At 70.5% G+C, this 57,213-nt stretch carries 46 protein-coding genes and 9 pseudogenes (1 of these 55 only partly in view); 31 read left to right on the forward strand and 24 right to left on the reverse strand.

Translation table 11 applies throughout. The features are described 5' to 3' along the window. The coding region (locus ACIF6F_RS35475) for a hypothetical protein (protein WP_399957199.1) at positions 1-559 on the forward strand (559 nt) is incomplete at its 5' end. A 20-nt stretch (positions 560-579) separates the two neighbouring features. Here the strand turns inward: ACIF6F_RS35475 and ACIF6F_RS35480 are convergent. Then, positions 580-798 carry a transposase gene (locus ACIF6F_RS35480; RefSeq protein ID WP_399957339.1) on the reverse strand — a complete coding sequence of 73 codons (219 nt, stop codon included), beginning with the start codon at positions 796-798 and terminating at the stop codon, positions 580-582. Here ACIF6F_RS35480 and ACIF6F_RS35485 point away from each other — a divergent pair. The 7 genes and pseudogenes from ACIF6F_RS35485 to ACIF6F_RS35515 form a co-directional block, all read left to right on the forward strand. Next, complete coding sequence (locus tag ACIF6F_RS35485; protein ID WP_399957344.1) at positions 730-1,188, forward strand: hypothetical protein; 459 nt, start codon at positions 730-732, stop codon at positions 1,186-1,188. The two genes, ACIF6F_RS35480 and ACIF6F_RS35485, sit on opposite strands and share 69 nt — an antisense overlap. A 307-nt stretch (positions 1,189-1,495) precedes the next feature. After that, a pseudogene (locus ACIF6F_RS35490) lies at positions 1,496-1,675 on the forward strand (helicase-related protein); the annotation flags it as partial. Between the two features lie 51 nt (positions 1,676-1,726). Continuing rightward, positions 1,727-2,374, forward strand: coding sequence for a transposase family protein (locus ACIF6F_RS35495; protein ID WP_399957202.1), 648 nt, complete (start codon positions 1,727-1,729; stop codon positions 2,372-2,374). A gap of 1,274 nt (positions 2,375-3,648) precedes the next feature. Then, complete coding sequence (locus ACIF6F_RS35500) at positions 3,649-4,359, forward strand: calcium-binding protein (protein ID WP_399957205.1); 711 nt, start codon at positions 3,649-3,651, stop codon at positions 4,357-4,359. A gap of 47 nt (positions 4,360-4,406) precedes the next feature. Next, positions 4,407-4,751: pseudogene (locus ACIF6F_RS35505) on the forward strand (transposase); the annotation flags it as partial. Positions 4,752-4,973: 222 nt separating this feature from the next. Next, complete coding sequence (locus tag ACIF6F_RS35510; protein ID WP_399957208.1) at positions 4,974-6,047, forward strand: IS110 family transposase; 1,074 nt, start codon at positions 4,974-4,976, stop codon at positions 6,045-6,047. Between the two features lie 16 nt (positions 6,048-6,063). Next, a pseudogene (locus ACIF6F_RS35515) lies at positions 6,064-6,588 on the forward strand (transposase); the annotation flags it as partial. Positions 6,589-6,656: 68 nt separating this feature from the next. Here the strand turns inward: ACIF6F_RS35515 and ACIF6F_RS35520 are convergent. Then, positions 6,657-7,181, reverse strand: a complete 525-nt coding sequence (locus tag ACIF6F_RS35520) for an acyl-CoA thioesterase (RefSeq protein WP_399957211.1) — start codon at positions 7,179-7,181, stop codon at positions 6,657-6,659. Positions 7,182-7,446: 265 nt separating this feature from the next. Between ACIF6F_RS35520 and ACIF6F_RS35525 the strand changes: the two are divergent. Next, positions 7,447-8,120, forward strand: a pseudogene (locus tag ACIF6F_RS35525) (transposase); the annotation flags it as partial. Between the two features lie 404 nt (positions 8,121-8,524). Here the strand turns inward: ACIF6F_RS35525 and ACIF6F_RS35530 are convergent. The 6 genes and pseudogenes from ACIF6F_RS35530 to ACIF6F_RS35555 form a co-directional block, all read right to left on the reverse strand. Then, positions 8,525-8,815, reverse strand: a pseudogene (locus ACIF6F_RS35530) (transposase); the annotation flags it as partial. A gap of 17 nt (positions 8,816-8,832) precedes the next feature. After that, positions 8,833-9,216 (reverse strand): annotated as a pseudogene (locus tag ACIF6F_RS35535) (transposase family protein); the annotation flags it as partial. Between the two features lie 111 nt (positions 9,217-9,327). Beyond that, positions 9,328-9,478: pseudogene (locus ACIF6F_RS35540) on the reverse strand (IS3 family transposase); the annotation flags it as partial. A gap of 110 nt (positions 9,479-9,588) precedes the next feature. Further along, the gene (locus ACIF6F_RS35545) at positions 9,589-10,185 is read right to left on the reverse strand and encodes a hypothetical protein (RefSeq protein WP_399957214.1); all 597 of its coding nucleotides are present in this window, start codon (positions 10,183-10,185) and stop codon (positions 9,589-9,591) included. A gap of 510 nt (positions 10,186-10,695) precedes the next feature. Further along, positions 10,696-11,208 carry a transposase gene (locus tag ACIF6F_RS35550; RefSeq protein WP_399957217.1) on the reverse strand — a complete coding sequence of 171 codons (513 nt, stop codon included), beginning with the start codon at positions 11,206-11,208 and terminating at the stop codon, positions 10,696-10,698. Beyond that, positions 11,205-11,743: pseudogene (locus ACIF6F_RS35555) on the reverse strand (winged helix-turn-helix domain-containing protein). Before ACIF6F_RS35555 ends, ACIF6F_RS35550 begins: the two are co-directional and overlap by 4 nt. Before the next feature lie 1,223 nt (positions 11,744-12,966). Here ACIF6F_RS35555 and ACIF6F_RS35560 point away from each other — a divergent pair. Both ACIF6F_RS35560 and ACIF6F_RS35565 read left to right on the forward strand, forming a co-directional pair. Next, a complete protein-coding gene (locus ACIF6F_RS35560; protein ID WP_399957220.1) occupies positions 12,967-13,212 on the forward strand; it encodes a hypothetical protein in 246 nt (81 codons plus the stop codon). A 641-nt stretch (positions 13,213-13,853) separates the two neighbouring features. Continuing rightward, positions 13,854-15,026, forward strand: coding sequence for an FAD-dependent oxidoreductase (locus ACIF6F_RS35565; protein ID WP_399957222.1), 1,173 nt, complete (start codon positions 13,854-13,856; stop codon positions 15,024-15,026). 286 nt (positions 15,027-15,312) lie between these two features. Here ACIF6F_RS35565 and ACIF6F_RS35570 read toward each other — a convergent pair whose 3' ends face one another. Next, positions 15,313-15,513 carry a hypothetical protein gene (locus ACIF6F_RS35570; RefSeq protein ID WP_399957225.1) on the reverse strand — a complete coding sequence of 67 codons (201 nt, stop codon included), beginning with the start codon at positions 15,511-15,513 and terminating at the stop codon, positions 15,313-15,315. Positions 15,514-15,915: 402 nt separating this feature from the next. Here ACIF6F_RS35570 and ACIF6F_RS35575 point away from each other — a divergent pair, with 402 nt between their 5' ends. Then, a complete protein-coding gene (locus tag ACIF6F_RS35575; RefSeq protein ID WP_399957227.1) occupies positions 15,916-16,347 on the forward strand; it encodes a hypothetical protein in 432 nt (143 codons plus the stop codon). A gap of 52 nt (positions 16,348-16,399) precedes the next feature. Here ACIF6F_RS35575 and ACIF6F_RS35580 read toward each other — a convergent pair whose 3' ends face one another. After that, positions 16,400-16,969, reverse strand: a complete 570-nt coding sequence (locus ACIF6F_RS35580) for a hypothetical protein (RefSeq protein WP_399957230.1) — start codon at positions 16,967-16,969, stop codon at positions 16,400-16,402. Between the two features lie 5 nt (positions 16,970-16,974). Then, positions 16,975-17,241, reverse strand: a complete 267-nt coding sequence (locus ACIF6F_RS35585; RefSeq protein WP_399957233.1) for a hypothetical protein — start codon at positions 17,239-17,241, stop codon at positions 16,975-16,977. 36 nt (positions 17,242-17,277) lie between these two features. Here ACIF6F_RS35585 and ACIF6F_RS35590 point away from each other — a divergent pair, with 36 nt between their 5' ends. From ACIF6F_RS35590 to ACIF6F_RS35615, 6 genes and pseudogenes are all read left to right on the forward strand, one after another. Continuing rightward, a complete protein-coding gene (locus tag ACIF6F_RS35590) occupies positions 17,278-17,688 on the forward strand; it encodes a hypothetical protein (RefSeq protein ID WP_399957235.1) in 411 nt (136 codons plus the stop codon). A gap of 275 nt (positions 17,689-17,963) precedes the next feature. After that, a complete protein-coding gene (locus ACIF6F_RS35595) occupies positions 17,964-19,085 on the forward strand; it encodes a sporulation protein (RefSeq protein WP_399957237.1) in 1,122 nt (373 codons plus the stop codon). A 323-nt stretch (positions 19,086-19,408) separates the two neighbouring features. Further along, positions 19,409-20,542: a DUF3443 family protein gene (locus ACIF6F_RS35600; protein WP_399957240.1), complete on the forward strand. Its 1,134-nt coding sequence runs from the start codon at positions 19,409-19,411 to the stop codon at positions 20,540-20,542. Between the two features lie 880 nt (positions 20,543-21,422). Beyond that, a pseudogene (locus tag ACIF6F_RS35605) lies at positions 21,423-22,460 on the forward strand (N-acetylmuramoyl-L-alanine amidase); the annotation flags it as partial. Between the two features lie 214 nt (positions 22,461-22,674). Beyond that, positions 22,675-22,980, forward strand: a complete 306-nt coding sequence (locus ACIF6F_RS35610) for a hypothetical protein (protein ID WP_399957242.1) — start codon at positions 22,675-22,677, stop codon at positions 22,978-22,980. 177 nt (positions 22,981-23,157) lie between these two features. After that, a complete protein-coding gene (locus ACIF6F_RS35615; protein WP_399957245.1) occupies positions 23,158-25,392 on the forward strand; it encodes an FUSC family protein in 2,235 nt (744 codons plus the stop codon). An 87-nt stretch (positions 25,393-25,479) separates the two neighbouring features. Here ACIF6F_RS35615 and ACIF6F_RS35620 read toward each other — a convergent pair whose 3' ends face one another. Beyond that, a complete protein-coding gene (locus ACIF6F_RS35620; RefSeq protein ID WP_399957248.1) occupies positions 25,480-25,938 on the reverse strand; it encodes a YbhB/YbcL family Raf kinase inhibitor-like protein in 459 nt (152 codons plus the stop codon). Positions 25,939-26,505: 567 nt separating this feature from the next. Between ACIF6F_RS35620 and ACIF6F_RS35625 the strand changes: the two genes are divergently transcribed. From ACIF6F_RS35625 to ACIF6F_RS35635, 3 genes are all read left to right on the forward strand, one after another. Continuing rightward, complete coding sequence (locus tag ACIF6F_RS35625; protein ID WP_399957251.1) at positions 26,506-27,981, forward strand: hypothetical protein; 1,476 nt, start codon at positions 26,506-26,508, stop codon at positions 27,979-27,981. A 152-nt stretch (positions 27,982-28,133) separates the two neighbouring features. Beyond that, a complete protein-coding gene (locus tag ACIF6F_RS35630; protein ID WP_399957254.1) occupies positions 28,134-29,237 on the forward strand; it encodes a hypothetical protein in 1,104 nt (367 codons plus the stop codon). A 379-nt stretch (positions 29,238-29,616) separates the two neighbouring features. Next, positions 29,617-31,911 carry a M4 family metallopeptidase gene (locus ACIF6F_RS35635; RefSeq protein ID WP_399957257.1) on the forward strand — a complete coding sequence of 765 codons (2,295 nt, stop codon included), beginning with the start codon at positions 29,617-29,619 and terminating at the stop codon, positions 31,909-31,911. Positions 31,912-31,969: 58 nt separating this feature from the next. Here the strand turns inward: ACIF6F_RS35635 and ACIF6F_RS35640 are convergent, their stop codons facing one another. Next, positions 31,970-32,881 carry a hypothetical protein gene (locus tag ACIF6F_RS35640; protein WP_399957260.1) on the reverse strand — a complete coding sequence of 304 codons (912 nt, stop codon included), beginning with the start codon at positions 32,879-32,881 and terminating at the stop codon, positions 31,970-31,972. Between the two features lie 166 nt (positions 32,882-33,047). After that, the gene (locus tag ACIF6F_RS35645; RefSeq protein ID WP_399957263.1) at positions 33,048-33,524 is read right to left on the reverse strand and encodes a universal stress protein; all 477 of its coding nucleotides are present in this window, start codon (positions 33,522-33,524) and stop codon (positions 33,048-33,050) included. Between the two features lie 328 nt (positions 33,525-33,852). On the opposite strand from ACIF6F_RS35645, the gene ACIF6F_RS35650 reads away from it, so the two are divergent. From ACIF6F_RS35650 to ACIF6F_RS35665, 4 genes are all read left to right on the forward strand, one after another. Continuing rightward, on the forward strand, positions 33,853-34,002 hold the full coding sequence (locus ACIF6F_RS35650) for a hypothetical protein (RefSeq protein ID WP_399957266.1): 150 nt from the start codon (positions 33,853-33,855) through the stop codon (positions 34,000-34,002). Positions 34,003-34,072: 70 nt separating this feature from the next. Continuing rightward, entirely contained in the window at positions 34,073-35,626 is a 1,554-nt protein-coding gene (locus ACIF6F_RS35655; RefSeq protein ID WP_399957269.1) for a M1 family metallopeptidase, read from the forward strand. Positions 35,627-35,967: 341 nt separating this feature from the next. Continuing rightward, positions 35,968-36,789: a transglycosylase SLT domain-containing protein gene (locus ACIF6F_RS35660; RefSeq protein WP_399957272.1), complete on the forward strand. Its 822-nt coding sequence runs from the start codon at positions 35,968-35,970 to the stop codon at positions 36,787-36,789. A gap of 281 nt (positions 36,790-37,070) precedes the next feature. After that, on the forward strand, positions 37,071-38,231 hold the full coding sequence (locus tag ACIF6F_RS35665; protein WP_399957276.1) for a hypothetical protein: 1,161 nt from the start codon (positions 37,071-37,073) through the stop codon (positions 38,229-38,231). Positions 38,232-38,282: 51 nt separating this feature from the next. Here the strand turns inward: ACIF6F_RS35665 and ACIF6F_RS35670 are convergent, their stop codons facing one another. Then, complete coding sequence (locus ACIF6F_RS35670; protein WP_399957279.1) at positions 38,283-38,597, reverse strand: hypothetical protein; 315 nt, start codon at positions 38,595-38,597, stop codon at positions 38,283-38,285. 319 nt (positions 38,598-38,916) lie between these two features. Between ACIF6F_RS35670 and ACIF6F_RS35675 the strand changes: the two genes are divergently transcribed. Beyond that, positions 38,917-40,482, forward strand: a complete 1,566-nt coding sequence (locus ACIF6F_RS35675; RefSeq protein ID WP_399957341.1) for an alpha/beta fold hydrolase — start codon at positions 38,917-38,919, stop codon at positions 40,480-40,482. A gap of 33 nt (positions 40,483-40,515) precedes the next feature. On the opposite strand, the gene ACIF6F_RS35680 is transcribed toward ACIF6F_RS35675, so the two are convergent. Genes ACIF6F_RS35680 through ACIF6F_RS35695 form a run of 4 tightly spaced genes read right to left on the reverse strand, consistent with a single transcriptional unit; the run spans position 40,516 to position 44,427 of the window. Further along, positions 40,516-41,247, reverse strand: coding sequence for a YoaK family protein (locus ACIF6F_RS35680; protein ID WP_399957282.1), 732 nt, complete (start codon positions 41,245-41,247; stop codon positions 40,516-40,518). Continuing rightward, positions 41,228-41,752, reverse strand: coding sequence for a DoxX family protein (locus ACIF6F_RS35685; protein WP_399957285.1), 525 nt, complete (start codon positions 41,750-41,752; stop codon positions 41,228-41,230). Before ACIF6F_RS35685 ends, ACIF6F_RS35680 begins: the two co-directional genes overlap by 20 nt. Positions 41,753-41,799: 47 nt before the next feature. Further along, positions 41,800-42,462 (reverse strand): hydrolase, encoded by a 663-nt coding sequence (locus ACIF6F_RS35690; protein WP_399957288.1) that lies wholly within the window; start codon positions 42,460-42,462, stop codon positions 41,800-41,802. A 60-nt stretch (positions 42,463-42,522) separates the two neighbouring features. Then, on the reverse strand, positions 42,523-44,427 hold the full coding sequence (locus ACIF6F_RS35695; protein WP_399957291.1) for an amidohydrolase: 1,905 nt from the start codon (positions 44,425-44,427) through the stop codon (positions 42,523-42,525). A gap of 355 nt (positions 44,428-44,782) precedes the next feature. On the opposite strand from ACIF6F_RS35695, the gene ACIF6F_RS35700 reads away from it, so the two are divergent. Continuing rightward, positions 44,783-46,270 carry a hypothetical protein gene (locus ACIF6F_RS35700; RefSeq protein WP_399957294.1) on the forward strand — a complete coding sequence of 496 codons (1,488 nt, stop codon included), beginning with the start codon at positions 44,783-44,785 and terminating at the stop codon, positions 46,268-46,270. An 84-nt stretch (positions 46,271-46,354) separates the two neighbouring features. On the opposite strand, the gene ACIF6F_RS35705 is transcribed toward ACIF6F_RS35700, so the two are convergent. From ACIF6F_RS35705 to ACIF6F_RS35715, 3 genes are all read right to left on the reverse strand, one after another. Next, entirely contained in the window at positions 46,355-47,527 is a 1,173-nt protein-coding gene (locus ACIF6F_RS35705) for an acetoin utilization protein AcuC (protein WP_399957297.1), read from the reverse strand. Between the two features lie 115 nt (positions 47,528-47,642). Continuing rightward, positions 47,643-48,971, reverse strand: a complete 1,329-nt coding sequence (locus ACIF6F_RS35710) for a D-alanyl-D-alanine carboxypeptidase family protein (protein ID WP_399957300.1) — start codon at positions 48,969-48,971, stop codon at positions 47,643-47,645. A gap of 315 nt (positions 48,972-49,286) precedes the next feature. Continuing rightward, positions 49,287-50,333: an AraC family transcriptional regulator ligand-binding domain-containing protein gene (locus tag ACIF6F_RS35715; RefSeq protein ID WP_399957303.1), complete on the reverse strand. Its 1,047-nt coding sequence runs from the start codon at positions 50,331-50,333 to the stop codon at positions 49,287-49,289. Between the two features lie 267 nt (positions 50,334-50,600). On the opposite strand from ACIF6F_RS35715, the gene ACIF6F_RS35720 reads away from it, so the two are divergent. Next, complete coding sequence (locus tag ACIF6F_RS35720) at positions 50,601-51,374, forward strand: type 1 glutamine amidotransferase domain-containing protein (RefSeq protein WP_399957306.1); 774 nt, start codon at positions 50,601-50,603, stop codon at positions 51,372-51,374. Positions 51,375-51,420: 46 nt separating this feature from the next. On the opposite strand, the gene ACIF6F_RS35725 is transcribed toward ACIF6F_RS35720, so the two are convergent. Continuing rightward, positions 51,421-52,656, reverse strand: coding sequence for an MFS transporter (locus ACIF6F_RS35725; protein WP_399957309.1), 1,236 nt, complete (start codon positions 52,654-52,656; stop codon positions 51,421-51,423). A 113-nt stretch (positions 52,657-52,769) separates the two neighbouring features. Here ACIF6F_RS35725 and ACIF6F_RS35730 point away from each other — a divergent pair, with 113 nt between their 5' ends. After that, on the forward strand, positions 52,770-53,273 hold the full coding sequence (locus tag ACIF6F_RS35730; protein WP_399957312.1) for a MarR family winged helix-turn-helix transcriptional regulator: 504 nt from the start codon (positions 52,770-52,772) through the stop codon (positions 53,271-53,273). A 93-nt stretch (positions 53,274-53,366) separates the two neighbouring features. Here ACIF6F_RS35730 and ACIF6F_RS35735 read toward each other — a convergent pair whose 3' ends face one another. Then, a complete protein-coding gene (locus ACIF6F_RS35735) occupies positions 53,367-54,086 on the reverse strand; it encodes a hypothetical protein (protein WP_399957315.1) in 720 nt (239 codons plus the stop codon). Positions 54,087-55,107: 1,021 nt separating this feature from the next. Between ACIF6F_RS35735 and ACIF6F_RS35740 the strand changes: the two genes are divergently transcribed. Continuing rightward, complete coding sequence (locus ACIF6F_RS35740) at positions 55,108-55,986, forward strand: haloalkane dehalogenase (protein ID WP_399957317.1); 879 nt, start codon at positions 55,108-55,110, stop codon at positions 55,984-55,986. 682 nt (positions 55,987-56,668) lie between these two features. Beyond that, a protein-coding gene (locus ACIF6F_RS35745; RefSeq protein WP_399957320.1) for an FUSC family protein crosses the window boundary here: on the forward strand, positions 56,669-57,213 show its 5' portion. It continues 454 nt past the right edge of the window; 545 of the gene's 999 nt are visible here — the first part of the coding sequence; the start codon lies at positions 56,669-56,671; the stop codon falls past the right edge of the window.

Consider the following 57,213-nt stretch of genomic DNA (forward strand, 5'->3'; position numbering starts at 1 on the left):
CACACCAACCAAAATACAACAACCACACCCACTAAAAAGAGGAAATCGAATGCGCTACACACGCACAGCACTCACCATCGCCACCACACTCCTCGCCCTCACCACACTCGGCGGCACCACCGCACACGCCAACAACGAGAAAGACAAGGACGAGGACGGTAAAAGCAACATCTGCTTCATCCACGTCGAAGGAAACCACAACCACAACGCCTGCGGCGACATCAAATACGGCGACAACGCCACCACCGGAAACAGCCACACCCTGACCGTGTCTGCCGAGCCGCTACTGGCACGACTCACGGTAACCAATGGCACCGGAAGTAACCTGGCTTGGTCTTGCCCTAGCTGTCAGGGTCCCTATAAAACTGGATACGTTACCCCCGGTGCTGCGCCTTTTGAGTTTGTCCAGCCCTTTGGGTCCACGGCATCTTTTTTCACAATCCCTGGAGGAAATGAGGTGCGCGTAGTTATCAACCCCATTGGAGTTCCCTCGTGCCAATTCCCTTCCAGTGGCGCCCTGAATTGTGCAATCAATGGCACTGACGTGGAAATTTCGTAAAAGTTCCCCTATTGAGTTCGTCAAGCCATAGGGGGGCGGAGTCGGCCGGACTCCGGGCGTGGTGCTGCTTGCAGGTAGTGCTTGAGGTCGGAGTTTAGCAGCTCGTCCGGGTTCAGTTCGGGCGAGTACGGGGGCAGAAAGTACAGCGACTCTTCTCGCAGGGAACGCAAATGCGCTACACAGTGACCGCACTCACCACCGCCGCACTCCTCACCCTCGCCGGAATCACTACCACACACGCCGACAGCGGCGACAGCCAAAGCGGTAAAGGCGAGGGCGGCTTCTGCTCCATCCATGTCATCGGTAAGCACAACCACAACGCCTGCGGCGACATCAAACACGGCGACAACGCCACCACCGGACAAGGGCACTCCGTAACCCGAGGGCAAGGTTCTCAGGGTAACGAGTGTGAAAGCAATCAGACGACAATTATCTTGAGGAACTCCGGTTCCGGAACTCTCACTTTGGATGCGCAATTCCTCAAGGGAAGTGGAGTCGATGGCATGGCCGGAACTTATTACCTGGCCAGCGATGCTTTCCCAGCCACCATTGCCCCCGGTCAGCAAGGCAGGGGGACGACTTGCGGGAATGTGTGGACCGACATTGCTCCGGATTTTTGGTCGAACTAGTCCTATGCCAACGGAGGGGCCGTAACGGTGGGCGTGAAAAACCTGGCATCATCGCCGGCCCCGCCCGACAATGATGTGCAAGCAGACGCTTCAGGGCCGGCATGTGTGGTGTATGCAGACCCGGTAAACGTCAACAATGGCGTTGCCGTCACATTCACCGCGTCCGACTCCACAACCGGATGCAGCTGACCCTTGACCCCGGTTTTTCAGCAGTCGCGAACGCTTGACCGCTCTCACTTCATCGCAGCGCAGCGCGTAAACGCACCGTAGCCGGCCCGTTCCCCGAGGCCCGGACCAAGCCGTCCTCGCAAATTGCAGGGTGTTGGGTGAGGGAGTGGATATCCGGGCGGTGGATTCCGTGGCCCTTGTCGATCCCAAGGGGGCGGCGGTGGACATTGTGCAGGCCATTGGCCGGGCTTTGCGGCAGAAACCCGGGCGGGGGAAAATGGCCACGCTGATTGTGCCGGTATTTTTGAAGGAGGACTAAAATCCGGAGGATATCCTCACCTCGAAATCGTACGGGCCTCTAATTAAAGTTTTGAATGGGCTGAGGGCCGACATGCCCGGGGGCAACAACGTCTCCGAATCCACCGTCCGCCGCTGGCGCGACGAGCTGATCGGACTGCTCGCCGCCCAGGCCCCACGCATGGACCGGGCCCTGAAGAAGGTCACCAAGCAGGGCGGAGAGGTGGTCCTGATCGACGGCACCCTCATCCGCACCCAGCGCCGCACCGGAAAAGCCGGCCGCCGCAACTACTCCGGCAAGCACCGACGTCACGGCCTGCACTTCCTCGCCCTGACCGACGAGAACGGCCGCCTGATCTGGATATCCACCGCCCGGCCCGGCCGCACCCACGACAACACCGCCGCCCGCCACGACCACATCCTGACCCACCTGCGCGCCGCCGGCCTCGGAGCACTGGCCGACCTCGGCTTCCGCGGCCTGGACAACGACATCCTCGACCCCGTGATCGTCACCGGCTACGTCGGCACCCGAACCCACAAAGTCACCCCAGGCGAGAAGGAAGCCAACCGCGTCCTGGCCGTCGGCCGCGCACCGGTCGAGCACGGCTTCGCCCACCTCAAGAACTGGCGGATCCTCACCAAGCTCCGCACCGACCCCGCCCGCGCCACCCAGCTCCTGCGAGCCCTGCTCGTCCTGACAAACCTCGAAATCAACCGCTGACGGATGATCTTCAACGAAGGCTTGTGCCTACAACCAGCATGAGCACCCTAGGCGCATGTCACACCAGCCCTTTGACCTGCTACTTCAAGTTGGCGGAGGCTCATTGCTCGTCTTCTCATCGTCGATGTCGCCATGGCCTTGAGTCACTTTGGCGGAGAGGTACCCGCCGAACAGGTGTGGTTTGGGGGGAAGTGGCTGCCTGCGCTGTGTCTGTCGGAGGTTACGGCGCTGGATATGCGTACCTACTACCGAGCTATCTCTTCAAGATCCCGGGAGCTTTCACAGTCATGCGCTCTTCCGTCACTGTTCCTGAGAAGGCACCGCGGAGTTCTCGCGCGGGCTTCCGACCTGCCCTCCGCGCTGCCGGGCTGCTCACCTCTGTGGTCCTGCCTACCGCGGGACTTCTGCTGCCGGCCAGTTCCTCTGCGTGGGCGGCTGACCAGACCGCGGTCTTCAACTTCACGGGTGCCCCGGAGACTTTCACGGTCCCGGCAGGGGTCACTTCGCTGTCCTTCATCGTGGAAGGTGCCTCAGGCGGTAACAACTGCGGGAGCTTCGCCCCCCTGAAGCTGGGCGGGCACGGCGCCGTCGCTACTGGATCCCTCAGCGTCACCCCAGGGGAGCAGCTCACCCTCCGGGTAGCCGGGCAGGGCCAGGACAGTGACTGCTTGCCCCAGACGCCCAGCGCAGGTGGCTACAACGGCGGCGGCAGCAGCCCGGGGTATCCCTTCTCCCCCGCCGCTCCCGAGGGCGGCGGGGGAGGCGGGGCGTCGGACATCAGCCGCCAGAGCCAGCCCCTTGTCATCGCTGCAGGGGGAGGTGGTGCCGGCGGTACATTCGGTTCCGGTTCGACCCGAGCAGGTGGTGCTGGCGGCGACGCAGCTGAAAATGGGGCGAACGGAGCAGACGGCGTGAGCGCCGGCTCCACTCCGCCGGGCGGCGGGGGCGGAGGTGCTACTACGGCAGGGCCAGGAGCTGGAGGGATTGGAGGGGGCGGTACTGTCAGGTCGGGACAGCCTGGCTCGGCATCAACTGGCGGTGACGGGGGTGGCACTACTGGGGTCGTTGGTGGAGTCGGTGGTGGTGGCGGAGGCGGCCTGTATGGCGGCGGAGGCGGTGGAGCGGGCCAAGAGAACGGCAGCTCCAGTGCTGGCGGTGGCGGTGGAGGCGGCGGCTCGAGCACCGGTCCTGCGGGTACGGCCTATTCCACGCGGACGGCCACGGGCAACGGCACCATCACCCTGTCGTGGAGCCCCGCCACGACGGACGTGTCGGTGACGAAGTCAGGGCCGGCTGCGGTAAGTGTGGGCAGCACCGCCACCTACAACGTGACGGTCACCAACAACGGAGGGGTCCCGGCTACCGAGGTGTCACTGGCGGACACGCTCACCGGCCCGGCGCTGATCCACACGATCACCGCCGACCAGGGGTCGTGCTCGATCAGCAGTGGGAACGGCCAGCAGGCCACCTGCACGTTGGGAACTCTCGCCCCTGGTGAGAGCGCCGAGATCACCGTTGTGGCCGAGCCGACGCGCGGGCCGACGGGCATGGGCCTGAACACCATCACCAACACGGTCGAGGCGACCGCCGCCAACGATCCGTCCGCGAGCTCGGACAGCGTGACCACCGCTCTGACCAACACCAACGGGTGCACGATCATCGGCACCTCCGGCAACGACACCATCAACGGCACCACCCAGAGCGACGTGATCTGCTCCCTCGGAGGTGCAGACATCATCAACGCCGCCAACGGCAACGACACCGTCTACGCCGGAACCGGAAACGATATCGTCCACGGCAACAACGGCAACGACACCCTCAACGGCGGCCCCGGAAACGACACCATCACCGGGGACAACGGCAACGACAGCCTCCGCGGCGAAGACGGCAACGACAGCCTCAACGGCAACGCAGGCGTCAACACCAACAACGGCGGCCCTGGCAGCAACACCTGCACCAACCCCACCACCGGACCCGGCTGCTAGGGACTGTAAATCGTTCGGTGTAACTCCCGATCATGGAGGATGCACCGATGACCAGTGAGAACGTGACCGAGGCCGTCGAGCCGGCTGAGCCGACGCCGTCGAAGGCGGTGGACGACCGGCTGATCGACGAGCTGGTCTCCCGGGCTCAGGCCGAGGGCCTGCAGCTGACCGGCGAGGGCGGGCTGCTCCAGCAGCTGACGAAGCGGCTTCTGGAGTCCGCCCTCGAAGGCGAGATCACCGACCACCTCGGCTATGACAAGCACGACCCGGCCGGGAAGAACGGCGGCAACTCCCGCAACGGCACCCGCGCGAAGACTGTCCTGACGGACGTTGGACCGGTGGAGATATCCGTGCCGCGCGACCGGGACGGCTCGTTCGATCCGAAGATCGTCAAGAACGGGGCCGCGGCCTGACCCGGTCTGCGGCTGACCAAGGTGTCCTGAGCGCCGATCTGTCGGCCCGATCCTGTGCGGGGCTTGCTGCCGCCGGCCCGGCGGGCGTGTCCCGATAGGGGCCTTCGCGACAGGCACCCTCACAGTCCTGACCGCCCGACCGGTCCGGTGGCGGCCATCTGCCCGCGAACCGATCGAGACAGGCCCATGATCATCCTCAGCATGCCGCACAACGTCGACACCGCACAGTCGCCCCTGGACTCCGCCACCGCCGTGCTCGGCGTCGACACCCACAAGGACGTACACGTCGCCGCTGTCGTCAGCGTTCTCGGCGCCCTGCTGGGCACCCAGTCGTTCCCCGCTACGGCTGCTGGATACCGCCAACTCGTCGAGTGGGGATTTTCGTTGGGCGTCATCCGGCAGGCCGGGGTGGAGGGGACCGGCTCCTACGGTGCCGGGCTCGCCCGGCACCTGGCCGCTGAAGGCATCGAGGTGATCGAGGTCAACCGGCCGGACCGGGCAGCCCGGCGCCGCTCGGGCAAGACCGACGCGGTCGACGCCGAAGCCGCCGCCCGGGCCGTGCTGGGCGGCCGAGCCACCGGGGCTCCGAAGAGCAAGGACGGCCCGGTGGAGGAACTTCGCGTCCTGAAGGTCGTCAAGGACTCCGCGGTCCGCAACCGCACCCAGGCCATCAACCAGCTCAAGGCCCTCCTGGTCAGCGCACCGGCGCAGCTACGAGAGTCCCTCGCCGGGCTCTCGAACCCGGCACTGTTCAAAGCATGCGCCGTCCTGGACGCGCAGGCCAGCGCGGTGCACCAGGCGCTGAGCCTGCTGGCCCACCGCATCAAGCAGCTTTCCGCCGAGGCCACCACGCTCACCCGCAGGATCTCGGAAATCATCCAGGCGCACAAACCGCAGCTGCTCGAACTCACCGGCGTCGGCCCGGATAGCGCGGCCATCTTGCTCATAGCCGCCGGCGACAACCATGACCGTCTCCGCGACGAGGCGTCCTTCGCAGCTCTGTGGGGTGTCAGCCCGGTCGAACGCTCCTCCGGCAAGAATCAACGCCGACGGCTCAACCGCGGCGGCAACCGGCAGGCCAACGCCGCCCTCTACCGCATCGTGCTCTCCCGTCTGCGCTGGGAGGAACGCTCCCGCGCCTACCTGCCGCGACGCACCGCGGAGGGCAAGACCAAGCGCGAGGTCATCCGCTGCCTCAAGAGGTACGTCTCTCGCGAGATCCATCGGGCCATCGCCTCCGCTCCGCTACCGGTCCCCGACAGCATCACGGCTTGACATCCATAGGGGCATCGGGCTCAAGGGCCTGCCAGACGCGGTCAAGACCGTCTGGCCGCAGACGATCGTGCAGACCTGTGTGGTCCACCTGCTGCGGAACTCCTTCCGCTATGCCGCCCGCCAGGACTGGGACAAGATCGCGGGGCTCCTCAAGCCCATCTACACCGCGGCGACCGAGGAAGCCGCACTCGAACGCTTCGCCGAGTTCGCCGACACCTGGGGCAAGAAATACCCGGCGATCGTCCGGCTCTGGGAGAACGCCTGGGAAGAGTTCACCCCGTTCCTCCGGTTCGACACCAAGATCCGCCGCATCGTCTGCACCACCAACGCGATCGAGTCCGTGAACGCTCGCATCCGGCGCGCGGTCAAGGCCCGCGGACACTTCCCGAACGAGACCGCCGCCCTGAAGTGCGTCTACATGGCGATCATGTCGCTCGACCCCACGGGCAAGGGCCAGGCCCGCTGGACCATGCGCTGGAAGACCGCCCTCAACGCCTTCGACATCACCTTCGACGGCCGACTCTCGGCAGCACGCCAGTAGACCCAACCACCCTCGTTACACCGTTCGATTGACAGACCCCACCATAGGCCCAGAAGCGGTGCTGGCCCTCAGGGCTTGACGGCGTCCAACTCCGCGTGGGCACGCCGCAAGTCGGCTGCGTACCGGGCCAGGCGGTGTTCGTACGGGGTCGCCGGTACGAAGGGCGGGACGGGCACGGGTCGGCCTTCCTCGTCGACCGCGACGAACACGATGAGGCAGTCGGTGGTCCGCTGCAAGGCGTCCGCCCGGGGGTCTCCAGCTGCCACCGCGACGTGGATGTGCATGCTGGAGCGTCCCGTCGCCGCGATGCGCGCCTGGATCTCGACCAGGTTCCCCACCATGATCGGCTCGCGGAAGTGGATGTTGCCCACGCTGACCGTCACGCAGTACTGGCGCGACCAGGCAGCCGCGCAGGCGTAGGCGGCGGCGTCGATCCACTTCATCAATGCACCGCCGTGCACCTTTCCACCGAAGTTCACCGAACTGGGTTCGGCCAGGAACCTCAACGTCATGGAACTGCGGTCAGGGGCCGGGCGGAGGTCGGAGTCCGCTCCGCTCGCTCCAGGGGTGCCGCCTTCCGAATCACGGCTCATTCCCCCACAGTACGATGCTGCACCTGAGGGGACATCCGCACGCCGGATGGAGTACGCCGATCATCGCTGGGATGGGCCGACGACCGGCGGGTGCGCCGCCCCTTAAGGTGCGGAGTGACGGTCCCCGTTATGTTCTTGGCGGTCCTGCAAGAGGGCCGCTCGCCTCCGGGCCCGGCATGCGTGCGTGTCCCCACCCTGGCCGGCTCCCTGTCCACCGTCCACGCCCAGCGCCGGGCCCTGCAAGCCCAGATCAACGCCCTGCTGGAGGCTCACCCACTCTCCCCTCCCGGCGGTGCTCAAACTCCTCGACCAGTTCGGCTCCCCGGCCCAGATCCGCACGGCCGGACGCCGTCGGCTCGTGACCTTGATACGTCCGAAAGCGCCGCGGATGGCCGAGCGGCTGGTCGAGGACATCTTCACCGCCCTGGATGAGCAGACTGTCGTCGTCCCGGGCACGGACGCGGCCGCACTGATCGTCCCCAACCTCGCCGGGTCCCTCCAAGCGTTGCTTGACCAGCGGAAACTCCTCGCCACCCGGATCGAGGAACTGCTGGCGGCCCACCCTCTTTCCAAAGTCCTGACGTCCATGCCGGGGATCGGCGTCAGGACCGGAGCACGGATCCTCATCGACGTCGGCGACGGCACGTCGTTCCCGTCCGCCGCCCACCTCGCCGCCTACGCCGGCCTCGCCCCGGCCACCCGCAGCTCGGGCTACAACCCTCCCGGAGAGGAAACAAGCAGCTCAAACGGGCCTCCTTCCTCCTCGCGTTCACAGCCCTGGCAGACCCGGTCTCCCGGGCCTACTACGACAAGAAGATCAACCAGGGCAAGCACCGCACCCAAGCCCTCCTCCGCCTCGCCAGACGCCGAGTCGACGTCCTCTTCGCGATGCTCCGCGACGGCACCTTCTACCAACCCCAACCTGCCCCATCAGCTTGACCAACCCCATAGGGGCACCCCCCATCGCCGCGAACTCCCCGTCGGTTGGTGCCGCCGCTCCCCCGCTCCCGGCTCGGTGCAGTCGGCCCGTACGGCAAGGGCCTCTTCATCCGGCTGCGCGAGCTCCACCCCCGGCTGGCCAGGTCGAGCGCGTACGAGCGGATGGGAGCACGGCGATGTTCTCGGTGACGCGGACGGCCCTCTACCCGAAGTCCGGTTTCCCCTCCGAAACCGTGTACCGGCCACGAGCACACCGGAGCTGAGATTGGTGACCTGTGCGATCCCGGCCGGCCCGTCCGGCGGCGGTTACCAGGACAGCCTGGTCGTCTATGCCACCCTGACCTCGTCCTCCCCCTGACGGCAGAGGGTGTGTCCAGTTAACGGCTGATCTTGGTTGTTGAGGGTCAGTGGCTGGTGGGGGTCAGGCGGCCTTCGAAGGCGATCTGGAAGGCGTTCAGCGGGGCCTTCCAGCGCATCGTCCAGCGGCGTCGGCCCTTGCCGGTCGGGTCCAGCGACATGAGCGCCATGTAGACGCACTTCAACGCGGCGGCCTCCGACGGGAAGTGACCGCGGTCCCTCACGGCCTTGCGGATGCGGGCGTTCACGCTCTCGATCGCGTTCGTGCTGCAGATGACCTTGCGGGTCTCGACGTCGAAGGAGAGGAAGGGGACCATTTCGGCCCAGGCGTCGGACCACATCTTGATCACGGCCGCATCCCGTGCCTCTGGTGTTTGCCGGAGTGGAACAGCCGGTCCGCGGCGATGCGGTCGATGGGCAGGAGCGTGCCGTCCAGGGTCAGGTACGCCTTCACCGACGCGGTCCGCACAGCTTCGGCCAGGGTCGGGGCGAGAGCGGCCAGGAGCTCGACCGCCTCGGTGACGTACCGGTAGGCCGTCGTGGTGCCGATGCCGAACCCGGCCGCGAGCTGAGCATAGGTGTGTCCTACCCGGGGGTGGGCGAGGGTGAGCAGGGCCTGGCGGCCGGCGCTCAGGCGCTGCCACCGGGAGTCGATCGCGCGGCGGTGGCGCCGCAGTTGCTGCGTGAGGAAGCGGAGGGCGGAGCTGGACACGTCCACGCCCGACGGGTAGACAAGCACATGAAGCCTCTGGTGGAGACGGTTCTCTTGGTCGAAAACCCATCTACCCGGGGCTTCACCCCGTTGTCAGGCCAACTTCCGTACCTCGGAACCAGGTTGGAAAAGGCCCAGTGTGGCCGGTCGAGCTCGGCCGCGAAGAAACTTGCCGCGGCCTTCAAAATGTCGTTCGCCCGCTTCAGCTCGGCGAGTCACCACGGACCTCGGCGACCATACGGACCGCTCGTTTGCGCAGCTCAGGGGGATAGGAGGCAGGACGCGTCATGACTCAATCCTTTCACGGAATCGAGTCTCTACCGAACCCGGAACGGTTCAGTTTGCTGGACAGACCCAAGCCCGGATGAAAGAGGCTGACTCGGCGTGAAGTTTGATGCTTCATACAGTCGCGGGCTGGAGTGTCACTGTCGGGCGATCGCTGGCGGCTCCCTCCACCACGCAGGTCAAGTCCTCCCGGGTCGAGGTGCACTCCGTTTCCAGAGGGGCGAACTCTGACACGCTGCTGGTAACGGTGACCAGCCCGCCACCGATTACGCGGTAAATCACCACTGCTGAAAGAATTTCGTTCCTGGGGACGACGAACTGCGCAACCCAGCTCGCGGCCCTATCCGGCTGCACGCCGATCTCCGGGTAAACCACCCAACTCACGAAGGCAGGGGTGTGCGATTCCGAACCCCCGTCCAACAGGAGACCGCTCCTGTTGCGGAAGACAACCTGGACGGTTTCGTCCGCGGGCACAAGTAGAGCCGCGGGAGTCGTCTGATTGTGGTGCGAGACGGTGTGTCCCACCCCCGTGGTGTTGTCGTTGCCGACCACCCCGTCACCGCACGCGGCATTCCCCATGTAGTTCACGATCACGCAGTCTCCCGCTCCGCTACCTGGGGCCGGAGTATCCGCGTGGCAGGACTCCACCGCGGCCGCTGAAAGGAGGAACGCGCCCATCACCGACACGCCCACCTTGGCGATTGCCTTCATTCTTGACCTCTTACCGCTCGAGAAGACACGACTGCGGTCAGCATTCTCTTCACTCTCGGCAGAGACGCCATCGATTACGCTACGAGTGGGCGTGGTTGGCCCCCCACTTCGGTCTCAACATGGACATGCCCACGAGGCGGTCCGGACCGCGATCAGTACCACGATCGAGCGATCACGAACCGAGGAAGATCGGACTTAACGCCCACTCAGCAATCAAGCTCGCCCGCCACCACTGAGCGGCCGGGTGCCTCCCGATCTCAGGTTCTGGCTCAACTTCTGTGGTGACGGCTCGACGATCGGTTCACCGGGACGCTGAACGCTGGGAACCAGCAGGTCAGTCCGTTGGCCCGATGCGGGCACGGGCGCGTACGGCGCAGCTCCACAGAAACTGAGCCAGAACCCGATCTCATGAACAACGACTCCGCCCCCAATCACGCGCCTCCCGAACCCGTGAACACTGACTTCATGACTACTGAACTTGAATTCGTGATGTCGGTCAGCCGACCATGATCAGGTCGGTGCCGGCCAGGCAGCCGTCGACCAGGTCTGGGCGGTGCTGGATCTGCTTGAGCCTCCGCTTGACGGCTCGGGTGATCTGGCTGAGGTCGGCGGCGGCGAGGTTGCCGATGTCGCGTTTGACCAGCGACCAGATGCCCTCCTGCGGGTTGAGGTCCGGGCGTAGGTAGGCAGCTGGAACACGGTGAGCCAGTCGGCATTCGCGGCGATGAACTCCCGCAGCGGCTTGGTCAGGTGGAGGCGGACGTTGTCCCAGACCAGCACGATCGGGCCGCCGAGCTGGATCCGGGCGCGGACGATCAGGTCCCGGAAGTCGCGCCAGCCGAAGCCCTTCGGCTCGCCCTTGCGGCCCCGGTACTCGCGGATGCGGTAGATCAGTCGGGACCGCTCGCCGGGTTTGTAGCAGGTCATGCCCGCCATCGACACACGGCCGGAGCCCCGACCGCGCACTCTGACGACCGGTGTCCGGCCGATCCGTCCCCAGGTCCTGGCGCGCGGCGGCGTCATCGACCGCCCGGCCTCGTCCTCGAAGACGATCCAGGCTCCGAGAGCCGCCGCGACGCTCTTACCCGCGGCCAGGTCTCCTTCTTCCAGACCTCGACCGCCGTGTCGTCACGCTCGATCGCCCGGCGGGCGGGCTGCTGCCACGACCAGCCGTGCCGCTTGAGAAGCTGCCACGTGCCCTCGACCGTGTAGGAGACGTGGAACAGCCGGCCGATCAGCGTCTTGATCCGTGCAAGTGTCCACCGCTGGTCGGCCCAGCCGTGGACCAGCGGCCCACGCTCCAGCTCCCGCCCCAGCCTCGCGATCTGCTCGTCGCTGAGCCTCGGCCGCCCTGGCGATCCTTTCGACAGGACTCCCGCTCGCCGCACTCGTGCCACTGGCGCCGCCACCGCTCCACCGACCGCTCGCTCACGCGCAGCGCGGCAGCGATCTCCCGGTTCTTCTCCCCGCCCTCGAAGCGTTCCACAGCCTGCAGCCGGATCCGCTCCCGCGCGGCCCTTTCGGCGTCGGTCAACCCGCCGCCCTGCGCGTACCTCACGAACCCAGAGCTACCGGATCCCACCCACCACTGTGAGGCGAACGGCCCCGACATCACTCAATCAAATTCAGTAGCCGTTCTGTTTCTCCGTCATCGTGACGGAGAAACAGAACGGCTACTGAACTGACGCCTGGCACCGGATTCCGCAGGAAGGCTGCAATACCTTCGCGACAATATGACATCTATCCTGTTGGAGTTCCGTTGCCGTGCCTGTTCCGAAAATTAAACGCGCCTTGATGTAGAGGTTGAGGGACAAGTCAATTCTCTGCAAGGGAGCCCCGTGAAGCACGTTTCCCGACTGGCCACGCTGCTACTTGCGTAGCAAGTCTCACGGTAGGTCAGGCCTCCGCAACAGGGCTGGGCGACCCGCTCCCCTACAGCCCCGCGGCAGGATCCGTCGTCTTCAATAACGGCAACAACAACGTCCGTCAACGTCTTCGGCAATGACAACAACACCGCCGGACGAGACAACCTCAACGGCAGCGGCCACACCCTCGGGGCCGTCCAGGACGTGTTCACGGCGAATGTTCGTGTATACAACTGCACCGACGCGACCCTCACGTATGACAGTGCGACGGTAACCGGATCGATTTCGCAGCTCTCCCCCGAAATTGCGCCAGGGGGCCCGTCCTGCGGTAACGGCCCGCAGGGTACGTGGTCGACTTCTGGCGTGCTCATCACCTCCTCCGAGGGCGCGACCAGCGGCCCGGCCGGCAGAGAGGGCTGCGGCCAGTACACCGCGCCCCGGTACAGGGTGACCCCCGCGGCCAGACCGCCCAGGAACGTCAAGACAAAGTCCGCCTGCACCAGCCCGACGGTGCCCCGCCCGCCAGCCCGCCGCGAACCGCACGCCAGCGAACAACAGCCCTCGACGGCGATCCGGTCCCGGCCGGACAGCCGCCACCAGGCCGCCCGCCCGGGCTGTGGCCGTCACCGGCCCCGTCCCAAGGGCCTGGCGGGGGGCAGCCCGCTGCCGGTGCGGGCGAGCCCTGGCCAGTCGGCCAACTCGGCCTATGCCAGGCCCCCGGGCGGCGAAAGTAGCTGGAGCAGGGCGCGGTTTGGCGGCCGTTTGGGGTGGACAGTCACCGACGGAGCCCTGCAGTGATCTTGTCGCCGAGGGCGAGATCACCGAGTGGGCAGGGGAGGGCCGGGTACTGCTGGTCGAGTGGGCCGCGGCGGTGGGGCTGGTCTCCTCGGCCAGGGAGGGTCGACGGCTGGAGGCAATGGGCTTCGAGCAACTCGCGCCGCTGGTAATCCCGGGCGTGGACGCGGGTGCGGCTTTACTCACGGCCGACTGGGCGGCGTTCATCTGTCTGGTCGACGATCTGGTCGACCGCGTCGAGACCAATCCGGCGGGCGCGCGGTCGATCGGGACCAAGTTGCTCACCCTCCTCGACCAAGACGGCCGCGAGCCGCGTGTACTCGGACTTCTGGGACGCCACCACCCAGGAGGCCCACCCGCGCGCTGACGGAGTGCTGCTGAAACGACGCCTACGTGGCACTGCGCCGGCACACGATCACCATGCTGCCAATGACGGCCGCCGCGCCACTACAGATGCATTACAGGCAACGGCTACGGACCGCGTCCGCGCCCTCACGCCACGGGCACGACAACCAGGTGTCGGTGCTGGAGCGCGCCGAAGGCTCGGCCTCGGCTGAGCGGTGTGCGGCCGCCCTGAACAACGTTCGTGTACGGCTGTATCAGCTGGCTCGGGCGCACCGGACGGTTCGATGCGGCGTGGTCACCGCCGCCGGCCACCGGCTGACCCGCCCCCTGCATCCGCATCCGGGCCACGCGTCATCATGCATTGGTCCACCCTGCCTCCGCCCTCCGCCGAGGTCCTCACCCGTGCCCGGGCGGTTCTGGAACGGGCCGTGGGACACGCGACCGGCTCCCAGCGGCCGGACGCCTGCCCGACGCGCCAATCCTGGAGACCGCCGCCGTCACCATCCTCGCCATTCCGCACGGGGCGCTGGAGCGGGCGCGGGTCAGGCGGGGCCGCTCGCGCTGGTCCGGTGCCCCCCCGCGAACACGCCTGGCACCTCGCCCGCCGGGCGGGGAAAATTGATCTGCCAGGCCGACGCGTACACCCACCGTCGAGGAATCCGCATGACCGCTGTTCCGCTCGCCATCGTCGGCGCGGGGCCCTTCGCTCTGTCGCTGGCCGCTCTGGCCGACCACCGTGGCATCTCGACGCGCGTCTTTGGTGAACCCATGGGCTTCTGGCGCAGGAACATGCCCGTCGGCATGTTCCTGCGCTCGGGCGCGGACTGGCACCTCGACGCCGAGGGCGTGCACACGCTCAGTGCCTACCTGGCCCGACGCGGCATCCCGGAAGGTGCGACCGTGCCGCTGCCGCTCTTCATCGATTACGCGGAGTGGTTCCGTTCCGCCGCCGGCATCGAGCCGGACCCCAGGATGGTGACCGAGGTGGCCGAAGGGCCCGGCGGCCGGGGCGGACGCCTCTCCCTCCGCCTCGAGGACGGCACGCGGGTGGCCGCCGACGCGGTGGTGGCCGCGCCTGGGCTGCGGCCGTTCGCCCGGCTGCCGTCCTGGGCCGCGGCCGTGCCCGTGGGGCGCGCGGCCCACACCTGCGAGCTGGTCGACTTCGCCCCGCTCGCCGGGCGGCGGGTGCTGGTCGTCGGCGGTCGACAGAGCGCGTTCGAGTCCGCCGCGCTCCTGGCCGACCACGGGGCGGCTCGCGTCCACGTCGTCTACAGGCACGACACTCCGCGGTTCGCGGCGGTCAGCTGGTCGTTCTTCGAGGAACCGCTCGCACGGACGGAACAGCGGCCGGACTGGTGGCGCAGGCTGCCCGCCGCGGAGCGGGAAGAGCACGCCGCGCGGGCCTGGGCCGCGGGTCGTCTGACCCTGGAGCCCTGGCTGGTGCCCCGGCTGAGCGACCCGCCCGTGTGCACGCACCCGCACACGCATGTCGAACGCGTCTCGGCCCGGCCCGACGGCTCGATGGTGGTGGCGCTCTCGGACGGCGAGACCCTGGAAGTCGACCAGATCCTGTACGCGACCGGTTATCAGGCCGACCTGTCACGGGTGGACTACCTGTCCGGGCTGCTGGACCGGGTGCGGATCCGGGACGGTTCACCCGTCCTGGACCCATCGTTCGGCACCAGCGTCCCCGGCCTGTACACCGTCGGATTCTGCGCCGTGCAGGACTTCGGTCCGTTCTTCGGCTTCGTCCGCGCGGCACCGGTCACCGCACGGATCCTCGTCCGGCACCTGCTCTCCACGTCCGGGAACGGCGACGTCAGGAGCGACACGTAGCAGGTCGGGCCCAGCGCCAGCCCCACGGCGCAGGGGCTCTGCCCTCCTCGACGGCAAGGTGAATCTTGGTTCACACCTGCGACCGGCCCGGCTTGATGCCCCGCGGCAACACCGGCTCAAGCGGGGCCCACTGGTCATTCGGCCAACAGACACCAGCCGCCCCATTCACAGAAGGCTCGCCCAGTCCTCTGCTTCGGGCTGGGCGAGCCTTCCGCTTTGCTCGGGGCGGGAAGGCGCCTTGTTCTACTCGGCGGACTGCCGATGTGTCTTTCGGGTCGGTTTCAGCTTATGCCGGTGCGGCCTTGACCCATCCGGTGTTGCTGCCGTCAGTTATATGGGCCCAGGTCTTGGTGTCGTCCCACTTGTCTGCGACGAACCGACCCTCGATCATGCCGGCGCTGATCTTGTTGCCGTTGGGGGCGTCATATACATACGAGGGAGGGGAGACCAGTGCCCACTTCGAGGAGGCCTCAGAGGAAGCGGCCACCTCAGAAGTTCCTCGTACGTCCTGCGAAACAGCCAGTGAAGTTCCGGCCGCACCCAGGATCATGGCCGCAGCCATTCCACCCACAACAACAGAATTGAGACGAGTCATTTTCATTACCGTTCCAGTAGAGGATATTGCCTCCACTTTAATGTCGACTCGAACGGCCAGCAATACCCGTACCAGCCAGCCGTTCAGGCAGTCAGGCTCCCCGAAAGGCAAGGCTTCCGTCACCGGCGAGCCCAGTGGGTGGGTGTTTCGAGCGCCACCCGGGGCCTTCAGGCTTGCCTGCTCCGCGGGCAGCCGACAGCAAGAACGGGCAGGAGGGCCCAAAGGCTCAGTGTCTGCGGCGACAGGAAAAATAGGAGGGTGCTCTAGGGGTTACGCAACAGCGAGTCCGCGAAGATGACTTCCGATTTCCCCGCAGAAGCGAGCAGTGAAGTGCAGATCGCAAAACGTGACATAATCCCCCTGGTCGGGATTCTGGCGACTTCCGCGCTTTCCGCAGGCAGCGCGTCGGCCGCGGATACTCCCGAAGAACCAAGCAAAATCCACAAGGCGGTCGACGAGTCGAGCGACAGCATTACAGAGGTGCGTTATGCCGACCCCAGAGTGCCGCCATTTTACAGCCGTTCTTTCAGCGTGGACTGTCCGTCCAGCCACCCTTTCGTGACGAAGACCTATTTCACCTCCGATGCGATCGCCACGGGGACGATAGTCGAGAAGCCGAACAATTGGCTGGATGTGGCGGCACGGAATATACACCCGGAAGATCGGATCATCGGCGCCCATCGCCATCGCGCCTATCGAGGAACCTTCGGGACATACACAAACTGACACAGGAGAGAACGAAGCTGGCTGAGGATCTGGCTGCAATGCACCAACGACTTCAGCAAGGCCGCGAAAATAGAGGACTGGCCGTAGCGGACGGCTCGACGCGGAACGGCCTGAGCCTGCCGCCCGCCGGGACGGCGGCTCTGATGGTGCGGCCGTGCTCGTCGACGCTGACTTCGGCGCCGGCGGCCTCCATGGCTGCGAGGTGACGGTCGATGAGACGCGGGCAGAAGGCGTCTCCGCCGGGAGCGGGGAAGTCGACGGATCCGGCGCGGGCGAGGACGCCGGCGGCGAGGACCGCGGTGGTGCGGACTTTCGCACCGAGGTCGTGGGGGATCACCGGCCGCAGCTGCGGGGCCGCAACCACGCGGAACGTCCCGTCGCCGGGCGCGTGGGTGCGGGTGCCGGTGTGCGTGAGGATCTGTGCGCAGACGCCGGTGTCGAGGATCGCAGGCGCCTGGTGCAGAACGAGATCCTTGTCGGCCAGGAGCGCGGCCGCGTACAGGTGCAGAGCCACGTTCTTGCTGCCCTGGACGCGCATCCGGCCCGCGAGGGGACGGCCGCCGGTGACCTTGATGAGCTGCCGGTCGGCGGCCTTGGTGGTGAGCACCGTGGTGGTGGTCATGGCCGTCACCTCACCCGGGAGCCGGCGGGCATGAAGCCGCCGAGCTGGGTGCGGGGGTAGATGACGGTGCCGGGGCCGATCAGGGTTCCGGGGCACTGGACGGTTCCGGCGGACAGGGTGACGCCGTCGCCGATGACCGCGCCGAACTTCGTCTGCCCGGTGCCGTACTTGCAGCCGCCAAGGGTGACGGTGATCTCCTTCGTCGCGGGCTCGGTGACCGGCCCGTCGCTGGCGATCAGGCCGGTGGTCGAGGAGAAGGCGCCGAAGTTCACGCCGGAGCCGACGACGGAGTCGCCGATGAAGCAGGTGTGCTTGGCGAACGCCGCGGCCCCCAGGAGGCTGCGGGTGATCTCGGCGCCGAAGCCGACCTGGGTGCGCGGGCCGACGACGACGTGGTCGCGGACGTAGGCGCCTGCGGCGATGACCGCGCCCTCGCAGACCAGGACCGGGCCCGCGACCCGGGCGCCGGCCTCGATGCGGGCGCCGGGCTGGACGATGACCGTGCCGGTGACGTGCGCGCCGTCCTCGACGGCGCCGCCCCCGGTCAGGTCGTGCCGGTCGGGGTGGGTGAGGTCGTCGGTCAGGGTGGGCTTGATGTCGAAGACGGTGGTACAGCGGCTCAGCAGGCCGGTGACGTACGCGCCGAGCTGGTCGTGGCGGAGGTAGTAGGCGGGGGTGAGCTCGTCCGCGACGGTCTCGGATCCCGGGGGCGGGGGTGAGCAGGGTGGGGCTCATGGCGGCTCCTGTGCCGGATGGCCGGTGGGATGCCAGGAATCCGCCGGAGTCCTGGGACTGGGCAGGCTCACAAGGGGGCTCACAACTCACAAAGCCGCAACGGGCCGTGTGCTGCGGGCCTACGCTGCTGCTCCCGATACGGGCACGCTCCGCCGTAGCCGGGTCTTCGTGAAGGAGGTTCCCGTGATGGCTCCGAGCACACGCCGGGCCAAGCCGCCCAACACGGCTCGGCCGGCCCGTCGACGTCGCCGAGATCGGCATGCGCACGGTGCACGAGAACACGGCAGAACTCGGGTTGGATTTCCCGCGGGACACCGCCGACGCCGTTCACTTCTGGAGCACCGTGGAACACCTGGACCGCCGCGCCATCCTGAACAAGGCCTTCTCCGTCAGCGCGTTCACCACCCCTGTCACCTGCTGGCTCGGCGTCCCCGCCGACCCCGGCGCCACCCATCACGGGAGCGGCCGGGGCGGCCGCGAGGACCTGGCAGAGTTGTGGCAGGCCGCCGACGAAGCGCAGCGGTGGGACTCGAAGTACGGCGGCGGGACGTGGCGGGCCTCCTCGGTCCCCCACTGCCTCACCCGCCGGGCCGTCCCGCTGCTCCACGGCTCCTACACCGACGAGGTCGGCCGCGGTCTGTTCGCCGTCACCGCCGAACTCGCCCGCGTCGCCGGATGGAGCGCGGTCGACACCGGGCACCACGACATCGCGCAACGGCACTTCATCCAGGCCTTGCGGATGGCCAGGGCCGGCGGGGCCGTGGACATCGGCTGCCACGTCATGACCAACATGGCGCTCCAGGCACTGCTGCGCGGCTACCACCAGGAGGCCATCGACATGGTCCAAGGCGCCTACGACCGCGCCCGCGGGCGGGCCGGCCACCGGGTCCTGGGCTTCGCGAAACTCATCGGGGCCCGCGCGCACGCCAAGGCGAACGACGCGCGGGCCGCTTCAGCGGCTCTTGCCGCATCCGAGCACTGCCTCGAAGCAGCGGAGCAGGACGCCGACGAGCCGGCCTGGATCCGGTACGTCACCCCCACCCGCCTCTCCTCGGACGCCGTCGAGGTCCACCGCGACCTGCGCAACCCGGCTGCGGCCTGGCGCTGGAACGCCCAGGCCGACGCGATGAACCCCGACAGCTTCGCCCGCTCGGTCGGCCTGCGCCTGACCGTCCTGGCCACCACCCACCTCCAGCAGCACGACCTCGACCAGGGCCTCGCCGCCGGCCACCGGGCCGTCGACATCCTCGTCCACGTCGCCTCCGCGCGCGCCCGCGACTACGTCGCCGACATCACCACGACCATCGCGCCCTGGCAGCGGGAGAAGCCTGTCGCCGAGTTCCTGCACCGGGCCCGTACGGAACTGGCCCTCGTCTCGTGAACGCGCGTGTCGCGTGGCCCGGCGCACGGTCAGCGGTGTGAGAGTCGGAGCCGTGCCGAGCGTCCCGCTGTCGACGACGTCGTGGGGCGCCCCGCCCGGTACGGGGAGCAGTGGCATCCGAGGCTTCACCTTCCGCTGTGTCGCGGCATCCGCCCGCGACACCCTCGCAGGGGCCTGGTCGACGGTGGTGTCACGGCTAGGGTTGCCGCCGGGGCAGGCTCACCGCGCCCCGTCCGGCCGGATCGGCCGCAGGTGTCTGCGTGGTCGGCCCACGTGCGCGTCGGCAGAGAGGAGGGCGGGTGTTTCCGCGACGACCCCCTCGGGTGTGGAGCGCCGTCGTTGCCGTCGCCATCGCCCTGGCCCTGCCGGGCTGTGACAGCCGTCCCGCCGAGATCCCCGGCGCACGTACTCGTGACCTGGACGTGCCGCTCCGCTATCTCCCGGCAGGATCCCTCGGCGGGCGGCTGGCCCATCCGAGACTGGGCGCGACCGTGACCATCGGGTCGTCCTCGCTCAACGTGCTCGTGGACACCGGGTCGACCGGCTTGAAAGTCCTCAAGAAGAAGATCGCCGGCACCGATGCCGTCGTTGCTTCTGCCCGGGCAGAAGCAACGTTTCTCAGCGGGCTGCGCGTCAGCGGGCAGAGAGCCCGTGCCACCGTCACTCTGGGCCGGGCCGAGGCATCGGACCAGCCACTCCTGCTGGTTGACACCGTGGGCTGCACGCGGGCACAGCCGCGGTGTGAGGCCGCCGGCGGTCAGAGTCCCGAGGCGTTTGGAGGCGCCTTCGACGGCATCCTGGGGATTGGCGCGTCCGCGCCGGACCGTGCCGGCCCGGGGGACTGCTGCACCAATCCCATGGCCGGTCTGACAGGTGGAGGCTCCTATCTGGTGCACTTCGACCCCGCCCGGCCCCGCCTGGTCCTCAACCCCGTGCACACCGCCGGGTTCACCACCGTCAGCCTGGCACCTGCCCGGGTGAGTGCTGCTCCCCATCCCGAGAGGAGTCCGCATGGCACGCCGTTGTGGGATCCCGCTCCTTTCCAGGGGTGCCTGCGCATCACGGGACTGCTGGAGCGTCAGTGCGCACCTGTCCTCTTCGACACGGGGACGGCCACGCTTGTCCTCTCCCTGCCGTCCATCGAGGACGTACCCGCACCTCCTCTGACCGGCGGCCAGTACCTGGACCTGTCGGGTACCCAGGTCACCCTCGCCATCCCCCGCGGAAGATGGCGCTGGACGTACCCCGGCCCACAGAATGAGAACGGCACGGCCGACCAGGACCAGCTCAACGCCTTGGCGACGCCGCAGATCCTCTACGAGAACGGACCCGCGCCCCTCATCGTGGCCGGTCTGCCGGCCTTCGCCCACACCGATGTGCTCTACGACCTCCGGCTCGGCCGCATGGGCATCGAAGGAAGCGGCCTCGGTCAGGCTTCCCCCGCCGTCCCCGAGTGACGTCGGCAGGTCCCGCAGCCCGCGCCCGTGCCGTGGCCAAGCCGGCCCGAGCGTGTGGCACGAAACCCCGCCCCTTCTGACGCTTCCAGCAGCTGCCGCGGCGAGACCTTCGTGTAGGCCTCTTGGGCTACACGAAGGTGCTCGCCGCGGCAGCCGGGGTGAGGGTGGCGGTCGAGACAGTCCACCCGAGCCGTCGAGGGAGACCCCGTTCGTGGTCAGGCATAGATTTCTGCGCTCGCTGGCCGGCATGCACGCCGGTGTCGCGATCCTGCTCGTGGGCAGTGCCGGAACCGCCCAGGCGGGCACCTGACGAGGCGACAGACTTCCAACAGGTGGTGGCGGACGCCGCCCGTGAGTTTCAGGTTCCGCCAGAGGTGCTCCTCGGTGTGAGTTGCCAGGCTTCATGGTGGGAGGGCAACGGCGGGCTGCCGAGCACCCAGGGTGGATACGGCCCGATGCACCTGACCGACACCACCGCTGGCAAGGCCTACACCAACCGTCCCGGCGAGGGACCGGTGGACTCGACGGGCACGAAGGACCCTTCCGAGCACACGCTGAACACAGCGGCGGCACTCACCGGTGTCCGTCCCGCGAAGGTCAGGACGGACGAGAAGGAGAACGTCCGGGCCGGCGCCGCACTCCTGGCCTCCTACCAGCAGGACACGACGGGCGGACGCCCGAAGGAGGCGGGCCGGTGGTACGGGGCCGTCGCCCGCTACAGCCAGGCAGGGGACCAGGCCAACGCCGCCGCCTTCGCCGACGCCGTCTACGCCTCCATCCGCACCGGCCTGGCACACACCCGTAAGGACGGCCAGTACATCGTGCTGCCGCCCAGCCCTGCGGTCCTCCCGGAAAGGGGTCAGCTCGCGAAAGCGAGACCACCCAGATGGTTCCGACCGGAGGGATCGCCTTCCACGCCGGGAACTACTGGGTCAACATGCACGCCATCGGCATCGAGCAGGAAGGGTTCGCCGCGCAGGGCGCCACCTGGTTCACCCCGGCCACCTACCAGGCCACCGCGCACCTGGTGCGCTACCTCGCGAAGAGGTTCGACATCCCGATCGACCGGCAGCACATCATCGGCCACGACAACGTCATGCCTTCCAGCGGCCCAGCCATCCCGGGGGCCCACTGGGACCCCGGTCCCTACTGGGACTGGAAGAAGTTCATGAACCTGCTCTCGCCCCACGGGAAGCGGGACAAGGACAGCAAGGAACACGCCCACGGCACCGTCCGCCCGGGCCAGGCCGTCACCATCACGCCCGGCTTCCGCCACAACATCCAAACCGTCCAGGTCTGCGACAACACGCCCGCTCCCGGCAGCGCGGGACAGTCCACGGCCGGAGGCGGCACCACGGTCGCGTGCACCACCCAGACCCAGCCCTCGAACTTCCTCTTCGTACGGACGGCCCCACGCCACGACGCACCCCTGTTCGCCGATCCCACCATCCACTCCGACGGAACACCGGGGAGCGACAGGATCGACGACTGGGGCAACACCATCGTCGGCGGGCAGCAATTCGTCGTCGCGGAGCAGAAGGGAGAGTGGACCGCGATCTGGTACACCGGCAGCAAGGTGTGGTTCCACAACCCCCAGGGCCGCAACACCAAGCCAGCGCCTCATGTGCGCATCATCCGTCCCAAGGCCGGAACGACAGCTGTCCCTCTGTACTCGACCGCCTACCCCCGGCCCGACGAGTACCCAGCCGGTCTGTCACCCTCCGCTCAGAGGCCCCTCGGCGTCTACACCTTCCCCCAAGGCCAGGCCTACGTCTCCACCGCGCCACCGCAGCACACCGACGACTTCTTCAAAGCCACCCCGACCCGGCCCGAAACAGTCGTCACCGGACGCGACACCTACGACGTGATCCAGTACAACCACCGTCTCGCCCTCGTCAACAGCAACGACACCCGATAGGTCAGCGGCCCGGCAACCCGGTTGCGGCTGCACTCGGCCACGGTGGGCTTCGCCCACCGTGGCCTTCGAGTTTCCCTCGCTGTCCTGGCTCCGCCCGCGTCAGGGCAGGACGGGAGGGAGGGCGGGTGGGCCGCCGCCGCCCACCGATCGGGGGATGGCCGGGGGTTCCGCGCCCCGGACGATGAGGAGGACGACAGCGGAAGGAGGACCGGATATGACGATCCGATCATGGTGGGCCCGCCGGCGCGGCCCGGCCCTGCCCCTGTCGGAGGAGGCCCGGCGCTGGACGGCGCTGGTGGCGGCCGCCGACTGGTGCGTCACCCGGGCCTACCACGGGGGGTACTCCGGCACCCCGGGTGTGGTGACCGTGGCGGACGTACAGCGGTGCGCCGACCAGGACTTCGGCCTTCCCCGTGCGTCCGTCGAGCAGGCGGCCGCGGCGATCAGAGAACGCTGGTACGTCAGGTGCTGCGGGGTGGACCTCACGACCGACGCCTTCGATCGGGCGTACGGAACCTGAAAGGGCCTTGGGGGGTGGATGCTGCCGGTCAGCCCTCTCGGGCTCGCTGCACCCGGTGTCCTCATGTCCTGCGTGCACATGCCTGTCCGGCCCGGCCCATAGTGCGCCGAACGGCAGGACGAGGGGGCCGCGCGCGGTTCCCCCGAGGGTGACGTTCCGCCATGTGACGATGACGGCATGAGGATTCCGCCCGGACGACGGGGCCGGCTCCACCTGTTCGCCCCCGTCCCCGGGAGCCGCCCCGCGGCCGTCGGCGGTCTCGTCAACGGGGTGGCGGTCGGCCTGCCCCTGCTGGCCGGCATCGCGGCCGGCAACCCGGCAGCCGGAGCGTGGGCGTGCCTGGGCGGGTACGTCGCGGCGTTCACCAACAAGGGCGGCCCCCGGGGACCGCGGACGCGCGGCCTGGTCACCGCCGCCGTGGTCAACGCCGCCGCCTTCGCCGCCGGCGAGCTGGTCACGGAACTGTTCCCGGTCGCCCTGCTCCTGCTCGCCGTCCTGGTCCTCCTGGCAAGCCTGGGAGACGCCGTCCACCCCACGGTGGGCCGGCTGGGCACCATGCCGACCACCGCCCTGGTGACCGGCGCCGGCGGTGCCTCCGCCGGCCTGGCGGACTCCGGACGCACGGCCCTGCTCGTTCTGTGCGGAGGCCTGTGGTACGCCGTGGCCACCGCCCTGCTCACGCCCGCGCCGCGGCTGCGCGGCGTCCTCGCCGTCCTCGCGGAGCCCTACCGCGAGACCGGCCGCCACCTGGCCCGCATCGCGCACGGCGCGGCCGGCACCCCGGACGACTACGCACGGACCGCCGCCGCGCTGACCCGAGCCGGCGCCGTGGTGAGCTCCCTGCGCGGCCAGGGCGGCGACGAGCACCTCGCCGCACTCCTCGCGCCGCTCGTGGACCGTGCCACCGACCTGGCCGACCTGACCGCGGCGGTGCACGTCACGGGCGCTCCGCCCCCGGCGACCGCGCGGGCCTTCACCGCCACCGCGACCGCCCTGGCAGACCGGATCGGCCGGCTGGCCGCCCTCCTCGCGCACCGCCCCGGCGGCACACCGACCGGGCCGGACCCCCGCCAGGCCCTCGCGGACCTCGACCGCGCCTGCGACGCCCTGCGCGCGCGGGGGGCGGCCGGCCGCGAGCCCTACCCCGTCCTGGCCCTGGCCGGCCGCCAGCGCCGACTCCTCGCCCGGATCAGCGACGCGGTCGAGCACGCCCACGCTCTGGCCGCCGGGCTGCCCGTACCGCCCGGCACCCGGGCCCGTCCCGCGCCCGGCCCGCGCCCCGGGTTCGACCGGGCGCGGCTGCGCGCCGCCCTGGCGCCCGGCTCCGCCGTCCTGAGGCACGCTCTGCGCGTGACCGCGGTCGCCTGCGCGGTCTTCGCACTGGTCCAGGCCTGCGGACTCCCGCACGGGGAATGGGCCACCCTCGCGGTCCTCCGCGTGCTGCGCCCCCGCTACGCGGACACCCTCGAACGCGCCGGCCAGCGCATCATCGGGAACCTGGTCGGCGGCGCCTGCGCCGCCCTGCTCATCGCGTGGGTCAGCGAGCCCGTCGCCCTCGCGGCCGTGCTGTTCGTGGCCCTCACGCTCGGCTTCGCCCTGCGCCCCGTCAACTACGCCTTCTGGGTCCTCTTCGGCACCCCACTGGTGCTGATCATCGGCGACGTCTCCGATCCCGGGGACTGGCGGACGGCGCTGGCACGCATCGGCATGACGCTGCTCGGCAGCGCCGCCGCCCTGCTCGGTGGCTACCTGCTGTGGCCCACCTGGGAACAGGGGCGCCTCGCCGCGCGTACCGCCGCCGCCACGGCCGCGGCCGCCGCCTACCTGGACGCGGTGCTGCGCCGGCTCGTTCCCCCGCCGACGTCCCCGGCGGGGGACCCGGCCGGCCGGGCGGCGCGGAGCTCCACCCGGGTGCCGGACACCGCCCCGGAGGCGGCATCGGACCCGGACCGTGCCCGCACCGCCGCCGAGCGCGCCCTGGCAGAGGCCAGGGACGCCGAACGCAGCGTCCGCCGCGAACCGGGCCACGACCCCGCCGCAGCCGACCGCGCCGCCACCGCCACCGCCACCCTGTACACCCTCACCGAGCGCCTCGGCGCCCTGACCGCCCATCCCCCACCGGCGGTGGAACGCATCCCCGCGCTCACCGCGTACGCCGCCCACGCCGTCCCGGCCCTGACGGCCGTCACGGAGCAGGAGCGTCGGACGGAGACCGCGGCGCTGGCCGACGCCCTGGAAGAGATGCACCTGTACCTGGAGGGGCTCCACGCCCGCCGGCAGCGGGAACTGGCCGCCGGCCGGGCCGCGGAGGAGACGGACACCCGGGCCGCGATCCGCGCGGACGAGCCCGTCATCGAACTGCTCGCCGCCATCGCCCGCACCATCGGGCAGCCGGCGCCGCCCGGCTCCTGACGGGCAGGGGCAGGCGGACGCGAGGGGCGGTGCAGACGGCCCGGCCCATCCCGGCACCTGCCGCCCGGCGGCCCCGCACGAGACCTGTCAGTCCCGCTGGAAGCGGCCCATCAGCACCGCCTGCTCCAGGACGTGGCCCGCCATGGCGGCCTCGAGCTCCGGCCGGCCGGCGGAATCGGAGAGATCGAGCATCGTGTCCAGCGCGTACAGCGTGAAGAAGTAGCGGTGGGGTCCGTCGCCGGGCGGGGGAGCGGGCCCGATCCAGGTGTTCGTGCCGCGGGTCGTGCGGCCCACCACCGCCAGGTTCACGTCGTCCCGGAAGAGCCGGTGCTGCGCCGCGGGGATGTTCCACACCACCCAGTGGTCGAAGTTGCCGTCCGGGCGCCGGTCCCGTGGCACGTCCGGGTCGTGCACCACCAGGGCCAGGCTCACGGCTTCGGAGGGCACTCCTTCGAACAGCAGCGGTGGGGGGGAGTCGTCGCCGTCGACCGTGTGCTCGACCGGGATCCAGCCATCCTCACGGAACGCGGGCGTCTCGATCCTCATGCCGCCATGGTGCCCCCGGGACCGGCTGCACGCTCGCCGGGGCGCCCGGGAGACGGTGATCACGCGGCCATCGGGAGACACCGCCGGGGCGGGAGCCAGGGTGCCGGTGCCAAGGGCCGTGCTGAGCGGGTCTACTCACAGACTGGTTACTGCCGGGTCTTTCACCCCGGAGAGCGGTTGCCGTGTCAGCCGCGCATGCTCCTCATGTCGCGGGGCGGTCCCCGCACCGAGCCCTGTTCTCTTGTCCTGCCGTGCAATGGCGTGCACGATCGAACCTACGGGGGTGCACGAACGGGCCGGATACCCCGATCGGCCGTCGCAGCGGGGGACCCCTTGCTCCCCCTGCCGGCCCGCGGCCGTGCAGGTGCGACCGGCCACCGCGCTGACGCCGCCCTCGCCCGCCGTGGGCGTGATCCGGACAGGTTGCCGGACCAGACATGTCCATGCCAGACCGAGCGTGGCACGCTGTCCCGCGCCAAGGACCCTGCCGTGCGACCGCCCCGGAGGCATCGACCCATGTCCGGACCGCGAAGAAATGCCCTACCGCACAGAGGAACGACAGCCGCATTGACCTGCGTCCTCGCCTTCGTGGCGGCAGTCGCCCTGATGTGGGTGCCTGCTGCCGGGCGGGCCGACGCGGCCGACCCTCCCGCGGCGGCGCACGTACGGCTCGACTCGTGGATGGGAGACCTGGCCCCGCGCATCGCCGGCACACCGCTCAACCGGATCGCCATGCCCGGCAGCCACGACGCAGGATCCTGGGGCATCACCGCACGGTCGGGCCAGTGCCGCACCGGCTACATCTACGACCTGGCCAGGAGTTTCCCGCAGCTGGCCGCGAGCGTCGCCCGGACCCAGCGCCTGCCGATCGCCGAGCAGCTCTCGGGCGGCTCCCGCTACCTGGACCTCCGCCTGTGCAAACAGGACGGCCAGTGGTTCACCTTCCACGGCTCCCCGCTCGGCACCCCGTTCTTCGGACCCGGCGGGGACGCCGAGCAGATCGGCAGCTGGATCGCCGCGCGCCCTTCGGAGATCGTCGTGATCAGCCTGTCCGTGAGCGCTCCTGCGGCGGAGCTGCCCGCGGCGACGGCGGAGGCGTACGACCGCTTCGCAGCCCTCCTCGGTCCGGCGAGGCTCGCCCCCCAGCCGCAGTTCTCCCCGACCTCGACCTACGGCAGCCTGGTGGCCGCAGGCAAGAGCGTCATCCTGCTCGACGGCTCGGGGCTGATCGCCGAGGACTGGGCCTGGAGTGCTCCGGCCGTCTCCACCGACCGCGGCAGCTACCCGGCGGACAGCCCTCCGCCCGGCAACTACCTCAGGGACTTCGCCAGTCCCCGGGCGCTCTTCGACGAGACCATCACACGCGACCGGGCGGCGCTGGCCCGGGACCCCGGAGCGGATTCGGGCAAGTTCTTCGTCATGGCCGGCATCATCCAGCCGGACACCCTGCTCGGCCTGGCCGGCCTGCAGCAGAGCTTCACCGCCCTGCCCGACTCGATGACCTGCGTCTCCGGCACGTTCTACGACCCGCGCAACGGAGGGGAGTGCTGGTCCTGCCCGGCCGGGTACGTACGCAACATCACGCCCGTCACCAACGGCGATGCCTGCTGGCTGCCCAGCCGCGCGGTCAGCACCGCCGCCACCTACGTCCGCAACGAGACCTGGGCGTGGAACTGTCCCGCGGGCACGTTCTGGGACCCCCGCATGGACACCTTCCCCTGGCGGGGACAGTGCTGGTCCTGCCCGGCCGGCCACCTGCGCAACGTCACGCCCGTCACCAGCGCGGACGCGTGCTGGCGCATGACCCCCATCCGCCATTCCCCCGCGGCCTCCCACGGCCCGTCGGGGATCACGCGTGCCTTCCTCCTGGAGCGGGCGGCCTCCTTCAATGCGCTCCTGCACCAGCAGCTGACCGGCCCCTGGACAGCACCGGAACTGCGGCGGAACCTCAACATCGTGGCCGTGGACGACGTCACCGGGGCCCCGAGCGGCCTCCGGGCCGGCGACCTGGCCCGTGCGGTCATCGCCCACAACGCGCTGTGAGCCCCCGACCCGCCGAGATCGCCCGGGACCAGGGCGTCGCGGACACGGCCTAGTACCGAAAGCGGTCCGCTCGGCCAATTACCTTCACTCAAGCGGGAGTTGGATCCTCTCCAGGAAGTCGCAGAAACCCCTTCCCACTTCCTGGAGCACCATTGAGACGTACGCCCGTGACCGCCGCGCTCTCCGCCCTGGCCGTCCTGTCCGCCGTCGGCGGCGCCCACGCCGCCGACACCTACGTCCCGTACCGCTACTGCCACTACAACGGCACGCTCACGTGCGCCCCCAACTTCCGCGAGCTCGTCAGGGTGGCCACCTTCGGAGGTGTGACGGACGCCCCGCTCATGCCGCCCGGGGGCTGGCAGGCGACGGACTCCCTGAGCAAGCGCATGGAGACGTACAACCCCTACCTGTCGTCCATGCACTTCTCCCGCTCCGACTGGACCGGGAACGTGCTCTCCATCGCGGCGAACGGCTGCAAGGGGAACATGCCGCGGCCGGGCGTCATGAACCTCCATCTGATCGACGCGTCCTTCGACAACCGCGTCAACTCCGAGGTCGGCATGAACCAGTGCCAGGTCAGCCCCGCGCAGCATCCCGGCCACACCGGCATCACCGGCGACGCCAGGCCGATCGGATGGCACGACCCCGGTACGAACCTCTACAACGAGATCACCTCGGTGTACTACTACCCCACGCCCACCCGTGAGGAGGCCGCGAAGGCGTGCGCCGCCGGAACCGCGACGTGCACGCTCAAGAACTACAAGGCGACGATCGTCTCAGGCGAGCCGAAGCCGGTGGCCTTCAGCACCAACTGCACGTCCGTCGCGCAGAACCGGGCTCTGTGGTGGGAGACCAGCGTGGCCAACGAGACCTCGTTCACCACCGAGTACGGCCAGAAGCTCGTCCTGGGACTTGAGTTCGGAGATCTCAAGACAGGGATCGAGCTGGCGTTCTCACAGACGTACGGGCACTCCACCACGAACACGACCACCTTCAAGCAGCAGGACTCGGTGACGATCCCCGGGAAGTACCGGAGCGTGCTCTACAAGACCCCCACCTACCAGGTGCTGTCCGGCACCGCCACGGCACGGATCCACGACGGCGGCGCCCTGGTGGACCTGCCGTGGACGGTCAAGCAGGCGGTGAGCGACGGCTCCGACGGCCTGACCTGGGACGAGATCCCCCTCACCGCGGCCGAACTGCAGGACACCCGGCTCTGTCCCCTCTCGGGCAGCGGAGTGACCAGGGCGCTCTGAGCGTGCCGACCCCTTGACGGAGCCGGGCCGGCCCCCTGGCAGCAGGCCGGGGTCGGCCCGGCTCTGTCCCGTGGAGGGGATCCCGTGCTTTCGGACGTCCGCATGGACCGGACCTGACGGGCCGTCGGCCCGCCCGTCAGGCCGCGCCCGTCCCCCCGGCCTCCGGCATCAGGCCGGTCGGAGCCGCGGAACCCCCCGGCGCTTTTGGGCCAACGCGCCCGGCGCGCGCCCGGCGTGTACTGACTTCCCCCACCGCTCCTGGCACCCTGTGCCGGCACATCGCACCGCATCTCGGCACGTCATGCCCCACCCGGTGCACCGACCCCGTGCGCCGGGCCGCCGGACCGCACACAGGCGGTCCCTGCACCAGGAGCCCGCGTTGAGATCGACCCCCCACACATCGCGTCGCGCCGTGCGTCTGGCGACGTCGTGCGCCGCCGCCGCGGTCGTACTGGCCGTGGTGGCTCCCGCCGCCCCTGCCGCGCCCGCCACCCCCGATCGCGCCGACAGCACCTCCTCCACCCCGGCGGCCGCCGTCGCGGACCGCGGCGCCCTGCCGGTCGCCCTGACCCCGGCGCGGCGCCGGGATCTGCTGCACCGGGCCGAGGCCGGGTCCGACGCCACCCGTCGCGGCCTGGGCCTGGGAGCCGGGGAGCGGTTGCACGTGCGCGACGTCGTCCAGGACGGCGACGGGACGGTCCACACACGCTACGAGCGCACGTACGACGGACTGCCCGTGCTCGGTGGCGACCTCGTCGTCCACACGGGGGAAGGCGGCGCCGTCAAGGGCGTCACCTGGGCCCGTGCCGCGAGCGTGGCGGCGCCGCGCGTCGCACCGCACGCGAGCCCTGCGACGGTGCGGCGCCAGGCCCTTGCCGCCGCCGGAGAACACGGCGCCGTCCGCACCCGGGCGGGCGGCACCCGCCAGGTCGTCTGGGCCGCGCAGGGCACACCGGTCCGGGCCTTCGAGACCGTGGTCGACGGATTCCGCCGGGACGGCACGCCGAGCGAGCTGCACGTCGTCGCCGATGCGCGGACCGGGGCACGGCTGTACGCGTACGACGCCGTGCACAGCGGCACGGGCGAGACCCAGTACAGCGGTACCGTCCCGCTGGGCAGCAGCTTCACCGACCCGTCGTACGTGCTGACCGACACCGACCGGGGGAACCACAGCACCTACAACCTCAACCGGGGTACCTCCGGCACCGGGAGCCTCTTCTCGGGCCCGGACGACGTCTGGGGCAACGGCACCGCGTCCGACCCCGAGACGGCAGGCGCCGACGCGCACTTCGGGGCGGCCATGACCTGGGACTACTACAAGAACGTGCACGGCCGCAACGGCCTGCGCGACGACGGGGTGGCCCCCTACAGCCGCGTCCACTACGGCAACAACTACGTCAACGCCTTCTGGCAGGACTCCTGCTTCTGCATGACCTACGGCGACGGCTCCGGCAACGCCAAGCCGCTGACCTCCATCGACGTGGCCGCCCACGAGATGACCCACGGCCTCACCTCGGTCACCGCCCGGCTGGTCTACAGCGGCGAGTCGGGCGGCCTGAACGAGGCCACCTCCGACATCATGGCGGCCGCCGTCGAGTTCTCCACCGCCAACGCCTCGGACGTCGGGGACTACCTGGTCGGGGAGAAGATCGACATCCGCGGCACCGGAGCCCCGCTGCGCTACATGGACAAGCCCAGCAAGGACGGCGTCTCCAAGGACTCCTGGTACGCCGGCATCGGTGGCATCGACGTCCACTACTCCTCCGGGCCGGCGAACCACTGGTTCTACCTGGCCTCCGAAGGGTCGGGACCGAAGGTCGTCAACGGCGTCGCCTACGACTCCCCCACCTCGGACGGCCTGCCCGTCACGGGGATCGGGCGGGCGGCCGCCGAGCGGATATGGTTCCGCGCGCTGACGGTGTACATGACCTCCAACACCACCTACGCGGGCGCCCGGACCGCCACCCTGCAGGCGGCCGCCGACCTCTACGGCTTCGGCTCACCGACCTACAACAACGCCGCGAACGCCTGGGCGGCCGTCAACGTCGGCCCCCGCATCCTGGACGGCGTGACGGTCGTCGCCCCGGCCGACCAGTACTCCACGGTGGGCCAGACGGCGGCCCTCGCGGTACGGGCTTCCTCCACCAACCCCGGTGCCCTCGCCTACGAGGCGTCCGGTCTGCCGGCCGGGCTCTCGATCGACCCCGCCGACGGACGGATCTCGGGCACGTTCACCGAGGCGGGACGCCACGCGGTCACGATCACGGTCACGGACGGCGCGGGCGAGCGCGGATCGGCCGGCTTCACCTGGACCGTGGACGAGGAGGGCAACGGATCCGTCTTCGAAAACACCGACGACCACCCGATCGCCGACGAGTCCACGGTCGAGTCTCCCGTCCGGGTGAACCGGGCGGGTCCGGCCTCCGGGGCCCTGACGGTCGACGTCCGGATCGTCCACACGTGGCGCGGCGACCTCGTGATCGACCTCGTCGCCCCCGACGGCACGGCCTACCGCCTCAAGAACGCCGCCCCCGGTGACTCCGCCGACGACGTGATCGAGCGGTACACGGTCGACGCCTCGGACAAGGCGGCGGCCGGCGTGTGGAAGCTGCGCGTCCAGGACGTGGCCCGCCTGGACACCGGCTACGTCGACAGCTGGCGGCTCACCTTCTAGTCCGCGCGTCGGTTCCGCCTTCCCGGGTCCGAGGGAAGGCGGGGCCGACGGCTGTCCGTCAGCATTCCGCGTTGAGCCTTTCCCACACCCCAGCCCTGTTCAGGGCCTTCAGCAGTCCCTGGTCGACCTCGCCGGTGGGCGCGCTGACGAACTGCGCGAACTCGGTCCGGTCGGTGAGGATCCCGATGGACTTGGCGAATCTCAGGACTGCGCCCAGATGTCTGCCCGTGGGCTGATAGGTGCCGCTCTGGTTGTCGATGTAGGTCACCTTGCCGGCGCTGACCACCACGTCGCCCGCGCAGGGGATCTGACCGTCGATCTGGCCGTGGGAGGACAGGGTGCGGTACAGGGATATCCCGCGGCCCCCCGCGGTCGAGGCGTCCTGTGCACCGAGGCACTGGTCGATGTAGAGACGAGGTCCCTGGTCGTCGATCCGCACCAGATACCGCAGCTTGCCACCGCCGCTGTCGATGAGGTACCGGCCGTCGAAGGTGTGAATGCTCCCGCCGCGCACGACCGCCAGGAAGTCCGCGGGATCCACCCGGTCCAGCGACGTGACGGAGACGTGCGGATCGAGGTCCATCTGCTCCAGGCGGTGGGCGGCACCGCTCAGGGACTCGTCCAGGCTGTGGGTTCCGCCGACCGTGTCCGTCGTCGGGGGGTGGAGCGGAAGGGCCGTGGAACCGCCCTGCTGCCACGCCGGCACCTCGGATTGTCCGTCGAACATCTCCGGGAAGTGGAGCTTGAGCAGGGCGAGCCAGTTCTGCGGTGTCAGGAGTTCCGCGGTTGCCCGTTGGCTCTGGGGCAGGCCCGACATCAGCAGTGCGTTCATCAGGTCGTCCGTGTCCAGCTTCCCGATCTCGAACTTGTCCGCCGTCCTGTCGTAGATCGCCGGGATCAGCACGTCGGCCAGATCCTGCATGCCCAGCCAGCGGGTGAACTCCTCCGTCGATACCGACGACGACTCCATGGTGCCTCCTCTCGAAGGGACCCCCACGCCCGCTGGTCCGCGGTTCCCCCGGCGAGCATAGGACGGCGTGCTCGTGCCTCCCCTCCCCCGATCGCACGTCGTGCCGGGGGACGAGAACCGGTACGACGTTGCCCCGGCAGGGGCCGACCCCGTCGAGGCCCCGGCGTCAGATCTCCGACGCGTGGAGCCGCGTCCCGTCGTCCTGCCTGCGCAGGACCGGGACGGGTACCACGAGCACGGGGCACGTCGCATGGGTGGTGCAGTAGCGCGCGGTGGAGAAACCGGGCAGCAGGCGACGGCGCGGAGCGCCCACGACGAGCAGGTCGCCGTCCCGGTCGGCCATGCGCGTGAGAACGGGTCCGGCGCCGCCCAGGGCCGCGAAGGCCGTGAAGCGCAGACCGGGCGGGCGGCCGCCCGTTCCGAAGGCGGACTCCAGCAACGAGGCCAGCATCCGTTCCGCCATGGTCCGCTCCACCTCGACCTGGTCGACGGCGTGGATGGCGGGGGACGTCGCCATGACGGCCAGGACTTCGGCATCGAAGCGCCGGGCCTCGCTCACCGCCCGGTGCAGAGCGGTCATGCCGCCCAGGGAACCGCTGACACCGACGAGGACTCGTCGGTAGCCGTTGCCGTTGTACGCCATGAGATCGCCCCTTTCCCGGGCCGTGCAGTCCCGGTGAACGCTAGAAGCCGGGGGGCCGCGCAGGCTTCCCCCGGTCGGCCCCCGCAGCGGATGACGCGAACAGCCGCCGCACGGCACGGCGGTGCGCCCGCCCCGGTGCGCACGTCCGGCCGTCGCCCCGCACCGGCCGACCGGCGGACGGCGCAGCAGTCCTGCTGGTCCTCCGACCGGCCATCGCCCGGGCGGCACGGCCGGCGCGAGGGTGGATCGGTACCGGAGATGCGCGGTGGCAGCGGCCGTGCGCATGCACACCGGTTCACCACGCCACCACGACCGACGGGCTGACAGCATGCGATCCCTTATCACCACGTTCCGCAGATCCCTGACCCGCTGGCTCCACACGGGGCCGGCCGCACAGGACGTCCTCGGGCAGCGGGGGCACCTCGCGGTCCGCAGCGTCGCCGCCTGCCGCTGCGGCGTCTGCCGGGACGGGCACTGACCCCTTGCTTCCCGTGCCGCGCCCGCCGGACCTGGCGGTCGAAGGGCATGCCCGATTGCCATGAGGATGAATGATGAAGCGAAGCCGCAACCGAGCTGCCGTCCTGTCCGTGGTCACCGCCGCGGTACTGGCCGCTCCCCTGAGTGCCTGGGCCGCCGCGCCGCCACCGGCTCACGACCCCGTCTTCCCCGGCCTGGGCAACAGCGGGTACCGGGTGACGAACTACGACCTCTCCTTCCGCTACCAGCCCGAGGAGAAGGGACACCCGGTCGAGGGGGACGCCGTGATCACAGCCAAGGCGTCGGAGCGCCTGGCGCGCTTCACGCTCGACGCCCACGGCTTGCGCGTGCGGTCCGTGAAGGTGGACGGCAGGACTGCGGGCTTCGAGACGGTCGGCGAGAAGCTGACCGTTCGGCCCCGGCGTGCCGTGGCGCCCGGCAGCCGGATGGAAGTCGAGATCCGGTACGACGTGAACCCCCAGGCCCCTCGGGGGGACACGGGATGGGCGAAGACGGACAAGGGCTTCGCGGTGGCGGCCCAGCCGGACGCCGCGCACACCGTCTTCCCGTGCAACGACGTACCGAGTGACAAGGCGTGGTTCACCTTCCATGTCTCGGTGCCCAGCGGCAGCGGCGACATCGCCGTCGCGAGCGGACTTCCCGTGGGGAAGCCCGTGAAGCGGCACGGGTACACCACGTACACGTACCGGACGAAGCATCCCATGGCCACGGAGCTGACCCAGGTCGCAGTCGGCCCGTACGAGGTGGTGCGGCGCGGCACCGTCGAGGGCGTACCCCTGCGCGATGTCGTTCCCCGCGCCGGAGCGGGTGACTTCGGCGCGCTCCGGCTCACCCCGCAGCAGATGAAGTGGGCGGTCAAGAACCTCGGACCGTTCCCCCTCGAGACCTACGGCATCATGCCGCTGGCCACCGACAGCGAGAAGCCGTTCGGGTTCTCCGGGCTCGAAACGCAGAACCTGACCGTCTACAACCCGAAGTACCTCCGCGAGCAGCCCGTGAAGACCGTCGCGCCCCACATGATGCACGAGCTCGCCCACTCGTGGTTCGGCGTGAGCACCACCCCGGCCACCTGGGCGGACAACTGGCTGAGCGAGGGCCACGCGAACTACTACGCCTTCCGGTACCGCTTCGCGAACGGCTGGCCCACCAACGACGACAAGCACACGGACATGGCGTCGACGATGAAGGAGGTGTACGAGAACGGCGACCTGTACCGGCGGCTGTACGGCCCGGTGGCCGAGCCCACCAAGAAGTCGCTCCACAGCGACCAGGCCTACCTGGGCGGGCCCCTCGTGCTCTACGCACTGCACCAGAAGGTGGGTGACACCGCGTTCCGGCGGATCGAGAAGGCCTTCCTGGCGCAGTACAAGGACCGGTCCGCGACCACCGACGACTACATCGCCGTCGCCGACCGGGTGGTCCCCCACCAGGGTCTGGTGCCGTTCCTCGACGCCTGGCTCAAGGGGACCAGGACACCGCCGATGCCGGGCCACGGCGACTGGAAGGTGACGCCACTGTCGGAGCTGGACGGCAAGGAGCGGGAGGCCGCGCTGGCCCGGGACAAGGAGATCGCGGAGCTCGTCTCGAACCCGGGAGCCGGATGAGTCGGCCCGCGCCGGGGTGATGGGGAGCCGAACGGGCGGCAGACGTGCCCGTTCGGCTCCCCGTGGTGTGTCCGCGGGCGGACAGCGGCGTCAAGTCCCCTGCCCCACAAGCCGATTGCGACAGGGGCGGCCGGCCGGACGGCCGGAACGCAGGGAAGCCGGCGGGGGCGGACAGGAACCCGTTAAGGAGCAGGAAGCAGTCCCTTTCCGTACCTGCCCGTAGGTTCACGCTCCGGGCGGCTGCGCATCCTGCGGTCGCCCGGACGGTCCCCACACCCCACCCTGCACGCCGCAGTCAGAACCTGAGTGTTCACCTCCGCGGCGACGGAGAGGAACGCATCATGGCTGCAGGAGCCAAGCACCGCCGTCCCAGCAACTCCCGGATCAGCCGCAAGTTCCTGGCGGTGGGCACAGGAGGGGCCGCACTCGCCCTGCCCATGCTGGGCACGACCGGGGCCGAGGCCGCCCCGGACAAGAAGCAGTCGACGGCCGCCGCGAAGCCCAAGGCGCCGCCTGCCGCGCAGCCGGTGTACGTCAGTTACTCCGTGGTCGCCGGCGACTCCATGGCCGGCATCGCCAAGATGCACAAGCTGGCCGGCGGCTGGCAGAGGCTCCACAAGGACAACCGCACGGTCGTGGGCGACGATCCGTCACGCATCCGGCCGGGCATGAAGCTCCGCATCGACCTGAGGGCGGTCGCGGGCGGCCAGACCGCCGCGGAGGCTGCGGTCAAGGCGAAGGCCAAGGCTCCGGCCAAGGCCTCTGCCAAGGCCAAGGCCCCGGCCCCGGCCAAGGCCCCGGCCAAGGCGGCCCCGGCCAAGGCGCAGGCGAAGAAGTACCCGGACAACCTCGACGGCTGGATCCGCGAGGCACTGGACGTCATGGCCAAGCACGGCATCCCGGGCTCGTACGAGGGGATCCACCGCAACATCATGCGCGAGTCGTCGGGCAACCCGAAGGCCATCAACACCTGGGACATCAACGCCCAGAACGGCACTCCCTCCAAGGGCCTGCTCCAGGTCATCGACCCGACCTTCAAGGCCTACCACGTCAAGGGCACCCCGTTCGACCCGTTCCACCCCGTGGCCAACATCGCGGCCGCCTGCAACTACGCGGCCGCCAAATACAAGTTCGGCATCGACGGGGTGAACGGCCCCTACTGACGGGCAGAAGGCGCGGGGGTACCTCCTCGCCACGGGCTTCGTCGCAGTACATCCGGTATGTGCCGCGACGGATACCCCCCGCGAAGGGGAGTGGGAATCCACCGCCGCAGAGGCTGGTTGGTGGAGCGGTTCCCAGACGGATCCGGCCGAAAGTAGAGGTTCGGATTGCCGTACAGGTGCTGGGAGAGCTCGACGTGAACCACGTATCGCTGTGCGGCCCCCGCGTTCGGTCAGTCTCCGACCGGCTGGCGGCAGAGCTGTCAGATCGGCGCACCGTGGACGTGTCACCGGCTGAGAGCGTCCCCGAGGGCCGGCCCGAGAAGCTGAAGCGGTTCGGTCGCCTGGCCGCACCGGCGTTCGCGGTCTACGTGTCGAGCATGGTCGCCCACCTGGTCCTGCTGGCTCTGATGAGCGGACCCGGTGGCCCCGGCCTGCTGGACCGGCTCCTCGCCTGGGACGGGCACCTGTACACCGACATCGCGGCGCACGGTTACCCGGACAGCTTCACCTACGGTGCCGACGGAAAGCCGACCGGGAACAACCTCGCGTTCTTCCCGCTGTTCCCCCTGCTGAGCCGCGCCGTCCACACGCTCACCGGCCTGGACGTGGGCATTGCCGCCGTCGTCACCGCGCACCTGGCGATGATCGCCGCCCTGATCGCCGTCCAGCAGCTGATGACCAGGCTCTACGGACGCCGGACGGCCATCGTCGCCCTCGTGCTGCTGGCAGCGGCGCAGCCCATGGCGCTGGCCTTCTTCATGGCCTACAGCGAATCCCTCTTCCTCGCACTGTGCGCGGGAGCCCTGCTGGCGGCGCACCGCAAGGCGTGGCTCACGGCCGGCGCCCTGGCCCTCCTGGCCGGTCTCACCCGACCGGCAGCCGTGTCCATCGCCGCAGCGATCACCGTGGCCGTGGCCGTGCATCTGTACCGTGAACGACGGCTCTCATGGCGCCCCCTGACCGCGGTCGCCCTGGCCTGCATCTCCACGCCCGCCTACCTGTGGTGGGTGGGCAACCGTCTGCACCGGCCGGATGCGTGGTTCCTCATCCAGGAAGCAGGCTGGGGCACCCACTGGGACAACGGCCGCGCCTACGTCGACTTCCTCCGTACCACCCTGACGAGCGGCGACGGATGGGTCGCCGTCAGCACCGCCGTACTCACCCTCGGCCTTCTCTGCGCCACCGCCATCGCATGCCGCCGCACCACCTGGCTCCCGCTCATCGTCTACGGGTGCTCCCTGGTCGTCCTCACCCTCGGGCAGAGCAACTTCTACCACTCCAAGCTCCGCCTTCTGATACCCGCGCTGGTCTTCCTCGTCCCCCTCGCCCGCGCCATCGCCAGGACCACCAACCGGACCGCCGCCATCACCCTCGGCGCAGCCGCCCTGTTCGGCTGCTGGTACGGCGCCTACATGCTCACCACCTGGCACTACGCCATCTGACAGGCGAGGACCGGGTGGCACTCGGCCCGTCCCCCACGAGAGCCGCCACTCTCAGAAGAGATAGAACCCTCGGACGGCGTCGCGGTCCTCATCCGCGTCGATCCAGCCGTCCCCCACACGGAACCTGTTGTCGTCGTCCCGCTCCGTGAACGCGTGCCTACCAGGCTGCAGGAACGTGCCCGAAGGCTCCCCGGTGTCCCCGCGCAGCTCGACCGGGCTGCTGAGCTCGATCTGGCCCCTGGCGTTCTGGGACGTCGCGGAGGGAGGCATCGCAGGCATGGCGAACGCGACGCCGGCCGATCCGAATATCGCGGCGGCTGCCAGGCCGCCGGCCAGTGCACACTTCACATTGCGAGTGATGTTCATCGGAGGTTCTTCCTTCGTCACGTGATCGACAACGTCGTCGCCTTGACCGAATTGTGACGACCTGGCGGGGTCCGCCGAAGAAGCCTTCGGCCAACCCGAAGGGCAGGGCCGCCGTGTCGGCCCGGGTGGGGCGCGCCCTCCACCTAGACTCGCGGATGTCTCAATTGCACTATTCAGGCAGGATTGTTCCGTCTGTCGCCCTCTCGGGCCGAGACGGCGGTCGTTGGCCTGTCGACGCAGGAGGTCCGCCGTGTCGTGGGGAAGCGGAAAGGTTCGGACGAGGATTCCGGTCCGGCGGCGGGGCAGGGCCGTCCTTGCCCTGGCAGCGGGGGCGGCCGTCCTCGGAGCCGCCACCGTGCACGCCGCGCCGGCCACGGAAGCCGGCCCGCCGGCCCCTGTGCTGTCGTGGGGGCCCTGCCGCAACGCCGCGGGCCAGGTCGTCGCCGGCGGATTCGAGTGCGCCACCGCCCGGGTGCCGCTGGACTACCGCAAGCCGCGGGGGCGCACGATCTCCCTGGCGGTGACCCGTCGCCTCGCAGCCGACCCGGCCCGGCGTACCGGCGTTCTGTTCCTCCATCCCGGAGGTCCCGGCAATTCGGGCGTGGACTTCGCGCAGAACAGCTACGCCAATCTCCCCGCCGCGCTGCGGGACGGTTTCGACGTCGTCGGATTCGACATGCGCGGCGTGGCGCGCAGCGCGCCGGTGGAGTGCTGGAACGACCGGGAGTACAGCAGCGCGGTCGACTCCGCCAAGGGCGTGCCGGGGCCCGGTGCCCTGGTCCGTGCGCTGCGGGAGGCCCGGGACTTCGACGCCGCGTGCCGGGAACGTGCCGGCGATCTGCTGCCGTTCATCGGCACCGCGTCCAACGCGCGCGACATCGACGTGCTGCGGGCCGCCCTCGGCGAGGACAGGATCAGTTTCTACGGCCGGTCGTTCGGTACGTACGTGGGCACCGTGTACGCGGCGTCGTTCCCGCGACGGGTCCGTGCCATGGCGCTGGACGGAGGCTACGACCCGATCCACTACGCGGACGAGCCGTACGCCTACGACGCACCGCAGTTCACGGCGCTCGACGGGGCGGTCGGCCGGTTCCTCGACTGGTGCCGGCAGGAGCCCCAGGTGTGCGGCTTCGGCGAGGGACGTCCCCGGCAGGCGTTCCAACAGCTCAAGGCCGCACTCGATGCCGATCCGGTCATCACCGCCAGCGGCCGGCCGGCAACCAGCTACACCCTCGCCTACCGGCTGATGTTCAACATCAACGGTGGAAAGGCCGTCTGGCCCGATCTCGGCCGTGCTCTGCGTCTCGCACAGTTGCGCAGCAACACCTCGTTCCTGCTCTCACCGCCCTCTCCCGCGAGTTTCGACTTCCTCAACCCGAACGTGGCGGTGGAGTGCGCAGACCGCATCTATCCGCGCAGCCTCGGGCTGCTGAGGCGGAACCTCACCGCCGAGGCCGCTTCGGCTCCCCTGCTGGGCCCCCCGGTCGCGTACGGGCCGCCCACCTACGACCACAACCATGCACCCGCCTGCGTGCAGTGGCCGGCCGAGAGGCTCAGCCGCTTCAACGGCTCCTACCGGGCGGCAGGTTCGCCGCCGATCCTGGTCGTCGGCACCACGGGCGATCCCGACACCCCGTACAAGGACGCGATCGCCCTGTCCAGGATCCTGCACAAGGGAAGACTCCTGACCTTCCGGGCCGAGGGACACACGGCCTTCAACCGCAGTGCGTGTGCCAGCGCGGCGATCACGGACTACCTCGCCACCCTGGCCGTCCCGGCCGCCGGCACCGTCTGCACCGACGAGAAGCCGGTCCCCGGACAGCCCTCGGCCGACGGAACGACCGGAGTCGACGAGACCCAGGACCTCATCCCCGTACTCGGCTGACGGCACGGGGGGTGGCCGGCCGGGAGGAGCGGCTCATCGCGCGGCAGTCCATGGCGCGTCCGTTGTCGAGAGCCACCACAACACCCCTGCGCCGGCGGTCAGCAGTGCCAGGGCCAGCCCCAGGGCAAGAGAGGGCCCGGTCCGCAGCAGCAGGGCGCCGGCGAGAGCGCCCAGGAACATCGCGGCCACGGAAAGGATCCGCCGGCCGGGCCGGGGCGCCGCGCCACCGGCCGGGCCGGAGTCGGCAGCGAGTCCCGTCAGGGTGAGGGTGAGCACGGTCGTCGTGAGATCCGGGACGCCGAGCCGTCGGGCGACCGCGTTCTGCAGTCCCATCGCCAGTCCCAGGAGCACGATCAGGGTGTACTGGACGGCGGTGCTCACCGTGTCGTGGCCCGCCAGGGTGGTGCAGAGCGCCCCGGCGAACAGCACCGCCTGCACGGTCAGGGCGGAGGCGAGCAGCCGGCCCCGGTGCCCGGCGAACCGGACGCCGAATCGGCCGCCGGCCAGCGCTCCGACCAGGAAGGCCGCGAGCGAGACGACGGAGGCGAGCGCCGACAGGCCCTGCGCGTCGGCCAGGGCGAAGCCGAGGAACACCACGTTGCCCGTCATGTTGGCCACGAAGACGTGTCCGAGTCCGAGGTAGCTGACCGCGTCCACCAGACCCGTCACGACGGTGAGGGCCAGCAGCACCGGCGGCAGCGGGCCGTGCCGGTCCCCCTTCGGGGGGACCAGCGTCCGGGCCGCTTCACGCAGCAGCGCGCGCACCGTCGGAAGCTCCCTCCGCGACGGAGCCGCGGCGCAGCAGGGCCCTGACGAGCAGACCGCTGACGGGACCGACGACCAGAGCGATGGCCGAGACCCACGCGGGCCACGGGGTCAGCCCGAGCAACCGGTCCGCGGACGCGCTGCCGGGGCCGCTGAGCGCGAGCACCTCCGCCACGACGACCAGGAAGAACGGGTACTCGTAGCCGTCGTTCTGCACCCACAGGCCGTTGCGCCACTTGACGGTGGTGGCCACCGTCATCACTCCTGCGGCGGCCGTCGCCGCCGCGGGAGTGAGCAGCCCGGCCGCCAGGAACAGGCCGGAGCCGATCTGGCCGACGCCTGCGGCGAGCGCGGTGAGCCGGCCACCGCGGAACCCGTCCCGTCGGAACTCCTCGGTCCCGCCGGCCAGGCCGGCGCCCCCGAGCCGGAAACTGACCTTCTGCACTCCGTGCCCGAAGACGAGGAGTCCCGTCACGACCCGGAGGAGCAGTAGTCCGGTGTCCATCACGTTCCTGCCGTCCCTGTCTCTCGCGTTGTCCGTCGGCTGCCGGGTCAGCCGGCGGCGTGGGCGCCGATCACGGTCTGGGCGTACACGACACCGAGGCCGTAGGCGCCGGCGTGCTCCTTGACGAGGTCGGTGGTCGCGACGTACGTCTCCCCGCGCGCCCAGTCGCGCTGGAGCTCCAGGAGCACCTGGACCCAGGTCATCGGCACCGCGCCGGCCTGGACCATGCGCTGCACGGCGTGATCGTGGGCCTGCGGGCTGACGCCACCGGACGCGTCGGTCACCACGTAGACCTCGTAGCCCTGGGCGAGGGCGGAAAGGGTGGGCAGGGCCACGCAGATCTCGGTCCACAGGCCGGCGATGACGAGCTTCGGGCGGCCGGTCGCCTTCACCGCCTCGACGAAGGCCTCGTCCTCCCAGGCGTTCATCGAGGTGCGGTCGACGATCTTTGCCTCGGGGTAGACGTCGGCGAGCTGCGGCATGATCGGGCCGGAGAAGGACTCGGCCGCCACGGTGCTCAGCACGACGGGTACGTCGAAGACGCGCGCGGCCTTGGCCAGTCCCACGGTGGCGTTCATGATCGCGGTGCGGTCGCCGCTGCCCGTGCCGAAGAACATCTGCGGCTGGTGGTCCACGAAGAGGACGGCACAGTTGTCGGGAGTGAGCAGGTCGGAGCTGGGGGTCGCGGTGACCTGGGTGGTGTCGGGCATGGGAGTAGGCCTTTCGTAGGGGCGTGCGTGGTGCAGCGGTGTGACTTCCGTGGTGTGACATCAGAAGGAGGCGCAGGGGTCGATGAACCCGGCCTCTTCGGCGTCCCCGGGGGACGGTGCGAGGCCGCGCCGGACCCTCCACCGCCGGTGCTCGCCGGCTTCGCCGACGGCCTCGCCGATCAGCTCCGCCTGGCGGACGCCGCCGAGGCGCGCGGGGCCGGCGGACCGGTAGCCGCCGTGGTGCGCGACCGGGCTCCAGCCGGGGCTCACCGGCGGCAGTTCTTCATCGAGGCCCTCGTACTCGCCGCAGGCGTAGACGATGCGCCCGCCCACGACCGTGAGGAGGGATTCGATGTGCGCGATCGCGGGTTCGGGCACGGTGAAGTAGTCCTCGGAAAGGACGGCGAAGTCCCCCAGGTACCCGGGGCGCAGGATCCCCTTCGTGTCCTGTTCGCCCGTCAGCCCGGCGCCTGCCGTGGTGAACATCGCGAGGGCGGTCCGCCGGTCGACCCGGTTGGACGGCGGGCGCAGCAGCAGGTCGCCGACGGTGCGGCCGGACACCAGCCAGTGGAGGGCGACCCAGGGGTTGTAGGTGGAGACGCGGGTGGCGTCGGTGCCGGCGGCGACGGTCAGGCCGCGCTCCAGCATGGCCGTCAGCGGGGGCGCGTCGGCCGCGGCGCCGATGCCGTGGCGGCGGACGAAGGCCTCGCCCTGGAACGACAGCCGGTTCTGCACCGACAGGGCGCCGCCGAGCGCGGCGATCCGGTCCAGGCTGTCCTTGGTGACGGTTTCGGCGTGGTCGAAGAGCCAGCGGTTGCCGGCCGGGAAGAGCCCCTCCGCGGCGAGGCGTTCGAACACGGCGAGGTCACGGCGGATGGTCTCGTCGTACGTGGCGTGCAGCCGGAAGCCCCAGCCGTTCTCCATCAGGAGGCGTACGGCCTTCTCGAACTCAGCCTCGTAACCGTCGGCGAGTTCGGGGCGGGGCTGGGCGAAGTTCTCGAAGTCCGCCGCCGCCCAGGTCAGGTTCTCCCCGGCGCCGTTGAGCCGTAGCCACTCGTCCCCGTCCTCGGGGCGGGCCGTCTTGACCCACCGGCTGAGGTCGGCCAGCTCCTGCCCCGCGGTCTGGGGGAAGAGGTGGTAGGCGATGCGCAGCGACAGCTGCCCCGCCTTCGCGAGCTCCACGACCGTGGCGTAGTCGTCGGGGAAGTTCTGGAACCCGCCGGCCGCGTCGATGGCCGAGGTGAGGCCGAAACGGTTGAGCTCCCTGAGGAAGTGCCGGGTGGAGGTCTTCCTGTCCTCGGCGTCCAGGACCGGCGCCTTGGCGAGGGTCGAGTACAGGATCAGGGCGCTGGGCGCCGCGAGCAGCATGCCGGTCGGCTCGCCGTCCCGGCCCCGTACGATCTGCCCGCCCCGGGGGTCGGGGGTGTCCCGGGTGAAGCCGGCGGCCCTCAGCGCGGCCCGGTTGAGGATCGCCGACTGGTACAGGTGCAGGACGAAGACCGGGGTGTCCGGGGCCGCGGCATCGAGTTCGGCGACGGTCGGCAGCCGGCGCTCCGCGAACTGCTCGGCCGACCAGCCGCCGACCACGCGGACCCACTGGCCCTTGGGGGTACGGGCGGCCTGCTCGCGCAGCATCGCCAGGCCCTCGTGGAGGCTGCGCACGCCGTCCCAGCGCAGTTCGAGCACGTAGTTGAGGCCGCCGCGGATGACGTGGAGGTGGGAGTCGTTGAGCCCGGGCACGATCCGGCGGCCCAGCGCGTCGACGACCCTCGTCCCGGGGCCGACGAGGGGGGCCGTGTCCCGGTCGTCGCCGAGGGCGAGGACGCGGCCGTCACGGACGGCGATCGCCTCGGCGGCGGGGCGGGACGGGTCCCCCGTGTGGATCCTCGCGTTGCGGACGACGAGGTCCGCGGGGTCGGGGGTGGCGGCGGCCACCAGCCCCCCGACCGGCATCGTGGAATCCATCCGATCCTCCTGTGACCTGGGCGGCGCGATTGCGGTGCGCGGCGCTACGCGGACAGCCCGGACAGGCGGCTCGGAAGCGGCAACTGCACGAAACCAGCGGCCCGCGTTCGGCCACATCCGCTGGTTGACGGGTCAACCCGGCGGGAAAACCGGCGCCCTGTGGCGTAGGCCCTTCTCGGAAGCACCCGCCGGCCGGCGGGGATCGAGCGAGCAGGCGCTTCGAGTGCGCTTGGCCGTGGCCGCGGCGTGTCCCCACGCAAACGGAGGGCGCTTTGTGCGTAATGGCGCAATGACGCGCAGTCAAGATGCCAGCTGCTTGCCGGCCACGGATCCAGAACCATTCGCCCAGCGCCTCGTGCCGCGTGAGGTACGCGCCCGGCTCCGTCGCGCCCTCGGCGCAGCAGCCGGCCTGCTGCTGTTGCTGGGCACCGCGGTCGCTGTCGCCCCGGTGGCGCACGCCGCGCCGGCCCTTCCCCCTGGGACCTACGTCTTCACCGCCAATTTCGGCGACCAGTCGGTGTCCGCCGTCAACGCGGCCACCAACACGGTCGTGGAGAAGTACCCGGTGTTCGGTCAGCCGGTGTCGGTCGCGTACACGGCGGCCGGGGGTGGCTACGTCTGCGCTGCGAGCACCAGCACCAATACGGTCACGGTCATCAACACGCATGCCAACGTGTCCAACCAGTACGTGCATTTCAGCAGCCCGGTGACCGCGGTGGCGGCTCACGGCAACTACTGCTACGTCACGAACGGCGTGTACCTCTCGCGGTTCGACGTCACCGCCACGAACCTGTCGGCGACGAGCGTTCCCGTCGCCGGCAGCCTCACTGCGCTCGCTGTCTCCCAGACCGGCAGCACCGTCACGGTCTATGCGGCCGCCCCCGATCTGGATCGCCTCTACTCCTTTGACGCCAGCGGCGCGACGATGTCGCAGACCTCCCTGCTGACCGGGCTGAGTGAGCCGACCTCCGTGGCCGTCTCTCCCGACGGAGCGCGTGTCTACATCGGCGGCCTGATCTCAGTGGCGTACGTCAGCGCTCAACAACCCCTCTCGCAGCAGAGGCCGTCGTTCGTCAACATCGGCGGCACCCTCGACTCGGTGGCGGTCTCCGCCGACAGCAGCCTCGTCTACGCGGTCGACAACCAGGCGGGCCAGCTCCGGGTGATCAACGCCGCCGCGACCCCGCCCAGCCTGGCGAACAGCATCGGCATCCCCCTTCCGACCGGCGTCGCGGCCCACAGCGCGAACAACGTCAACTACGCCTACGTCACGCACGCCGTGAACCTCGTGTCCGGTTACGCCACCTCGCCGACCGCGCCGCCCGTGGCCAGTGGATCGGTCAACCTGGGCGCCGGCACGGAGCCGGCCGGGCTGGCGGTCGGCACGGTCGGCCTGGGCGCGCCCGAGCCGCTCCGGCCGGTGCTGACGCTGACCAAGTCCCCTGCCGGGCCGTTCGTCCGGGGCCGTGAGGCGACGTACACGCTGGTGGTGTCGAACACCGGTACCCGGTCCACCACGGGACGGGTCAGCGTGACCGACACCCTGCCGGCCGGTCTGACGCCCCTGGCCTTCTCCGGAGCCGGCTGGGACTGCACCACCTCACCGCTGACGTGCAGCCGCAGCGACGAACTCGGCGCCCACAGCTCGTTCCCCGAACTGACGCTCACGGTCAAGGTCGCGCGCTCGGCTCCCGTCACGGTGACCAACAGCGCCGTCGTGACCAGCACCGAGGACCACTGCCGGAGCACGGCAACCGCGACGGTGACCGTCACCGGCAAGCACCACCCGCACAAGCGGAAACCGCGTGCCCAGCAACCGCCGGCGGAGGAGCCGGTGGTCTGACCTGTCCCCCGGCGGGCGAACGTGCCGGCCCGGGACCCGGGCCGGCGGCCACACACGGACGGTGGCGGGCCCCTCGGTCCGCCCTCACCGGACGGGGAGCCCCCGGAGAGGGAAGACGGCCTGGCGGGTGGCGAGCACGGCCTGGTCCGTGGGATCGGCCGGGCGGTGGGCGGAGTGCCAGTCCTGCCAGTGCGGCACCCGGCCGTCGGTCATGCGGGCCAGCACGGACTCCCGGGTCCGGGCGTAGACCTCCTCCTGCCAGGAGGTCGGGACAACGGTTTCGGGAGGCACCGGGCGGTGGCCGGCGATGCCCGCGAGGTGGGCCCAGGACCGGGGTACGACGTCCAGGATGTCGTACCCTCCGCCTCCCAGCGCCAGCCATCGCCCGGCGGAGTGCTCGTGGGCCAGCGCGTGGCAGGCCTCCTGCACCGCCCGCTGTGCGTCGAGGGAGACCGCCAGATGGGCGAGCGGGTCCTCGAAATGGGTGTCGGGACCGTGCTGGGTCACCAGCACCTGGGGGCGGAACTCCTGCAGGACCTCGGGAACCACGGCGTGGAAGGCGCGCAGCCAGCCCTCGTCCCCGGTGCCGGCGGGTAGTGCCAGGTTGACCGCGGAGCCTTCCGCACCCGGCCCGCCCGTCTCCTCCGGCCGGCCGGTCCGCGGAAAGAGGGTCTGCGGGTCTTCGTGGACGGAGACGGTCAGCACCCGGGGGTCGTCCCAGAAGGCCGCCTGCACGCCGTCCCCGTGGTGCGCGTCCGTGTCGACGTAGGCCACCCGCTCGGCCCCGAGGTCCAGCAGCCGGGCGATGGCGAGCGCGGCGTCGTTGTAGATGCAGAAACCGGCGGCCGCGGCCGGCATGGCGTGGTGCAGCCCACCGGTGAAGTTCACGGCGTGCTCGGCGTCGCCCTGCCAGATCGCCTCGGCGGCCGCCACCGACTGGCCCGCGATCAGGGCCGCGGCCTCGTGCATCCCGGCGAACGCCGGATTGTCCGTCGTACCGAGTCCGTACGAGCCGTCGGCCGATCCGGGGTCGGCGGACAGGGCCCGTACGGCGGCCACGTACTCCTCGTGGTGCACGAGGAGCAGCGTCCGGTCGTCGGCCGGCGGGGCCGCCCGCACGGTCAGTTCCCTGTCCAGGCCGAGAGCGTGGATCAGGCTCATGGTCAGAGTCAGGCGGATGGGGTCGAGCGGATGGCGCGGTCCGAAACCGTAGTGCGTCACGCCCTCGTCCCACATCAACCATCCGTGGCCGGTCATGCCCTCACGCTATACCGCGGCCCCGTCACCGTGACGCCGCACTCGGCGGCGGGCCGCGCGGGCGCCTGGGCTCGTCACCCCCGGCTGCCCCGTGACCACGGTCAGGTCCGCCGGGTCACGGGCTGACCGCCTGTGCCAGCCACGCGAGAGGGCGCAGGGGAAACCACATCAGCGGCGGGGTGCGGGGCAGCGGGGCCTCGCTCTGGAGGGCGACGCCTGCGCGTGCACCCTGCCGGTCGCCCACGGACGGAGCCGGTACAGCGGATGCGCGGGACGCCGTGGTGCTTCCTCCGTCGGTCGGCTGGAGGCGCAGGACCGCGACCCGGGCCGCGGTGGTCCCCGCCGGGGCGCCGACGGCCGGAGCCGGGGCCGGCTCGATGGCCAGGACGGCGTTCGATCCGGGCGGCCCCGTGACGCGCAAGTCGTGCTCGGCCCGCAGGGCGACGCTGCGGCCCCAGCCGTCATGGGCCCACGCCAGGGTCTCGCCCTTGCGGACGACGGGGGCGGTGACGAGGGAGTCGGCGATCAGACGCCGGGTCGCCGTCTTCAGAGCGGCGGTGTCGGGCTGGTGCAACACGGCGCCGACGATGACCCTGCTGCCGTCGGTGGTGTCGCGGCGGGCGGCGAAGACGAGGTTGCGCCCGGCGGCTCGGGTGGTGCCGGTTTTGCCCGCGAAGACCCCGTCGCGGCCCAGCAGGGGGTTGGTGTTGGGGTGGTGGTGCCCGTCCGTGTCGGTGTAGGAGGAGCCGGCGAGGGTGGCGAAGTCCGGCAGGCGCAGCGCCGCTTGGAGGAGCCGGACCTGGTCCGCGGCCGTGGTGATGCTGGTGGTGTGCAGGCCGCTGGGGTCGGTGTAGTGCGTCGCGTCCATGCCGAGCCGGCGTGCCGTGTGGTTCATCTCGGCGACGAAGGCGACGGGGTCGGATCCGTACCAGCGGGCGAGCTCGTCGGCGACGTTGTTCGCCGAGGCCGCCAGCAGCGCCTGAAGGGCCTGACGTTCGGTCATGCGCTGCCCCGGCCGCAGCGGGACCACCGATTCCGACTGCGCCAGACGGGCGGGGTAGCGAGCCGCTTCGCCGGCGGACACGGTGAACGAGGGGCCGGCCTGCCCCGGCTCCAGCGGGTGACGGGACAGGAACACGTACGCCGTCATGAGCTTGGCCGTGCTGGCCGTCGGCACCGGAGCCTGGCCGGGGGAGGCGTACTCGCCACCGCCGGCGACGGCCAGGGCCGCCTGCCCGGCCGCCGGCCAGGCAGAGGTCGGCGGGGCTTTCGGCAAGGCGCGTACGACTTCGGCCGCGGATGCAGGATGCCCCAAGACCACCAGGCAGAGGGAGACGGCCGCGGTGCACACCACTGCGGTCAGAGCCGGCAGGGCAGTCAGGAGCCTGCGCCGCCGTGCCGCCTTGTGGTCGTACTCCAGCGGCTGGACGGTGTCACGGGGCATGCGGACTCCATGGTGCGGGGCTGGGCAGGGGGCGGATGCTCACCGGCACGGGGGCGGCTCTGCGTTCAGCGGGGCGTGGTCGACGGGCCGGCAGTCCGCGCAGCATGGACGGCTCCTCACGAAGCGGAGGGGAAAGGGGCAGCACTCCATCCCACCTGTCCGGATGGGGCCCGCTGTAGGGCCGATCGGAGGACCGAGGGGGATGACGCGGCGCCGAACGGCACCGGCGGCACGGGGAAGCCGAAGCGGGCACCGGGCTGCGCACCGCTCGCCGGGGCGGACGTCATCCGGATCGCGGGGGCGCAGCCGGGCGGGTCAAGGACGCACCGGCCCGCCCGTCGAACCGTCCGCCGGGGGACGGTGGCCGACGGCCCCGCCCTTCCCGCCGGCGCGCCGCGCGCGGTACGCGCCCGGCGGCATGCCCTCCCACCGGGTGAACGCCCGGACGAGCGCGGCCGCGCCGCTCAGCCCCACCGCGGCGGCGACCCGGTCCAGGGGAAGGGCGGTGGTCTCCAGCAACTCTGTGGCCCGTCCGTGGCGTGCGCTGTCGAGGAGTTCGCGCCACGACGTGCCGTCACCGGCCAGCGCCCTGCGCAGGCTCCGCACCCCCAGCCCGACCTTCTGCGCGGCGTCGTCGGCCCGCACGCCCTGGAGCGGGGCGTGCTCCAGCCACCGCTCCACCAGCCGGGAGACGGGCGTGCTCCCGCCCAAGTGCTCCAGCAGGCGCTCCGCGTACGCCCGGTGCAGTGCACCGAGCGCCGGATCGGACGGTGCCCGGCGTCGGTCGAACTCGGCATCCGTCACCCTGATCGCGTTCTGCGGCGCCCCGAAGGACACGGGGCAGCCCAGCACCCGCGCGTACGCCTCCGCTGCGGCGACGCGGCCGTGCATGAACGAGACCGACAGGGGCGTCCAGTCGTCGCCCGCGATCCAGCGGGCCGCCCGGACCATGCCGGCGATGACCGCCTCCACCTGCTGCGGGTGGAGGGCGGCGGGGTCGACGGGCCGGTAGTGGACCTCGGCGACACCGTCCCGCCGGCACCGCGTGACGGAGCCCGCCTCGCTGACGAGGGGGTGATAGCGCTCGGCCGCCGCCGCCCCTTCCGCCAGGCTGGCGCATCCGAGGACCACATGGCCCAGGATGTGCAGGTTGTCCGGACGGATGCGGTCGCCCACGCGCAGCCCGACGTCCGGGTCCGCGCCCGGGCCCGCGAGCGCCGCGTCCCACAGGGCGCGCACCTCGGCGAACGGCAGCCGCTCCCCGTTCGAAGACCAGGGCGCTCGGCCGACGCCCCGGGAGGTGGCGTTGAAGACCGCGAGCGCGTAGCCCGCCGAGACGGAGGCTGACTGGATGCCGGACATGCCGGCCAGTCAAATCGCGGGCACCGCCGCCGTCAACGCCCTCCCCCGTCGGGGAAGTCAAGGAGTTGGCCGCCCCGGTCAATGCCTGCGCCCGCCGCGCACCCGTAACGTCGGGGCAAGGGCCCCGGGCGCAGGTCCGCAGCGCCCCCCGTCAGCGGTCCGGGTGGCCGTCCGGCCGCCCGTCCCGGGGCCCTGCACCACCGGTCGTCATCCGGCCTCCCGCAGCCCCGCCCCGCCCCCGTTCCGCCCCCGCCCACAGGAGTACGCATGATCCTCTTCCTGCTGCCCTCGTCCGACTACGACCCCACGGAAGCGGCGGTTCCGTGGGCGGCACTGCGGCGGGCGGGCTACGACGTGCACTTCGCCACCCCCGACGGGCAGGGCGCCCTGGCCGACCGTCGGCTCACGGACACGGGCTTCTCCTGGCTCTCGCCCTGGCTGATGACCCGGCGCGCCGAACTGGCCGCGTACCGGCGCCTGACCGAGGACCCGCGGTTCCGCGCACCCATGGCGTACGCCGATGTCGACCCGACCGCGGTGACCGGCCTCTTCGTGCCCGGTGGCCATGCCCAGGGCATGCGCACCATGCTGGAGGACGCCACCGCCCAGCGGCTGTTCGCCGACGTGTTCACCCGGGACGTGCCGGTGGGCGCGGTGTGCCACGGCGTGCTGCTGGCGGCACGCGCCAAGGACCCCGCCACGGGGCGCTCGGTGCTGTACGGCCGCCGGACCACGGCCCTGACCTCGCTGTTGGAGCTGACCGGCTGGAACCTGACCCGGCTGTGGCTGGGGCGCTACTACCGCACCTACCCGGCCACGGTCCAGGAGGAGGTCACCGCGGCGCTGGCGGCCCCCCGGCATTTCCTCGCGGGCCCGCGCCTGCCGTTGCGCGACACCGCCCGGCGGCCGGGCCGCGGATTCACCGTGCGGGACGGCAACTACGTCTCCGCTCGGTGGCCGGGCGACTGCCACCGCCTGGCGGCCGACTACCTGGACCTGATCCGCTCCCACCGCCCCGACACGGCGGAAGCGGTCTCCTGAGGCGGTGGAGCGGATCGGCAGGCTCCGTCGGTGCCGCGGAGAGGCGTCAGGCCTGCTTCGCCCTGCGGGTCCGGTCGGTCAGCCACAGCAGCAGCGCGAGGGCCGGCAGGACCGCTGCACAGCCGGTGACAGCGGTCCAGCCACCGAAGCGGAAGGCCATGGACCCGATCTGGGACCCGAGTGCTCCGCCCAGGAAGAACGTCGCGATGTAGATGCTGTTGAGCCGGGCGCGTGCGCCGGCGTCGAGCTGGTAGATGGCGTGCTGCCCCACGACCAGCGTGCTCTGCACGGCCAAGTCGAGCAGGACGGCCGCGGCGACCAGCAGGACGATGTGGTGCTGCCCGAGCATCGCCAGGACCAGTGCACAGATGCACAGGACGAAGGCGACACCGGTCATCGGGCGTCCGCGCCCCCGGTCCGCCCAGCGGCCCGCCAGCGGCGCCACGAGCGCACCCGCCGCGCCGACCAGGGCGAAGAGACCGATGCCGATCTGGGAGCAGTGGAACGGCGCGTCGGTGAGGACGTAGGAGACGGTCGTCCAGAAGGCACTGAACGCACCGAACATGGCGGCCTGGTAGACGGCGCGGCGCCGCAGGACGGGATGGGTCCGCACCAGGCGGAATGTGGAGCGCAGCAGGGTGCCGTAGCTTCCCTGCGCGGCGGGGGTGCGCCGGGGCAGGGCCACGCGCAGGGTCACGGCGAGCACGCCCATCAGGGCGGCCGACACCAGGTAGACCACGCGCCAGCCGGCGGCCTCGGCGAGCAGGCTGCCCAGGGTTCGGGAGAGCAGGATGCCGGCGAGGAGACCGCTCATGACGCGCCCCACGACCTGGCCCCGCGTGTGGTCCGGAGCGAGGTCGGCTGCGAACGGAACCAGGATCTGGGCGACGACGGACGCCGCTCCGGCGATCAGGGCCGCGCCGAGGAGTACGGGGAAGCCGGGTGCCAGCCCGGCCGCCGCCATGGCCACGGTCACGACGACCAGCAGGGTCGAGACCAGGCGGCGGTTCTCCAGCCGGTCGCCGAGGGGGACCAGCAGCAGCATGCCCGCGGCGTAGCCGATCTGGGTCACGGTGACCAGCGCGCCGACGGTGCCCTCGTCGAGGTGGAAGGTGAGCCGGAGCATGTCCAGCAGGGGCTGGGCGTAGTAGAGGTTCGCCACGGTCAGGCCGCAGGACGCTGCGAGGAGGATCACGAGCCAGCCGGGAGGGCCGTCGGCGGCACGGTGCCGCACAGGAACGGCGATGCGGGCGGTGGATCCCTGGTTCTGGGGCGTAAGCATGAGTACCTCTGGGCGCGAGTCGGGCTCTGAAGGGAGGTCGGCCTCCGAGTGATGAATCCACCTTCCATATGGAATCTATTTTCTATATGGAAAGGAGTGTATACGATGGAGGCATGAGATTCCAGGGCGACCTGCCCCTAGCGGTCAACACCGGAGCCATGGCCCGGACCGTGCAGCACCTGTTCGCGGTACGGGTCGAGTCGGTGATCCAGCCGATGGGCTTCACGCTCGGCCAGTGGACCGTGATGCGTGAGCTTCGGAGGACACCGGGAGCGTCCGCATCGGAGCTCGCCCGGGCAGCCGGACACACCCCCCAGGCCTGCGGGGCGATCCTGAAGCAACTGCAGGCCGACGGCATCGTGGAACGGACCGCCGGCCGGGGCCGGATCGTCGAGAACCGCCTCACCGCCCACGGCACAGAAGTGACGGACGAGACGATCGGCAAGGTCGATGCGGTGCTCCGGCCCGCACTGGAAGAGTTCGGGCACGACAACCTCGACACGTACCTCGGCCTCGCCGCGCGCCTCATCGAGGCGCTGGACGGCACCGCGGGCAGCCCGCGCCCCCTCACCCGCCCCTGGACCCCGGACGAGCCGTCCGACTCCCCTCCCCGATAACGGGTACCTTCGGCCCGCGGACCGGCTCAGGAGCCGAGGATCTCCTCGCGGCGCACGGCGAGGCCGTCGACGTACCCGACGCCGTCGCGCCGGCTACTGCCGGCCGTGCTGCACGCAGGCCTGGTAGAAGGACCGATGAGCGCGGCGTTCGTCCAGGCCCAGCCAGGAGACCTCGCCCGCGAAGTCCGCGTACTCCGTGTACTCGAGGATGTGGCGGGTCTGCTCGTCGACGGCGTACGACAGCCCGGCCAGCAAGCGGCAGTACAGGTAGAAGGCACGCAGCAGGGAAGGGTCCGTCCACGTGGCGGGCTCGCCGGCTGCGATGAGCGGAGGCCACTGGTGGACCTCGGCCGCGAACGGGAAATCGGGCGGCATGGGCGGGACGTACGGGGCCGGGAGCACCATCTGCTCGACGAGCACGTTCTTTCCGTACTTTTTCGCCACGTCGCGCGAGAACCGCTCGACGGCCTTGCCCAGGGCCCTCTTGGTGTCGGCCGTGTGGTGCCTGGCGGGCATGCTCATGGCGGCCCAAGCCCTGCAGTAGTTCTCGTACTGCTGGGTCAGGCCCTTCAGCATGAGCGGCGTCCGGGGGGCGTCGGCGAAGACGCCGAAGTCCTGCTTCGCGCGTGCGGCGTCGATACGGGCCTTCAGCCAGCGGTCCTGGGCGTCGAGCCGCGCGGCCAAGTCCCCGTCGACGACCAGTGGCTGCTCGGGACGGAGTTCGTTGAGGCTCCTCAGAGCAGACCGGAGGCTGCGCTTCGCAGACTCCCATTCCCTCCTGCGGTCCAGACTGAGCAGCTCGTCGGCAGCCATGCTCCGGACCCGTTCGACGGCTGTGTCGAAGGCTTCCCGACGGCGCGCGCGGACATCGGTGCCGACGGGTGTCCGCCCGGTGCGGCCACCAGGGGACGCGGGCCGTGCCGGGGCGGCGGTTCCGGGCCGCGGCGGGGCCGCGGACGCGGGCGCCGTCTTGCCGGGGCTCTGCCAGGGCCACCGCGTGGGAGCCGGCCTGGCCGGCGCAGGGGGCGCGGCCTTGGGTGGCGCCTTGCCAGAGCGCTGCCAAGGCCGCCATGCCGTGCCCGGCGTCCTGGGCCTGTCCGGCAGTTCACTCATGGTGCCCCGCTCCTCCTCCGGTCGACGGGATCCGATTTCCCGCGGAAGGCTACGGCGCAGGACCGGCAGCCGAAGCCCCCTTCGGCCAAGCGGGAGCGCAGGCTTCCGGGTGGCGGACGACCGGGACCCCGGGCGGACCGCAAGGCCTCGGCCCGCAGAGGCGGTTGGGGGACGAGCGTGGGGTCACCGGCGCACCGGGGATCCCCCTGTGCCACCTCCGAAAGGCGGATGGCGAGGCGCGCTCCGCCGTCTACCGTCCATGCCGTCGGCGCACGCGCCGGCACGGTCTCCCCGGCTCAACGGCGCGCCGAGGAGGCTCACGCCCCGGAACTCGGCGCAAGGTCCCGAACATGCGCCGCCCGGGGCGGTCGTGGGTGCCCTCGCATGGCGCGAAGGCACCCACGAGCCCCGGGCGTCCCTGCCCGGGGCCTTGAAGTCCCCGGCAGCCAGCAGGACAGGGCACATGGGGGCTGGCTGCCGTTCCCTCCCCCGGATGGGGGAGAGCGGGTCGGCCCACGGGGAGTGGCCGACCCTGGAACGCTAGCGCCGCCGCTGACGGCCGGGATCCCCCGAAAGGCCGGGGAATCGGCCGAGCCTGACGACTCGTCCAGTTGGCGCGAGCCGGGCAGGCGACAGGCGCGGCCGCTCCACCGCTGCCGTCGCCTGGCTGCCGAAAGCAGATGATTGAGTTGCTGACGGGCCCGGAACGAGGGAGCAGGGAATGATCTCGTCGGAAGACCGCCACCAGAGGCACCGCATCCAGGTCGGTGGCCTTGCCATGGCATACGTCGACGAAGGGGAAGGTGACCCGATCGTCTTCCTCCACGGGAACCCGACGTCGTCGTACATCTGGCGCAACGTGATCCCTCACGTGGTGGACCAGGGACGCTGTATCGCGCCGGACCTGATCGGGATGGGCGATTCGGACAAGCTTCCCGACAGCGGACCGGACTCCTACCGCTTCGTCGAGCACCGCCGTTACCTGGATGGACTCCTCCAGACCCTCGGCGTTCGCGAACGGGTGGTCCTGGTGGTGCAGGACTGGGGATCGGCCCTGGGCTTCGACTGGGCCTACCGGCACCAGTCCGCAGTCCGGGGCATCGCCTACATGGAGGCCTTCGTGGCCCCGATCCCCTCCTGGGACGACATGCCCGAGCAGGGAGCCGCGTTCCTCCGGGCGATCAGGTCCCCCGCAGGAGAGGAAATGGTCCTCGACCGGAACGCTTTCATCGAGGACGTTCTGCCACATCAGGTGCTGCGCGGGCTTTCCGGAGAGGAGACGGCTGCGTACCGGCGCCCCTACATCGAGCCGGGTGAATCCCGCAGACCCACCCTGACCTGGCCGCGCCAGGTCCCCATCGCGGGCGAACCGAAGGACGTCCACGACACCGTCACCCGCTATGCGGAATGGCTCGCCACCTCTTCGGTTCCCAAGCTGTTCCTCGAATCAGTGCCCGGCGTCATGTTCGAGGCGCACCGCGCGGTCGCCCGGTCGTGGCCGAACCAGACACATCTGACGATCACAGGCAGCCATATGCTCCAGGAGGACGCTCCCGACGACATCGGAACAGCTCTCGCCTCCTGGCTGCGAACGCTGTAGTCCCCGGACACGATCGCGAACGGGATCGAGCGGAAAGTTCACCGGCGGGCGGACCTCGCGAAGCCTCCCTCGGCCTCGCCACCCGCCTCATCACCCGCCGCCCCGTCCAACGCCTTTGTGAGGACCTCTTAGCGTGGCGTTGGGGAACCGGGGCCCAGGATGTCGTTCCGGCACCGTCCTGAAAGGAGGCTTCGTGAACGGCTCAGACACCGGTACGCGCGGCCGCCCGGCCCGCCCTGCCCCGCGGCGCAGCGCGCACGATCTCTTCACCCCTTTCGGCCGCGGATCCCCCGGCCCCGGCAGCACGGCCGTCCTCCCGGTCCCGGCGCCCTCGCGCAGGGCGTACGACCTGTTCACCAAGTGCGTCGCCGGGACCGCGCGGCAACCGTCCGGGCCGGCCGCCGGAGACGAGCCGGTCCTCTTCTGCCGGATGCTGCGGGCGCGACGGACGAAGGGGCCCGAAGGCCCGGGGCCGCAGTGACCGGACCCTGACGGGCCTGCGCGGCGGGTCATCTGCGTCGTCCAGGGCTCTGCCCCGGCGCCGCGCCACGGCCGTCCCGTACGCCCGCCTCACACCGACCGGGGGCCGCGGGCACCACACTGCTCGTACGGTTCCGCACCGGCACGGCGAAGGGGACGGATGAGCGGCGTGGGCTTGGCCCGGGCAGAGCGCTCGGACCGCATGCGCAAGATCGTGGCCACCGACGGACCCACCGCGGCGCGCATCCTCGTCACCGCCGTCGCCGGGTGGCAGGTCGCCCTCTGGCTGGGCGCCGACCAGCCCCCGGTCTACGCGGCCGTCGTCCCGCTGGTGGCTCTGCGCGGGGATCCCATGACCGCCCTGACCCTGTCGTTCCAGCGGGTCCTCGGCGTCGTCGCGGGTGTGCTGCTCGGCATCACGGTCCTCAACCTGGTGAGCCCCTCGACCGCCGCCCTGGCCCTGGTGATGGCCCTGGCCCTGGCCCTGGGCATGGTGCTGCGGGCCGGCGGCCTGAACCTCCAGGTGGCCGTCTCCTCCCTGATGGTCTTCGCCAACCCGTCCCCGGACGCCTACGCCTTCCACCGCCTGTGGGAAACGGCGGCCGGGGCGGCGGTGACCGTCTTCCTCGCCCCGCTGCTGTGGCCCCCGAACCCCCGCCGCATCCTGCCGGGCCTGGCCGAGAACTGCCGGGCACGCCTGACCGGGGCCCTCACCGGGTCCGTGGCCGCCCTCGGCGCCGAGCCCGT

The sequence above is a fragment of the Streptomyces sp. NPDC086023 genome, assembly GCF_044540325.1.
Taxonomy (GTDB): domain Bacteria; phylum Actinomycetota; class Actinomycetes; order Streptomycetales; family Streptomycetaceae; genus Streptomyces.

What these genes read in the sequence shown, in the direction of transcription:
- ACIF6F_RS35485 (WP_399957344.1), top strand. Translation starts at nt 730, where the DNA reads ATGCGCTACACAGTGACCGCACTCACCACCGCCGCACTCCTCACCCTC.
- ACIF6F_RS35510 (WP_399957208.1), top strand. Translation starts at nt 4,974, where the DNA reads ATGCCGCACAACGTCGACACCGCACAGTCGCCCCTGGACTCCGCCACC.
- ACIF6F_RS35520 (WP_399957211.1), bottom strand. Translation starts at nt 7,181, where the DNA reads ATGAGCCGTGATTCGGAAGGCGGCACCCCTGGAGCGAGCGGAGCGGAC.
- ACIF6F_RS35545 (WP_399957214.1), bottom strand. Translation starts at nt 10,185, where the DNA reads ATGAAGGCAATCGCCAAGGTGGGCGTGTCGGTGATGGGCGCGTTCCTC.
- ACIF6F_RS35550 (WP_399957217.1), bottom strand. Translation starts at nt 11,208, where the DNA reads ATGACGCCGCCGCGCGCCAGGACCTGGGGACGGATCGGCCGGACACCG.
- ACIF6F_RS35560 (WP_399957220.1), top strand. Translation starts at nt 12,967, where the DNA reads ATGGGCTTCGAGCAACTCGCGCCGCTGGTAATCCCGGGCGTGGACGCG.
- ACIF6F_RS35565 (WP_399957222.1), top strand. Translation starts at nt 13,854, where the DNA reads ATGACCGCTGTTCCGCTCGCCATCGTCGGCGCGGGGCCCTTCGCTCTG.
- ACIF6F_RS35575 (WP_399957227.1), top strand. Translation starts at nt 15,916, where the DNA reads ATGACTTCCGATTTCCCCGCAGAAGCGAGCAGTGAAGTGCAGATCGCA.
- ACIF6F_RS35580 (WP_399957230.1), bottom strand. Translation starts at nt 16,969, where the DNA reads ATGACCACCACCACGGTGCTCACCACCAAGGCCGCCGACCGGCAGCTC.
- ACIF6F_RS35595 (WP_399957237.1), top strand. Translation starts at nt 17,964, where the DNA reads ATGCGCACGGTGCACGAGAACACGGCAGAACTCGGGTTGGATTTCCCG.
- ACIF6F_RS35610 (WP_399957242.1), top strand. Translation starts at nt 22,675, where the DNA reads ATGACGATCCGATCATGGTGGGCCCGCCGGCGCGGCCCGGCCCTGCCC.
- ACIF6F_RS35615 (WP_399957245.1), top strand. Translation starts at nt 23,158, where the DNA reads ATGAGGATTCCGCCCGGACGACGGGGCCGGCTCCACCTGTTCGCCCCC.
- ACIF6F_RS35620 (WP_399957248.1), bottom strand. Translation starts at nt 25,938, where the DNA reads ATGAGGATCGAGACGCCCGCGTTCCGTGAGGATGGCTGGATCCCGGTC.
- ACIF6F_RS35640 (WP_399957260.1), bottom strand. Translation starts at nt 32,881, where the DNA reads ATGGAGTCGTCGTCGGTATCGACGGAGGAGTTCACCCGCTGGCTGGGC.
- ACIF6F_RS35645 (WP_399957263.1), bottom strand. Translation starts at nt 33,524, where the DNA reads ATGGCGTACAACGGCAACGGCTACCGACGAGTCCTCGTCGGTGTCAGC.
- ACIF6F_RS35650 (WP_399957266.1), top strand. Translation starts at nt 33,853, where the DNA reads ATGCGATCCCTTATCACCACGTTCCGCAGATCCCTGACCCGCTGGCTC.
- ACIF6F_RS35655 (WP_399957269.1), top strand. Translation starts at nt 34,073, where the DNA reads ATGATGAAGCGAAGCCGCAACCGAGCTGCCGTCCTGTCCGTGGTCACC.
- ACIF6F_RS35660 (WP_399957272.1), top strand. Translation starts at nt 35,968, where the DNA reads ATGGCTGCAGGAGCCAAGCACCGCCGTCCCAGCAACTCCCGGATCAGC.
- ACIF6F_RS35670 (WP_399957279.1), bottom strand. Translation starts at nt 38,597, where the DNA reads ATGAACATCACTCGCAATGTGAAGTGTGCACTGGCCGGCGGCCTGGCA.
- ACIF6F_RS35685 (WP_399957285.1), bottom strand. Translation starts at nt 41,752, where the DNA reads ATGGACACCGGACTACTGCTCCTCCGGGTCGTGACGGGACTCCTCGTC.
- ACIF6F_RS35690 (WP_399957288.1), bottom strand. Translation starts at nt 42,462, where the DNA reads ATGCCCGACACCACCCAGGTCACCGCGACCCCCAGCTCCGACCTGCTC.
- ACIF6F_RS35695 (WP_399957291.1), bottom strand. Translation starts at nt 44,427, where the DNA reads ATGGATTCCACGATGCCGGTCGGGGGGCTGGTGGCCGCCGCCACCCCC.
- ACIF6F_RS35705 (WP_399957297.1), bottom strand. Translation starts at nt 47,527, where the DNA reads ATGACCGGCCACGGATGGTTGATGTGGGACGAGGGCGTGACGCACTAC.
- ACIF6F_RS35710 (WP_399957300.1), bottom strand. Translation starts at nt 48,971, where the DNA reads ATGCCCCGTGACACCGTCCAGCCGCTGGAGTACGACCACAAGGCGGCA.
- ACIF6F_RS35715 (WP_399957303.1), bottom strand. Translation starts at nt 50,333, where the DNA reads ATGTCCGGCATCCAGTCAGCCTCCGTCTCGGCGGGCTACGCGCTCGCG.
- ACIF6F_RS35720 (WP_399957306.1), top strand. Translation starts at nt 50,601, where the DNA reads ATGATCCTCTTCCTGCTGCCCTCGTCCGACTACGACCCCACGGAAGCG.
- ACIF6F_RS35725 (WP_399957309.1), bottom strand. Translation starts at nt 52,656, where the DNA reads ATGCTTACGCCCCAGAACCAGGGATCCACCGCCCGCATCGCCGTTCCT.
- ACIF6F_RS35730 (WP_399957312.1), top strand. Translation starts at nt 52,770, where the DNA reads ATGAGATTCCAGGGCGACCTGCCCCTAGCGGTCAACACCGGAGCCATG.
- ACIF6F_RS35735 (WP_399957315.1), bottom strand. Translation starts at nt 54,086, where the DNA reads ATGGCTGCCGACGAGCTGCTCAGTCTGGACCGCAGGAGGGAATGGGAG.
- ACIF6F_RS35740 (WP_399957317.1), top strand. Translation starts at nt 55,108, where the DNA reads ATGATCTCGTCGGAAGACCGCCACCAGAGGCACCGCATCCAGGTCGGT.